Origin of the sequence: Psychrobacter sp. 78a-MNA-CIBAN-0178 (genome assembly GCF_040309625.1) — a bacterium.
Taxonomy (GTDB): Bacteria; Pseudomonadota; Gammaproteobacteria; order Pseudomonadales; family Moraxellaceae; genus Psychrobacter; species Psychrobacter okhotskensis.
In genome coordinates, this window is the sequence record NZ_JBEOOZ010000005.1 from 115,344 (window position 1) to 173,014 (window position 57,671).

General features: G+C 43.4%; 46 protein-coding genes and 1 pseudogene (1 of these 47 only partly in view). 27 read left to right on the forward strand and 20 right to left on the reverse strand.

What is annotated here, in order from left to right; all coding sequences use genetic code 11:
- Positions 1–58: 58 nt before the first annotated feature.
- On the reverse strand, positions 59–1,186 hold the full coding sequence (locus AAEY80_RS05275) for a zinc-binding dehydrogenase (RefSeq protein ID WP_350587990.1): 1,128 nt from the start codon (positions 1,184–1,186) through the stop codon (positions 59–61).
- A gap of 86 nt (positions 1,187–1,272) precedes the next feature.
- Complete coding sequence (locus tag AAEY80_RS05280) at positions 1,273–1,950, reverse strand: glutathione S-transferase family protein (RefSeq protein ID WP_350587991.1); 678 nt, start codon at positions 1,948–1,950, stop codon at positions 1,273–1,275.
- Positions 1,951–2,169: 219 nt separating this feature from the next.
- On the opposite strand from AAEY80_RS05280, the gene AAEY80_RS05285 reads away from it, so the two are divergent.
- Together AAEY80_RS05285 and AAEY80_RS05290 are read left to right on the forward strand one after the other, a co-directional pair.
- Positions 2,170–2,316 (forward strand): LysR family transcriptional regulator, encoded by a 147-nt coding sequence (locus tag AAEY80_RS05285; protein ID WP_350588006.1) that lies wholly within the window; start codon positions 2,170–2,172, stop codon positions 2,314–2,316.
- A 46-nt stretch (positions 2,317–2,362) separates the two neighbouring features.
- The gene (locus AAEY80_RS05290) at positions 2,363–3,001 is read left to right on the forward strand and encodes a substrate binding domain-containing protein (protein ID WP_350587992.1); all 639 of its coding nucleotides are present in this window, start codon (positions 2,363–2,365) and stop codon (positions 2,999–3,001) included.
- Here AAEY80_RS05290 and AAEY80_RS05295 read toward each other — a convergent pair.
- Positions 2,977–3,501 carry a transposase gene (locus AAEY80_RS05295; RefSeq protein ID WP_201583697.1) on the reverse strand — a complete coding sequence of 175 codons (525 nt, stop codon included), beginning with the start codon at positions 3,499–3,501 and terminating at the stop codon, positions 2,977–2,979. The genes AAEY80_RS05290 and AAEY80_RS05295 overlap by 25 nt on opposite strands.
- Before the next feature lie 12 nt (positions 3,502–3,513).
- Positions 3,514–3,819, reverse strand: a complete 306-nt coding sequence (locus tag AAEY80_RS05300) for an IS630 transposase-related protein (RefSeq protein ID WP_350587993.1) — start codon at positions 3,817–3,819, stop codon at positions 3,514–3,516.
- A 516-nt stretch (positions 3,820–4,335) separates the two neighbouring features.
- Between AAEY80_RS05300 and AAEY80_RS05305 the strand changes: the two genes are divergently transcribed.
- The 8 genes from AAEY80_RS05305 to AAEY80_RS05340 all read left to right on the forward strand — a co-directional run bounded on the left by AAEY80_RS05305 (position 4,336) and on the right by AAEY80_RS05340 (position 11,989).
- Positions 4,336–4,629: a molybdopterin-dependent oxidoreductase gene (locus tag AAEY80_RS05305; protein WP_264673011.1), complete on the forward strand. Its 294-nt coding sequence runs from the start codon at positions 4,336–4,338 to the stop codon at positions 4,627–4,629.
- Between the two features lie 501 nt (positions 4,630–5,130).
- Positions 5,131–6,024, forward strand: coding sequence for a trehalose-phosphatase (otsB, locus tag AAEY80_RS05310; protein WP_201578501.1), 894 nt, complete (start codon positions 5,131–5,133; stop codon positions 6,022–6,024).
- Positions 6,021–7,598, forward strand: coding sequence for a trehalose-6-phosphate synthase (locus tag AAEY80_RS05315; RefSeq protein ID WP_350587994.1), 1,578 nt, complete (start codon positions 6,021–6,023; stop codon positions 7,596–7,598). Before otsB ends, AAEY80_RS05315 begins: the two co-directional genes overlap by 4 nt.
- Before the next feature lie 18 nt (positions 7,599–7,616).
- The gene (locus AAEY80_RS05320; protein WP_350587995.1) at positions 7,617–8,699 is read left to right on the forward strand and encodes an acyl-CoA dehydrogenase family protein; all 1,083 of its coding nucleotides are present in this window, start codon (positions 7,617–7,619) and stop codon (positions 8,697–8,699) included.
- Positions 8,687–9,547 carry a PIG-L deacetylase family protein gene (locus AAEY80_RS05325; protein ID WP_025652012.1) on the forward strand — a complete coding sequence of 287 codons (861 nt, stop codon included), beginning with the start codon at positions 8,687–8,689 and terminating at the stop codon, positions 9,545–9,547. Before AAEY80_RS05320 ends, AAEY80_RS05325 begins: the two co-directional genes overlap by 13 nt.
- Positions 9,531–10,328: a class I SAM-dependent DNA methyltransferase gene (locus AAEY80_RS05330; RefSeq protein WP_025652013.1), complete on the forward strand. Its 798-nt coding sequence runs from the start codon at positions 9,531–9,533 to the stop codon at positions 10,326–10,328. Before AAEY80_RS05325 ends, AAEY80_RS05330 begins: the two co-directional genes overlap by 17 nt.
- Before the next feature lie 40 nt (positions 10,329–10,368).
- Positions 10,369–11,043: a glycosyltransferase family 2 protein gene (locus AAEY80_RS05335; protein ID WP_101211586.1), complete on the forward strand. Its 675-nt coding sequence runs from the start codon at positions 10,369–10,371 to the stop codon at positions 11,041–11,043.
- A gap of 265 nt (positions 11,044–11,308) precedes the next feature.
- On the forward strand, positions 11,309–11,989 hold the full coding sequence (locus AAEY80_RS05340) for a DUF421 domain-containing protein (RefSeq protein WP_350587996.1): 681 nt from the start codon (positions 11,309–11,311) through the stop codon (positions 11,987–11,989).
- Between the two features lie 143 nt (positions 11,990–12,132).
- Here AAEY80_RS05340 and AAEY80_RS05345 read toward each other — a convergent pair whose 3' ends face one another.
- Positions 12,133–13,038 carry a LysR family transcriptional regulator gene (locus AAEY80_RS05345; protein WP_025652016.1) on the reverse strand — a complete coding sequence of 302 codons (906 nt, stop codon included), beginning with the start codon at positions 13,036–13,038 and terminating at the stop codon, positions 12,133–12,135.
- A 293-nt stretch (positions 13,039–13,331) separates the two neighbouring features.
- Between AAEY80_RS05345 and AAEY80_RS05350 the strand changes: the two genes are divergently transcribed.
- The 5 genes from AAEY80_RS05350 (at position 13,332) to AAEY80_RS05370 (ending at position 22,771) form a co-directional block, all read left to right on the forward strand.
- Entirely contained in the window at positions 13,332–15,035 is a 1,704-nt protein-coding gene (locus tag AAEY80_RS05350; protein WP_350587997.1) for an L-lactate permease, read from the forward strand.
- Positions 15,036–15,100: 65 nt separating this feature from the next.
- A complete protein-coding gene (gene dld, locus AAEY80_RS05355) occupies positions 15,101–16,807 on the forward strand; it encodes a D-lactate dehydrogenase (protein WP_350588007.1) in 1,707 nt (568 codons plus the stop codon).
- Positions 16,808–17,009: 202 nt separating this feature from the next.
- Entirely contained in the window at positions 17,010–18,152 is a 1,143-nt protein-coding gene (lldD, locus tag AAEY80_RS05360) for an FMN-dependent L-lactate dehydrogenase LldD (RefSeq protein ID WP_101211584.1), read from the forward strand.
- A gap of 269 nt (positions 18,153–18,421) precedes the next feature.
- Positions 18,422–21,202 carry a phosphoenolpyruvate carboxylase gene (gene ppc, locus AAEY80_RS05365; protein WP_350587998.1) on the forward strand — a complete coding sequence of 927 codons (2,781 nt, stop codon included), beginning with the start codon at positions 18,422–18,424 and terminating at the stop codon, positions 21,200–21,202.
- An 882-nt stretch (positions 21,203–22,084) separates the two neighbouring features.
- Positions 22,085–22,771, forward strand: a complete 687-nt coding sequence (locus AAEY80_RS05370) for a hypothetical protein (protein ID WP_350587999.1) — start codon at positions 22,085–22,087, stop codon at positions 22,769–22,771.
- Between the two features lie 130 nt (positions 22,772–22,901).
- Here the strand turns inward: AAEY80_RS05370 and AAEY80_RS05375 are convergent, their stop codons facing one another.
- Together AAEY80_RS05375 and AAEY80_RS05380 are read right to left on the reverse strand one after the other, a co-directional pair.
- Entirely contained in the window at positions 22,902–23,645 is a 744-nt protein-coding gene (locus AAEY80_RS05375; RefSeq protein WP_025652022.1) for a M90 family metallopeptidase, read from the reverse strand.
- A gap of 110 nt (positions 23,646–23,755) precedes the next feature.
- Entirely contained in the window at positions 23,756–24,748 is a 993-nt protein-coding gene (locus AAEY80_RS05380) for a virulence RhuM family protein/type II toxin-antitoxin system death-on-curing family toxin (RefSeq protein ID WP_025652023.1), read from the reverse strand.
- Between the two features lie 312 nt (positions 24,749–25,060).
- Between AAEY80_RS05380 and AAEY80_RS05385 the strand changes: the two are divergent.
- The 3 genes and pseudogenes from AAEY80_RS05385 to AAEY80_RS05395 all read left to right on the forward strand — a co-directional run.
- Positions 25,061–26,587: pseudogene (locus AAEY80_RS05385) on the forward strand (circularly permuted type 2 ATP-grasp protein); the annotation flags it as partial.
- 865 nt (positions 26,588–27,452) lie between these two features.
- A complete protein-coding gene (locus AAEY80_RS05390) occupies positions 27,453–28,238 on the forward strand; it encodes a transglutaminase family protein (protein WP_101211581.1) in 786 nt (261 codons plus the stop codon).
- Positions 28,239–28,313: 75 nt separating this feature from the next.
- Positions 28,314–29,054 carry a proteasome-type protease gene (locus AAEY80_RS05395; RefSeq protein WP_201607938.1) on the forward strand — a complete coding sequence of 247 codons (741 nt, stop codon included), beginning with the start codon at positions 28,314–28,316 and terminating at the stop codon, positions 29,052–29,054.
- A 217-nt stretch (positions 29,055–29,271) separates the two neighbouring features.
- Here AAEY80_RS05395 and AAEY80_RS05400 read toward each other — a convergent pair whose 3' ends face one another.
- The 4 genes from AAEY80_RS05400 to yghU form a co-directional block, all read right to left on the reverse strand.
- A complete protein-coding gene (locus tag AAEY80_RS05400) occupies positions 29,272–30,531 on the reverse strand; it encodes a DUF819 family protein (RefSeq protein WP_025652027.1) in 1,260 nt (419 codons plus the stop codon).
- Positions 30,532–30,785: 254 nt separating this feature from the next.
- Entirely contained in the window at positions 30,786–32,450 is a 1,665-nt protein-coding gene (gene csdA / locus AAEY80_RS05405; protein WP_201566881.1) for a DEAD/DEAH box helicase CsdA, read from the reverse strand.
- Positions 32,451–33,012: 562 nt separating this feature from the next.
- Positions 33,013–34,092 (reverse strand): DUF1176 domain-containing protein, encoded by a 1,080-nt coding sequence (locus AAEY80_RS05410; RefSeq protein ID WP_227502354.1) that lies wholly within the window; start codon positions 34,090–34,092, stop codon positions 33,013–33,015.
- A 434-nt stretch (positions 34,093–34,526) separates the two neighbouring features.
- Positions 34,527–35,384, reverse strand: a complete 858-nt coding sequence (gene yghU, locus AAEY80_RS05415) for a glutathione-dependent disulfide-bond oxidoreductase (protein WP_025652030.1) — start codon at positions 35,382–35,384, stop codon at positions 34,527–34,529.
- A 400-nt stretch (positions 35,385–35,784) separates the two neighbouring features.
- Between yghU and AAEY80_RS05420 the strand changes: the two genes are divergently transcribed.
- Positions 35,785–37,161, forward strand: coding sequence for a DHA2 family efflux MFS transporter permease subunit (locus AAEY80_RS05420; protein WP_025652031.1), 1,377 nt, complete (start codon positions 35,785–35,787; stop codon positions 37,159–37,161).
- A gap of 143 nt (positions 37,162–37,304) precedes the next feature.
- Here AAEY80_RS05420 and bfr (AAEY80_RS05425) read toward each other — a convergent pair whose 3' ends face one another.
- The 3 genes from bfr (AAEY80_RS05425) to AAEY80_RS05435 all read right to left on the reverse strand — a co-directional run bounded on the left by bfr (AAEY80_RS05425) (position 37,305) and on the right by AAEY80_RS05435 (position 38,944).
- Entirely contained in the window at positions 37,305–37,787 is a 483-nt protein-coding gene (gene bfr, locus AAEY80_RS05425) for a bacterioferritin (protein ID WP_025652032.1), read from the reverse strand.
- Positions 37,788–37,848: 61 nt separating this feature from the next.
- Positions 37,849–38,337 (reverse strand): bacterioferritin, encoded by a 489-nt coding sequence (gene bfr, locus AAEY80_RS05430; RefSeq protein WP_025652033.1) that lies wholly within the window; start codon positions 38,335–38,337, stop codon positions 37,849–37,851.
- Between the two features lie 415 nt (positions 38,338–38,752).
- Positions 38,753–38,944 (reverse strand): (2Fe-2S)-binding protein, encoded by a 192-nt coding sequence (locus tag AAEY80_RS05435; RefSeq protein WP_025652034.1) that lies wholly within the window; start codon positions 38,942–38,944, stop codon positions 38,753–38,755.
- A 353-nt stretch (positions 38,945–39,297) separates the two neighbouring features.
- Between AAEY80_RS05435 and AAEY80_RS05440 the strand changes: the two genes are divergently transcribed.
- Positions 39,298–39,627 carry an ArsR/SmtB family transcription factor gene (locus AAEY80_RS05440; RefSeq protein WP_025652035.1) on the forward strand — a complete coding sequence of 110 codons (330 nt, stop codon included), beginning with the start codon at positions 39,298–39,300 and terminating at the stop codon, positions 39,625–39,627.
- Positions 39,628–39,870: 243 nt separating this feature from the next.
- On the opposite strand, the gene AAEY80_RS05445 is transcribed toward AAEY80_RS05440, so the two are convergent.
- From AAEY80_RS05445 to AAEY80_RS05465, 5 genes are all read right to left on the reverse strand, one after another.
- Complete coding sequence (locus AAEY80_RS05445; RefSeq protein WP_025652036.1) at positions 39,871–40,593, reverse strand: sulfate/molybdate ABC transporter ATP-binding protein; 723 nt, start codon at positions 40,591–40,593, stop codon at positions 39,871–39,873.
- 96 nt (positions 40,594–40,689) lie between these two features.
- Positions 40,690–41,625 (reverse strand): sulfate ABC transporter permease subunit CysW, encoded by a 936-nt coding sequence (gene cysW, locus AAEY80_RS05450; RefSeq protein ID WP_025652037.1) that lies wholly within the window; start codon positions 41,623–41,625, stop codon positions 40,690–40,692.
- Between the two features lies 1 nt (position 41,626).
- Positions 41,627–42,511 (reverse strand): sulfate ABC transporter permease subunit CysT, encoded by an 885-nt coding sequence (gene cysT / locus AAEY80_RS05455; RefSeq protein WP_201616501.1) that lies wholly within the window; start codon positions 42,509–42,511, stop codon positions 41,627–41,629.
- A gap of 181 nt (positions 42,512–42,692) precedes the next feature.
- Positions 42,693–43,790 (reverse strand): sulfate ABC transporter substrate-binding protein, encoded by a 1,098-nt coding sequence (locus AAEY80_RS05460; RefSeq protein ID WP_101211574.1) that lies wholly within the window; start codon positions 43,788–43,790, stop codon positions 42,693–42,695.
- Positions 43,791–44,033: 243 nt separating this feature from the next.
- Complete coding sequence (locus AAEY80_RS05465; RefSeq protein WP_025652040.1) at positions 44,034–45,170, reverse strand: sulfate ABC transporter substrate-binding protein; 1,137 nt, start codon at positions 45,168–45,170, stop codon at positions 44,034–44,036.
- Between the two features lie 478 nt (positions 45,171–45,648).
- Between AAEY80_RS05465 and AAEY80_RS05470 the strand changes: the two genes are divergently transcribed.
- Positions 45,649–46,176: a hypothetical protein gene (locus AAEY80_RS05470; RefSeq protein WP_025652041.1), complete on the forward strand. Its 528-nt coding sequence runs from the start codon at positions 45,649–45,651 to the stop codon at positions 46,174–46,176.
- 149 nt (positions 46,177–46,325) lie between these two features.
- Here AAEY80_RS05470 and sat read toward each other — a convergent pair whose 3' ends face one another.
- A complete protein-coding gene (gene sat / locus AAEY80_RS05475; RefSeq protein WP_025652042.1) occupies positions 46,326–47,579 on the reverse strand; it encodes a sulfate adenylyltransferase in 1,254 nt (417 codons plus the stop codon).
- A gap of 237 nt (positions 47,580–47,816) precedes the next feature.
- On the opposite strand from sat, the gene AAEY80_RS05480 reads away from it, so the two are divergent.
- From AAEY80_RS05480 to AAEY80_RS05505, 6 genes are all read left to right on the forward strand, one after another.
- Positions 47,817–49,502, forward strand: a complete 1,686-nt coding sequence (locus AAEY80_RS05480; RefSeq protein WP_025652043.1) for a nitrite/sulfite reductase — start codon at positions 47,817–47,819, stop codon at positions 49,500–49,502.
- On the forward strand, positions 49,495–50,091 hold the full coding sequence (locus AAEY80_RS05485) for a DUF934 domain-containing protein (protein WP_025652044.1): 597 nt from the start codon (positions 49,495–49,497) through the stop codon (positions 50,089–50,091). Before AAEY80_RS05480 ends, AAEY80_RS05485 begins: the two co-directional genes overlap by 8 nt.
- Before the next feature lie 195 nt (positions 50,092–50,286).
- A complete protein-coding gene (locus AAEY80_RS05490; RefSeq protein WP_101211570.1) occupies positions 50,287–50,925 on the forward strand; it encodes a phosphoadenosine phosphosulfate reductase domain-containing protein in 639 nt (212 codons plus the stop codon).
- A gap of 376 nt (positions 50,926–51,301) precedes the next feature.
- Complete coding sequence (cobA, locus tag AAEY80_RS05495; protein ID WP_201566877.1) at positions 51,302–52,975, forward strand: uroporphyrinogen-III C-methyltransferase; 1,674 nt, start codon at positions 51,302–51,304, stop codon at positions 52,973–52,975.
- Positions 52,976–53,251: 276 nt separating this feature from the next.
- Positions 53,252–54,796 carry an exonuclease SbcCD subunit D C-terminal domain-containing protein gene (locus AAEY80_RS05500; RefSeq protein ID WP_502945551.1) on the forward strand — a complete coding sequence of 515 codons (1,545 nt, stop codon included), beginning with the start codon at positions 53,252–53,254 and terminating at the stop codon, positions 54,794–54,796.
- A 91-nt stretch (positions 54,797–54,887) separates the two neighbouring features.
- Positions 54,888–57,671, forward strand: the 5' portion of a protein-coding gene (locus AAEY80_RS05505) for an AAA family ATPase (protein WP_350588003.1). It continues 1,173 nt past the right edge of the window; the window shows 2,784 of its 3,957 coding nt (coding positions 1–2,784); its start codon is at positions 54,888–54,890; the stop codon falls past the right edge of the window.

The following is a 57,671-nucleotide window of genomic DNA, read 5'->3' on the forward strand; positions in this document are numbered from 1 at the left end:
GATATCTGCTTTTTTGTATTTCAAAGTCGCTTTTTAAGTCATTATTTTTAAGCAATGATCAGTCCTGAGGTTTGATTAAGTACTTCTCACCAGTGGCTTGTTTACCATAAGCGGCGATTGACTGTAACTGCAACGCTTCTTGTAGCGTGACTTCATGCGTATAGCTGCTGGCAAATGTGGTGGTAATTTCCTCTGCCACACGCTTGCGCATCGACATAACCGTTTCAGTGCCCAGTTTGGCGAGCGCATTGAATAATAGGAATCCATTAACACCCCACGCAAAGCCAAAGTTACGGTTCAATGTGATAGGGCCACGGTTTAATGCACCATAAATATACGCTTGTTTGAACGTGCTTGAGCCGTAAACATTGTATTCTTCCACATCAGCAGTAATGGCCGCTTCCATACAGTTGAGAATATCGCTGGATAGTTGACCGCCGCCGATAGGATCGAATGAAATCGTGGCACCTGTTTCGACAATCGCTGCCGTTAAATCTGCAATAAATGTATCGCTGCTTGAGTTGACCACATATTTTGCGCCCATATCACGCAACAGTTTTTCTTGCTCTTCCTTACGTACAATATTGATCAAATCAATACCGTCAGCCATACAAATGCGGTTAAGCATTTGACCAAGGCTAGACGCCGCTGCTGCATGAATGATGGCTTTGTGACCCTCAGCACGCATGGTTTCGACCATTGCCAGTGCGGTAAGTGGGTTCACAAAAGACGAAGCGCCTTCTTTAGCAGTCGTGCCTTCTTTTAATTCCAAGCAGCTTTTTACATTGACACAGTGATATTGACGATATGTACCGCCGCCAATCACAGCAACCATTTTGCCCATTAGTGCTTGTGCGGCTGGCGATGAACCCGCTGCGACCACCGTGCCAGCGCCTTCGTTACCCACAGGTGTGTCTTTATTCACACGTGTTTTCAGTGCTGGCATGAACTTTGCGGGAACATCAGCGGTAACGATAGGGTTTTGCTCAGTACCTGATTGTACGGCGGTTGACATGTCAGCCGCGCTAAACATCACCCCAAAGTCAGAGGGGTTTAATGGTGCCGCTTCAATACGAACGACGACTTCATCGGCACCAGGCTGCGGCATCTCAACATTTTGTAAAGATAGCGTTAATTTATTGTCGTCACTGATGGTTGAAACCAGTTGGATATTTTTATCAGTCATAATTTTTGCTCCTGCAAATGATGCGTGGCATCACTGCTTTGATTGATATGGGCTGTATTTTAGTCTTAATTGTATTCTCAGCTACATTATTTAGATTGGGCAGCTTGTATTTGAGCTTTCACGTGTTGCATAAATTTGGGCATATTTGCTAAGCGATCTGCCTCTACTTTTTGGGCAATGTCAGATTGACTCATCTTATCATTCCATTCTTTCATGCCGGGTATCTCTGCCAGCACATCCCAGTCAAGTTGGGTTGCGGCAAAGGCATTGACGATTGTGTTTACATAATGAACATAAATATCAGCCATCGTGAACTGTTCACCTGCAATCCAAGGTGAAAATTGACATAGACGATTTAAGGCAGTTATGCCTCGAGTTAATACTTGGCGTACTTCTTCTTTGACATCGTCAGGGGCGTTGGTGCCTGAAAATACATAAGGAATCAGGCGGCGGCTTGGCAGTTCAAAATAGAGCTCCGATATTTTCATGATTTGACGGACAGCTGCACGCTCTGTCGCAGATTCAGGATAGAGCGGTATAGCAGGGTAGGTCTCTTCAATAAAATCACAAATAACACTCGATTCTGAAAGAGTAACGCCCTCATCTGTTGTGATAGCAGGTACTTTGCCCACTGGGCTGACGCGTAGTAACTCATCGCTACCAGCGAATATAAGGTTTTCTTGGAATGGCAGTTCTTTATACAAAAGAGCATATTTGACTATATTGTAATAGTTGCTCGCAGCAAAACCGTGCAAAGTAAGCATAAATTATTATTCCGTTATTAACGTGAAGGTTGCTTTTAGTTGTAGTGCTCAAGCTAAACATATTATTCCTGTTTTTTAATAGGGTGATATATAGCGTAAAATGTGAATCACTATTGCTTTTAAGACAATAATAGAGTCAAAACATTCAAATATTGATGTTTATATGATAATAATTGAATATTTATTGAATGGAGACAAGGATTCGATCAACTGCGTGCGATACGATATTTTAGTAAAGTCGTCGAAACAGGTAGCTTTACTAAAGCGGCAAAGGTGTTCGATGTACCGCCATCCTCATTATCAAGACGCGTGTCGGATTTGGAAAAGAGTTTGGGTGCGACACTATTAAAGCGTTCGACTCGTTAAACTGACCGAAGTGGGTCAAGTTTATTATAACGATGTGCAGCACATATTGAATCAACTAGAGCAAAGCAAAGAGACCGTTCGTAGCTATCAGACAACGCCAATGGGGCGTTTACGCATCAGCGCAATGGTGGGTTTTGGCGAGAAGATATTGCTGCCTGTGTTGGATGATTTTAGTGCGTTATATCCTCAAATTGTGCTCGATGTCAGTTTAAGTGATGAGCGATCAACACTTGGACGCGATGATGTCGATATTGCGATTCGCGGTGGTTATGCACCAAATGAGCGGGTAATTGCAAAACGTCTTATGGATAACAGTTTTATTCCAGTCGCGTCACCACATTATTTGGAAGTACATGGCGTACCGAATCATGCACTAGAATTAAGAGAACATAAGGGTCTTTATTTTAAGACGCCATTAGGAATGACGCCATGGTTATGTCTTATGGATGATCAGTGGCATGATGTCTCAGGACCAGTGGTAGCAATTTCAAACAATGGCCCATGGCTGGCAAAAAAAGCCTGCGCGGGCGACGGTATTCTAATGTCAACGCGATGGGCGTTGGCTGAATATCTTGAATCGGGCGCATTACAAGAGCTTAAGTTTGAACATCCATTAGCAATCACTCAGAATTCTGAGATGGCCGTTTATTTGTTATATAGTCACTGCACTACAAAAGAGTTATGATTTGGATGAATATCATAAAACAATTTAGATAAGTCATTTTCCATCCAGCCTTGGCGTAAAAACTTCACTTGAGCCCATTTTTTCTCGATGGGATTTAAGTCAGGACTATAAGGTGGTAAGAATAGAAGCCTGTGACCATGCCTGTTAAGCAACTTTTGAACGCGCTTATGAAAGGTCGCATTATCCATAACGATGACACATTTTTTCTTAAGCTTTGGTATCAGCGTGAACTTGCACCAGTGATAGAAAACCTCTTTATTGATGTTGGTCTTTAAGCAATCGAGTGCAAACAGCATTTTGCCATATAGCGCACCAATCACGTTGGTTCGCTCTTTGGCTTGCCAGTTGTAACTGCCAATGCAGGGGCTACCAATGGGTGCATAACCACAAGGACGCATCGTTTCACTCTCAAAGCTACTCTCATCCATGTAGACAATAGCAAACCCTTGAGCGATGTAGTGGTTAAGTTTTTTAGGTAGTGAGCCCTCTTTAGTGGACAAGCTTTGGGGTGCTCAAGTGTCTTTTTTTTTGCTAATACCAATACGTTTTAAGGCTTTGCTGATGCCTGTTGGGCTACAATTAAAACGCTGTGCTCGCTCATAGTGATAATCGTCAGGGTGGTCTTTGACATCTTGAGCTAGGGCTCCATCCTCTATTTTGTAGGGCTTAATATATCGGGTGGTTTTACTATGAAGACGCTTTTTCCACTTCTGGATAGTCGTTGGACTGATATCATAGAAAACAGCAGCTTCGGCAAAGGTCATGCCCTCATCTAAGCTTTTTAAAACTTGTTTGCGAAAATCTAGGGAGTAAGTCATAGTTGTTTATAGTGGTAATCGTTTAGTTGATTTATTTTATAACATTTTTGTGGTCATCCGACTATAGTGTGTTAAAAAGCATGCTAAGAAAATAGATGAAGGATGAAAACTGTGCTCGAATAAGACCACGGTGTACTTTGTCAAACACAGTTCGCAAAGCATGTGCTCAAGTTATACAAACTATTAAGACTGCTAACTGAGCCAACAGACTATCTATAGTATTAATTATTCAGTCTTACCCAGACAATCTTAATCCATAAATAAGGATGTATTATGAGTAAGTCTGATCAAAATCCTAATACTGCTGTCAATAAGCATAATACCCCTTCGATTCGTGATCCACTTGAAGAAAAAATCACCCCCGGCAACAGAGTTTGATGATCTTGCAGTAAATGAGTTCGCCGGATATCAGTTGCGCATTGATGATGGATTGGTCGAACGACCAAGCGAATACTCCCTGGATGAGTTACGGGCGATGCTGCAGCAGGAGCAAATTACAACCCATTTCATTTCTGCATTCAAGGTTGGAGCGATGTCGCTAAGTGGACTGGCATGCCAATGCGCCATATACTCGACTTGGTTCGTCCGATGCCGAAGGCGCGCTACGCCGTCTTCTACTCTCTCACTGAGGGCGCTCATGGCGGCGTCTACTACGACTGCCACAAAATGGAGAATATGCAGCACGAACTGACTATTCTGGCCCTCGATATGAATGACGATCCACTCAGTGTTCTACATGGCGCGCCACTACGACTGCGGTGTGAAAACGAGCTTGGTTTCAAGATGGTTAAGTGGATTACTGCAATTTAATTTGTCCATGATTTTTCCCATCTCGGCTCAAGTCAAGGTGGTTACAATGAGGACCATGAATTTTATGGCTACAAGATGCCGATTCGATGACGGAAGCGCTCAATGAAGCAGTTATTCCAGCCTTGTATTAGTCAACTATATTTCAATAAATGTCTTTTATAAGTTGTCTAATCTATAGTTGATGAACAGAAGTCTTAGGTGGTTTAGTGTGAATTGTAATCGGTTTAAATATGGTAGTTTAAATGCTTTCTTAAAAAATAAAACATAAATAGCAATCATGTTTAGTGAGTTACAGAACTCACATCAAACAGCACACTCCAGTCACTAGATTTTTACTGTGGCTATGGCACACTTCTTATTAAATTCAATGGCTTAGTATTAGACTTTTTTAGGTCCATATTAAAAATATATTAGAAACCGCAACGGCTTTTGATACGCAAATTATTTCGAATGTATGGCATATTTGTCTGAAACATGACGCTACATTAAAAAGGAAGAAACGTGACTTCAGGACGAAGCCCCAGCATAAATAGGGAACCTATCTATATCTCGCCAGAAAAATTTGCTGACCATTTATTCCATCAGCAAGAGTACTGTTTGTTTCTAGATATAGATGGCACGTTAGCCGATTTCACACTTAATCCTAAAAACAGCTTCATCCCAAATGCAACCTTAATACTTTTACAAAAGATACAAAACCATGGCGTAAAAATTGCTGCCGTGACAGGACGCAGTTTGGCTGAAGCAAAGCAAATGCTGTTTCCTTTAACATTACCAATCGCAGCAACTCATGGATTAGAAATAGCGTTTGATGATGATAGTATTAGTAACGATGAAAATATCGTATCTATTGATACCATCGAGCTTGCGACAATAAGGCAGGCTATCATTCAATCTTGTAGACCCTACAATAATCTTATCATAGAAAAAAAGCCCTATTCCGTTGCGCTCCATTTCCGAAAAAATCATGCTTTGGCCGATGTGGCTTATACCATCATGACAGAAACCTTAAAAACTCATAATAATTGGTCATTGAAATCCGGTAAATATGTATGGGAAGTAGTGCCGAAAGGAGTGAGTAAAGGCACAGCCATTCTAACCTTATTAGAAAAAATACAGAGCCCTAAGCCTCTTTTTCCTATTTTTATTGGTGATGATATTACTGATGAAGCAGGATTTGTGGCTGTACAAGGTGACAGTAAATTGCTAGAAGACGACTCACAGTTAATAAAAGGGATGGGGATTAAGGTCGGTTGTGAGCCTACTCATGCCAATTACTACGTCCATGACACTCATGAGGTGACTGTTTTACTAGATAGCCTTTTAAGCCTTTGCCAACAACATAATGAGTTAGTAAAAGAAACCGTGAGAGTGAGAGGGAGACACGTGGTATGAGCCGCTTAATCGTCTTGTCTAATCGGGTCAAAATGCCTGATAACAACCCAATGGCAGGTGGACTTGCAATAGCACTGCAAGACGTATTAAACGGAAAATCAGTCGTTTGGATGGGCTGGAATGGTGAAATTGTCGAGCGCTATAATGATGATTATACTAATGAATTTAGTAGTATCAAACAAACTGCTTTATCAGGCGCTGATGCGCCGTGTGCCAATATATTCATCACTTATATGACCACTGCACTTACCACTGAGCAGTATCAGCAGTTTTACTGCGGCTTTGCCAACAATGTACTGTGGCCATTATTGCACGAGAGAACTGATTTAATTAGTCAAGCGCCAGAGGATTACGCAGGCTATCAAACGGTAAATCGCCTTTTTGCCAAACAATTAAAGAAGATTATTGAGCCTGATGATGTGATTTGGGTGCATGATTATCATTTTTTAAGTGTGGCATATCATTGTAGGCAGCTGGGTATTTGCAATCGTATCGGCTTTTTTTTCCACATCCCCTTTGTCTCATTACCTTTCTGGCAATCACTTGATAAAAGCAGTGAGCTCATTAGGCATCTTGCTCATTATGACGTGCTTGGTACACAAACTCAGCAAGGGAGAGCCAACTGCTTTGCTGTATGCAATTATTATTTAAAAGATTTGCTAATAAACGTCTTACATGCCCCGCAAGGTTTTAGTACCTCTACTCAGTCAAAAAATACGCAGGTTATGCTTAACTTAGGTCTAAATTATCCTCACTATTTGCGGATTGATGCCTATCCAATCGGCATAAATGTGACAAGAATACAGCAGCAAATTAGCCATTTATCCTTGCAATATGCTAAAGCCAATCAGAATATAAACACTATAAAATCTGCTGCCCAAAAAATTATTGCGGTGGACAGAATCGATTACTCAAAAGGGTTGTTAAAGCGTTTTTCGGCATACCGCGATTTTTTACAGCAAAATCCTTTATATCAGAATCAGCTGACGTTAGTACAAATTGCCTGTCCTAGTCGCCTAAATGTGCCTACTTATCAGCGTCTCTATGACGATGTGAAAACTGCTGTTAATGATATAAATCAACAGTTCTCACTCAGCAAGTGTAGAAATGATATTTCTGAAAATGAGAATACTATGGGTAGTTGGCAAGCGATCAACTATTGTGAGAGTGTCATAAGCCACGAGACGTTAATGACCATATTTTGGCAAAGTGATATCGGCTGGGTCAATTCGCTTAAAGATGGTATGAATCTGGTTGCCAAAGAATATATTGCCGCACAAAACCCTGACAATCCTGGCGTGTTATTGCTCTCACGTTATGCAGGAGCGGCCGAGCAAATGCAAGCCGCGATTATTATCGATCCACATAAGCCAAAAAGTATGACAGAGGGTTTAGGCATTGCTTTGACGATGCCGTTAGATGAGCGGCAGTCGCGCTATCAATCGCTGCTACAGGGACTACAACAAGATGACTTACAGGTTTGGCAGCAGAATTTTTTAAATGATTTGTATGATGTCAAAAAGCATCAAACGGATCGCTTGAACCCTATCTCAGTTCCAATATCTGACTCATAAGGATAATTAGGAGGCCTCATGTTACTGCTAAATGCAAAAAACTCTTTATTATCAGAGATTAAAGCCAGTATAGAAAATAACTTGCTGGCTGATAATCAAGCCATTAGTACACTTAGCTTAACTGATACTTTACGTCATAATATCTTAAAAACCTTAATCACCTATAGCGATAAAATCCCGCATCCGGCAAGTGGCGCTAGCCCTATAAATAGTGAAGTCTCAGGTACGTTGAGCCGTTGGCAGATTCTGGCCTATGTGGCAGGGATTGATTTAACGATTGCAAAATGGTTTGAGTCGCACTTGGATGCGCTAAGCATTTTACATGAAGTAGGCTACGATAAAGCGGATCTAGGGTGGTGGGCTGTTTGGGCAGCAGAAGGTAATCCTATAGGTTATGAGCAAGGAAAAGTCAGTGGTACCAAAGCGTGGTGTTCAGGGGCCAATATGGTAGATCATGGACTCATAACGTATCGTAATGCCAATGATCAAGCGCAATTGCTTGTCGTAGATATGAGGCAATCTGGTATTGAGATTGATAACGAGGAGTGGCAAGCGGTAGGGATGAAAGCCACTGATACAGCGACATTACAGTTCCATGAAGTATCGGCTATTCAAGTTGGGAGAGCCAATGAATACCTAGAACGGGTGGGTTTTTGGCATGGGGCGGCAGGCGTTGCGGCTTGCTGGTATGGAGCAACGTCTTACCTAGCAGACTATTTAATCAGTGCTTATCAGCAAAAGCCAAACGATTATAAAGCCATGTATTTGGGTCAAATTAGTACGGCATTGGCAGTTACTCAGAAATATTTTCATTATGTTGCTGATTTAATCGATAGTCAGCCACAGATCAGCCATGAACTTGCCATACGCCAGTTAAGGTCACAAGTTGAGCAAGTCGCTCGCCAAGTAGTGGAGGTTGTCGGACAGGCATTGGGCGCAGCGCCATTTTGTCGCAATGCTCATTTTGCAAGATTGTCAGCGGATCTGCCCGTGTTTATCCGCCAAAGCCATGGCGCTTTTGACTTACAGAAAATCGGTGAGTTAACTAGCGTTTTAGCCAATGAGTTAACAGACAGGCAGGATAATATATGGCAACTATAGTATCTATTAACACTACAAAGCTTATACCCAAAGATGATGCCGTCGCGAATGCTGCTATTTTTGAAGGTAACCATCCGATCGTGGGTGACCGTGTTATTGAAGGTGATGGCACCAGTCAAGAAGCTTGGCAAAATTGGGTAGGGCTGCAAGATTTGACTCAATTGGAGATTACAAAAAGCTTTACGCCCTATCAACGAGTCTGCATCTTCGCCCCGCATCCTGATGACGAAGTACTAGGCTGTGGGGGTCTGTTGCAACAACTGGCAGCAAATGGCAATCCTATTGTTCTTATTCACGTGACCAATGGCACACAAAGTCATCCGAACTCGCAAATTTATTCTCAAGAAAGCCTTGATACTATCCGACCACAAGAAAGTGTTAAAGCGCTGGAAGTATTGGGTGTGGCTAATCAGGTCACGACTATGGCTCTAAATTTAGCAGATGGCAATGTCTTTGCCCAACAAGATCAGTTTCACCAAGAATTATCCGCAATTATTCAACCTGAGGATATTTTAATAACCACTTTTATAAATGACGGACATCCTGATCATGAGGCAACTGGACAAGTGGTCGCTTCATTTGCCAAGCAGCAGCACCTAGCTTGTTATCAAGTATTAATTTGGGCGTGGCATTGGGCAAAACCTGGCGATAGCCGTATCCCTTGGCACTGTGCAATGAGAGTTAATTTAACCACTGAGCAATTACAGCGTAAACTCCAAGCCATCACCTGCTTTAAAAGTCAAATTACTGCAGATGACAGCACGGGAAGCCCACCAATCTTATCGGCGAAAGCGATTGCTAGAATCAGCCAACCTTGGGAAGTCTATTTATATGAGTCACACCCCTAAACCTAAGCCACCAATGGATATCAGTAACTTAGTCGATAGTTTAGAGTATTCTAAAACTGTCTCCGCTGACGGTACTGCTATTAGCAACCAATTAGCTGCTTATTCAGAATCGTATTTTGACGCGTTATATAATGACAATACCGATCCATGGCAGTATCAAACTCGTTGGTATGAAAAACGAAAACGTGATATGTGTCTAGCGATACTGCCGCAATCTCAATATAAGCATGGCATTGAATTAGGCTGTGGCAACGGCGTACTGAGTGAACTATTGGCTCAACGTTGTCATGCTTTGGTGAGTATTGATGGCAATCAGCAGGCGGTGCAACTTGCTAAAGAGCGCTTAGCAGAGTTACCTCATGTTAAGGTGATACAAGGGGTTATTCCCAATAGATTATTGACTTTAAAAGATGCCCTTTGGGATACTTATCTTTTATCGATTAGTACACCTGTTAATGAGCCGCCCTTTGATTTAATTGTCATTAGTGAGATTTTATATTATTTATCACCCAATGATATTGACACAGTAATCGCTTGGACTGAGCAAAACCTTGCTGTAGGCGGTACATTACTATGCTGTCATTGGCGGTATGCTATTGAGGGTTTCACGATGACAGGTGAGACCGTGCACCAGCGCTTGCACGATGTTTTTAATTTCACAAATAATGAGAAGCATCAGGTTACGTTCACTCATCAAAGCAAAATAATAGACAGCGATTTCTTATTAGATGTTTGGCAACGCTCCCCAAGCTCGGTAGCTATGCAAGAAAACTTGGTATGACAAAGTGTAGCATTCAGCAAAATAGGCAAAGGTAGGAGATATGAGAATCGGTATTGTAATTCCTGCTCATAACGAGGCGATGACTATCGCTAAATGCTTAGCATCAGTGCAATCTGCTATCGATCAATTACCTTCAACCATTAAGGCGTACCCGCTGGTGGTCCTCGATAGTTGTACTGATGATACGCAGAAATTGGTTAAGGCCACGGGCGTTGATTATCTATGCTGTAACTATCACTGTGTGGGACAAGTGAGAGACATTGGAATTCGTTATGCGATCGAAAATGGTGCGACATGGCTTGCCTGTACAGATGCTGATTCAGTTGTGCCTATGGATTGGTTGGTACAGCAAATTGAACATATTATCTATCAGCCGACTGATATGATTTGCGGCGTGGTAGACATTGATAGCTGGGCACATTTGACGCCGCAAACGCGCGAAGATTATATCGCTCATTATCAAGATAGGATGGGACATCGTCATATTCATGGGGCAAATTTAAGTTTTAACAGCGAGGCTTATTTAGCTGTTGACGGCTTTACGCATCTGCCATGCCATGAAGATGTGGATTTGGTTAAAAAGTTTGAAGACCAAGGCTATGCTATTACTTGGAGCAATCGCGTTCGTGTGCTGACCAGTAGCCGCTTGAAAGCTCGGGCGACAGAAGGTTTTGCAGTGTTTTTAGCTAATCTAGAAAACAATAATTTATATTAATATACTCACTATCAGATTTTACTTACTTATTACTGAATGTGGATATACTTCAAAAATATTAATTAGAAATCCTGTCAAACAAGCTTAATCGACAGCTTACAAACCTCAGACAGCTATATTCATACCAGTAAGTGCGTAAAGTTTAAGAAGGAGGGAGAGGCGTCTTACCTCAATACCTTCAAACTAAATCTTCTTCAACATCATAAAAACTAAAGCATCTTTAATCTAGATCAGGGTCTAGACATTATACACAGGGAGGTAATTAATGGATTGGGCTAGTATTTTTATCTATGACACGACTTGGTCGTTTGCCGCTGAAATCGTCATACGTGTGATAGTGATGTTTGCTATGATTATTTCGTTTCTACGATTCACGGGTAAACGAGGCATTCGCCAACTTTCTATTTTTGAGTTAACTATTATTCTATCACTGGGATCTATCGCTGGTGACCCCATGTTCACTAAAGATTTGCCGCTTATTCAAGCTGTGCTTATCATGGGTATTGTGCTGCTACTTTATAGATTGTGTACTTGGGTTACCGCAAAATATAAGGTTTTTGAGAATTTACTAGAAGGCAAAGCTACTTATATCGTTGAAAATGGCTTGTTTGTACTTGAAGATGTTAAGAAAGATAAAATGTCTCATGATGAGTTCTTTGCTGAAATGCGTCAATATGGCGTGCGTCATTTAGGACAAGTAGAGACAGGATTGCTCGAAACAGATGGTGAGTTTAGTGTACTATTGTTTCCACGCAATGAGACCCAGTATGGGCTACCTATTTTCCCCAAAGAGTTTCAGGCAGCGAAAACCATAGAGAATGGGCAGCCCTACGCTTGTATGCATTGTGGTTATGTGAAATATATATCAGATCTAAATGAAGAATGTAGCCGTTGTCAACACTCAGTAGGTTGGGCTAAGGCTCTTAGTACTAAGATCGTAAATTAAATTCGGCAGAGGCTATCCTGAATTCTGTGTAACTGCTTATTCTCCTGTTATTGGATTATAAGCAGTTACACAGTTTTTAGGAAAGGCTCTATTAGTTTTTTATTTCATTCATCTTTTTATAGACATCAAAACAGGCTTTTTACTTAGCAGTAGTAAGCCTGTTTCCGATGTAATGAGTCTCGCAAATGTGCAACGAGCAGTTTTAACTTTTGATCTGGTTGCCTGGCCTTAGGATATACTGCATACATGCCCAGTTCCTTTCGTGTAAACCGTTGCAAAATCTGAGTAAGTGTATGTTGTTGTATCTCCTCATGGACCAACGCTTGGGGCAAAAAAGCAATGCCTAAATCGCTGAGCGTGGCTTGTTTAATCGCACTAAGATGATTGCTATGAAACCTACCATGGACAGGCATTAATTGCTCTGTGCCGTCTATACATACTGGCCATATGTTGTTAGAGGTATTATCTAACTTATAGATTATGCACTCATGATTGTCTAATTCTTCAGGGGTTTGAGGCGTACCATATCGCTTTAAATAGTCTGGCGTCGCACATATCACCCATCGGCTATCTATAAGACGTCTTGCAATGAGCGATGAGTCTTCAAGCTCAGCGGTCCTTATTGCCAAATCAAAACCTTCTTCTATCAAGTCAACCAAGCGATTGGTAATTTGTAAATCCACCGATATTTCAGGATGTTGTTTACAGAATTCAGCAATAGATTCGCTCAATATCAAATTTGCAGAGACCACAGGCAGGGTTATTCGTATGGTGCCTTTCATATCCTCGCTGTAACCCGTTACTGCATCTTCAGCTTCCTGAAAGGCATGTTTAGCAATTTTAGCTTTGTCGTAAAGCGTCCTGCCGGCATCGGTTAAGCTCAACTTTCTAGTGGTTCTATAAATGAGTTGAGTATTTAAGTTCTCTTCTAATCTTGCAATGCGCTTGCTCACTACTGAATTGGTTAATGATAGCTTTTCAGCGACTTTAGAAAATGACCCTTCCTCAACAACTTGGACAAATAAAACCATATCGTCAGCTTTGACCATACTTGTGCTCCAATTGGCGTAATGCGGATTAGATTATAGCAAAAAAGGAAAATAACATTGTCCATTGATGCAATATATCAATTAATTAACAAGGCGTAGACTATTTTAGGGCTTTTTGAACATGGGCCATAGACTGTCGCAAGTCGTGCTCGGTTTTGTCTACAAGACGGCTTGGATAAATTAGCAGTCCCTGTTTGTGAATGTTTAATACAACTTAGTCATCATTGAGTCGTCAAAATAAAGGCTGCGATGACTTGGTTCAAGGAAGATCACACAATCAAAAGGATGTAATTTTGAATCAAACAATATATGGGCTGTTGGCATTACTGCCAATCGTTCTCTGTGGTATTTTTCTTATAGGCTTGCAATGGTCGGCCAAAAAAACAATGCCAATTATTTTAGCTGTTACCGCTGCGCTTGCCATTTTTATATGGGATATGACGCTTAACCGAGTGTCATCATCTATTATTCAGGGTTTGGTGATAACTGTCTCGGTGTTGTGGATTGTCTTTGGTGCTATTTTTTTGCTGAATACATTGAAAAATACTGGTGCAATCGCCGTTATCCGTGCTGGGTTTACCAATGTATCGCCAGATAGGCGTGTGCAAGCCATTATTATTGCATGGTGCTTTGGCTGCTTTCTTGAGGGTGCCTCAGGTTTTGGTACAGCTGCCGCTATTGCTGCGCCTTTGCTGGTGGCGATAGGATTTCCAGCGCTGGGTGCAGTGTTGATGGGCATGATGATACAAAGTACACCTGTATCATTTGGTGCGGTCGGTACGCCTATCGTTATTGGGGTAAATAATGGGTTAGATAAAGCGGCCATTAGCGCTCAACTGGCACAAGAAGGACTACAGTGGGGCGACTTTTTACAACTGATTACCAGTCAAGTCGCCATTATTCACGGTGTCATTGGTACGTTTATGCCACTTTTTATGGTGATGATGCTCACCCGCTTTTTTGGTAAGAATAAAAGCTGGAAAGAAGGCTTCGCTATTTGGCCGTTTGCGATTTTTGCAGGCTTGGCATTTACAATCCCTTATATGATAACCGGTGTTTTTTTAGGGCCAGAGTTTCCTTCACTGGTCGGAGGTTTAGTTAGTATAGCCATTGTTGTAAACGCTGCTAAAAGAGGGTTTTTAGTCCCAAAAACAACTTGGGATTTTGCGCCTCAGAAAAACTGGCCAAGCGAATGGATGGGTAAACTGGTGGTCAGTAAAGAAGATGTGACGCTTGATTTAACCAGTAAAAAGATGTCTGCGGTTATGGCGTGGTTCCCTTATTTACTCGTTGCAGTCTTACTGGTGTGCTCAAGAGTATTCGCTGGATTTGAATCCTTATTAACCAGTGCAACGTTAGATTTTACGACGGTTTTAGGAGAGGCAGATGTAAGCGCTAGTTTTAGTCCTCTGTACTTACCTGGAGGCTTGTTAGTAATAAGCGCCTTGGTTGCCGCTGCTCTGCAAACCAAAAAACCAGGTAGTGCACTAAATAATGCCTTTAAAGAATCAACTAAAACGGTCTTAGGAGCTGGTTTTGTACTGGTTTTTACGATTCCAATGGTCAGAATCTTTATCAATTCAGGGGTAAACTTATCAGATGTGGCGAGTATGCCAGTCGCCAGTGCCGAGTTGTTTGCGGGTACTTTTGGCAATGTTTTTCCATTGATTAGTGCAACCATTGGTGCTTTAGGTGCATTTATCGCAGGCTCTAATACCGTATCTAATATGATGTTTAGTCAATTCCAATATGAAGCCGCCATGAGCTTACATATTTCACCTTCTCTAGTCATCGCGGCGCAAGCGGTTGGTGCCGCAGCCGGTAATATGGTTGCCATACATAACGTGGTGGCTGCATCAGCAACGGTGGGTTTACTTGGTATGGAGGGCGCCACACTTAGGCGTACTATTTTACCCACCATATACTATGTGTTGTTCTGTGGCATCATCGTCATGGCCGCCATTTACATTTTTGGTTTTCAAGGGCCCTTAGCATGATGAATGACACACAATCACAAGATAAGGAGCATCATATATCTTCGTCAAATCGCGATTCTCAAGGCATGCTTAGTGCTGATCAAGTACTAGACAAGCTAACACAATTACTGGGTGCTAGTAATGTACAGGCTGATCCAGAGAAAAATGAGCACTATAGAATGGGGTGGCGCTCTGGTGGTGGCAGTGCCTTAGCCGTTTTATTTCCGCAAACACTGCTGGAGATTTGGCGTAGCCTAGAAGTATGCGTTGAAGGCGACTGCATCATTATCATGCAAGCGGCTAAGACAGGTCTGACTGAAGGCTCAACACCGAGCGGTAATGACTACGATAGACCAGTTGTGGTGATTAATACGCTGGCAATAGACCAATTGTATTTGATAAATGATAATGAGCAAGTAATCAGTTTGGCTGGGGCGACTCTACACCAACTACAAAGTCAGCTGAAAGCGGTGAATAGAGCGCCGCATTCGGTGATTGGTTCCTCGACTTTAGGGGCGTCTATTATTGGTGGGATTTCGAATAACTCGGGAGGGTCCTTGGTAAAAAGAGGCCCTGCTTACACTGAGTTGGCTTTGTTTGCGCAGATTAACACACAAGGTCAGTTGGTATTGGTTAATCATCTAGACGTAGAGCTAGGTGATACGCCAGAAGAAATACTGACTAATTTGCAAAATGGTAATTTTGATAAAAGAGAATTACCTGATAGTGGCAAGATGGCATCAGACAAAGAATATATCGCCAGAGTAAAAGATATTGATGCAAGTACGCCAAGCCGCTTTAATGCTGATAAGCGCCGACTGTATGAAGCCAGTGGCTGTGCAGGCAAGTTGGCGGTATTTGCAGTACGCCTAGATACTTATCCAACCGCTACAAAAGAGAAAGCTTTCTATATAGGCAGTAATAGTGTCAGTGAGCTTGCCCAGTTAAGAAGGCAGATATTATCAACTTTCAAAAATACCCCCGAAGTTGGCGAATATATGCATCGCGATATATTTGATGTATCCGCTAAATACGGTAAAGACACTTTTTTAAGTATCAAGCATCTCGGCACAGATGCCTTACCAAGGTTATTCTCTATCAAAGGCGCTATTGACGCTAAATTTCATAAGTGGTCGTGGATGCCAAAGCATTTCACCGATAAAGTCATGCAGTTTATAGCTAACTTATTTCCAAAACATTTACCTGAGCGCATGCTAGCGTACCGTGATAAGTACGAGCATCATCTCATAATAAAAATGAGTGATGACGGGATAGTGGAAGCTCAAGAATTTTTGCAGTCGTTTTTTGCGGCATCAAAAACCGGTAGCTATTTTGAATGTAGTAAAGAAGAGTCAGAAAGCGCGCTTTTAAATCGTTTTGCGGCAGCCGGTGCCGCATTACGCTATGAAATCATACATGAAAAAGAAGTTGGTGAGATATTGGCATTAGATATTGCCATACCGCGTAATGAATTAGAATGGCTTGAAACCCTACCTGAAGAAATTGAAAAACACTTAGAGATGAAGCTGTATTACGGACACTTCTTTTGCTATGTGTTTCATCAAGATTATATTTTGAAGAAGGGCAGTGATGCACACCTTGTTAAAAAGATGATGTTAGAGCTATTGAGCGCACGCGGAGCCAAATATCCTGCTGAGCATAATGTAGGGCATCTATACGAAGCAGAGCCTGATTTGCAGAATTTCTATAAAAGCCTAGACCCAACCAATAGCTTTAATCCTGGCATTGGTAAAACATCAAAAAATAAACGCAACTGCTCGTGCTGTGTGTAATAGTTAGTGTAGGCTGAGCTTTATGCTTCAAAAGCAAGTCAGTTCTATTCATTATGATTAAGCATTCTATCGCTGATCTTTATGCTGAAGCACGAGTACAAAGCTAGAATAAAAAAAGATATATCATTTGGCACTAATCAACACACCATTAGAGATTCAAAAATATTACATAGATATCTAACAGCATAAAAAGGGTAAGCGTATGATTATTTCATCTCCAAACGACTACAGGGCTGCTGCCAAGCGCCGACTGCCACCATTTCTATTTCATTATATAGATGGCGGTGCTTATGAGGAATATACCTTAAAGCGTAATGTTGAAGATTTATCAAAAATTGCTCTTAGGCAACGTGTACTGAATGATATGTCACAGCTCAGTCTCGAGACGCAATTATTTAACGAAACCCTATCAATGCCTGTCGCATTGTCACCAGTCGGTCTCACAGGTATGTATGCACGTCGTGGGGAGGTACAAGCCGCTATGGCAGCCGATCAAAAAGGCATTCCGTTTACCATGTCGACGGTTTCGGTTTGTCCGATTGAAGAAGTGGCGCCTAAAATCATCCGTCCAATGTGGTTTCAGCTTTATGTATTAAAAGACCGAGGCTTTATGAAAAACGCCTTAGAGCGTGCCAAAGCTGCGGGGTGCTCGACCTTGGTTTTTACGGTGGATATGCCGGTACCAGGCGCACGCTACCGAGATATGCACTCTGGCATGAGCGGTAAAAATGCCACTATGCGCCGTTACTTACAGTCTGTGACGCATCCGCAATGGGCATGGGATGTAGGACTAAATGGCCGTCCGCACGATCTGGGCAATATCTCTACTTATTTAGGCAAGCCAACAGGGCTAGAAGATTATATAGGCTGGCTAGGTAATAACTTCGATCCCTCTATTTCTTGGAAAGATTTAGATTGGATTCGTGAGTACTGGGATGGACCTATGGTCATCAAAGGTATTTTGGACCCAGAAGATGCCAAAGATGCGGTGCGTTTTGGGGCAGACGGTATAGTCGTATCCAATCATGGTGGACGACAACTAGACGGTGTTTTATCCAGTGCACGGGCGCTGCCTCCTATTGCTGATGCGGTGAAAGGAGAGATTAAAATCTTAGCCGACTCTGGAATACGCAATGGCTTAGATATTGTGCGCATGTTAGCTTTAGGCGCTGATATTTGCATGCTAGGGCGCGCTTTTATTTATGCTTTAGCAGCGGATGGCGGTGCAGGGGTAAGCAATTTGTTAGAACTGCTAGATAAAGAAATACGCGTCGCAATGACCTTGACTGGTGCCAAAACGATTGCTGATATTAATTCTGACTGTTTAGTAAAGCTGGAGAATTAAACTTGAAGCCGTTAGTTTAGTCATCAATCGTAATAATGAAACTCATAATATTGTTGGCTGACTAGGGATAGACAGATATACCATTACAGGAATGGCTGACCCAGTATCACCAAAAAATAAATGATTAATACCTAAAGCTAGCAACGTCTTGGCTGATGAGAAGCGAGAGCTTCGAGATCCACATAAACAGGTTAAATGGCTTACACCATAGAAAACCTACATTTAAGACGGCACGACTATTTTTAATGAATTTGATCAGGAGATCAAGGATGACTATTGATAACCACGTACTACGCGAACGCATCCGCTTATTAAGCTCATTTCTAGGAGAGGCGATTTCTCGGCAAACGGGTGAACAAACGCTTAATACGATTGAAACCCTGCGCAAAGGCTTTATCCAACAACGACGCGCGCCTAACGAAGCGAACCAGCAACAACTCATCGACTTCATAGCCTCATTAGATAACCAAACCTTAAAAAATGTCATCCGCAGCTTTTCTATCTATTTTTTCTTAGCCAATCTAAGTGAAGAGAATTACTTACGAGAACAACGTCAAGCCTTGCGTATGCAATCGGAACATAGCTGGGAAGGCTCGTTTCGGCGTACGCTGCTTGAATGTCGTGAGCGCAATATTGAACCCGCCCAAATGCAAGAGCTGATTGATCAGCTAAAATTTATCCCTGTCTTTACCGCCCATCCTACTGAAGCGCGTCGCCGTACGACGATGAATCTATTGCAGAGTTTATTCAAGCATAGCGATGCTTTGAATAATCTTCCTGAAAACAGTTTCGCCTATGAGCAAGCGAAAGAACAAACGGCGCAAACCATTGATTTATTATGGTCATCTGATGAAGTACGGACGCGTAAACCTTTAGTCTATGACGAGATCAATAATGGCCTGCATTATTTCAATGCCAGTTTATTCAGCGCCATTCCCAAAGTTTACCGTAATATTAAAGACGCCATTGTTGATATCTATCCTGAGCTAACAGACTATCCCTTACCGGCGTTCATGAGCTTTGGTTCTTGGATCGGTGGTGACAGAGATGGCAATCCCTTTGTCACTCATGACACCACAGAAATGGCCGTATTGATGCATGCCAATACCGTCTTGCGTCACTATCAAGTGTTGATCAAAAAATTGCGTCGTGAACTGATTCACAGCGATACAATTGTCGCTATCGAACCTGACGTGTATACAAAAATTGAAAGTTATCGTGAGCTCGACAGACGAGTCTTTGATTACAATACTGACGATTACAACAATGAGCCGTACCGAAGACTGTTATCGATTATTCTTGCCAAAATAAAATCGACTAATAGCCATATTCAAAGCAAAGGTAGTGATAGCGAGGCTGAAAAAGATGCCTACGCCGACCCACAAGAGCTGTTAGAAGACCTGCGTATTATTCGTCAGAGCGTGAATGGCCATGATACTGCTCATAGCGATGGCTTATTGCTTGACGTTATTCGTCTGGTGAAAACCTGTGGCTTTCATTTAGCCGCGCTGGATATCCGTCAAGAGTCGTCTTATCATAGTGAGGTGATTGACGATATTTTTGCCAGTGCCTCTAATCTGCCAGATTATCAAACTTTGAGTGAAAGCGAGCGCCAAGAGTGGCTGACTCGTTTGCTTGCAAAGCCTGGTACACCGCTCATTTATACTGATAACTTGACTGATAAAACACGTGAACAATTGGCATTGATGAACTCAGTGGCGACATTACGTAAGCTGGTCGGGCAAGAGACTTTTGGCAGTTATGTTATTTCGATGACTAATAATGCCAGTCAATTATTAGAAGTTTTATTATTGATGCGGTTTGCTGGCCTGTGCAGGGTTGATGAGGCAGGACAGTTATCTGCTGATTTGCCCGTTGCACCCTTGTTTGAGACCATTGAAGATCTTAAAAATATTGACAAGATTCTACCTGCCGTGTTGGATAATCCACTGTATCGAGGACTGCTTGCGCACTCAGATAACACCCAAGAAATCATGCTTGGCTATTCAGATTCATCAAAAGATGGCGGTATCATTACCTCTGCATGGCAGCTGTATAGCGCGCAGCAAACTATCAATCGTATCGCTGAAGAATACGGCATCAAAACGCGCTTGTTCCATGGTCGTGGTGGCTCAGTGAGTCGTGGTGGCGGATCAACGCATAACGCGATTGCCGCACAACCAGCGGGTACATTGCATGGAGAAATTAAAGTCACTGAGCAAGGCGAAGTACTCTATGCCAAATATGCCAACACCGACACCGCTGTATTTGAGCTGACCATGGGCATCACCGGTACATTGAAAGCCTGCTCTACCAGATTCGTTGTGCAACCCGCTGAGCTGCCAGATTATGAAGCACTCTTTGCGCGTTTGGCAGACGCGGGTGAACAGCATTATCGTCAACTGACTGATAATACTGAAGGGTTTTATCAGTTCTACTCACAGGTGACCCCTGTGCAAGAAATCTCTTTATTAAATATTGGCTCACGTCCCGCGCATCGCAAAAAAGGCTTGCCGAGCAAAACGACTTTACGGGCAATTCCTTGGGTATTTGGCTGGTCATTAGCGCGTTTCACCTTACCTGCTTGGTATGGCGTCGGCAGTGCGTTACAGAGCGTTAAAGAGGAAGAAGAGTTAATGAGAGAGATGAATAAGCATTGGCCATTTTTTAGCGTATTTATCAGCAATATCGAAATGGCTTTTACCAAATCTGAGATGAATATCGCTCAGGCTTATAGCCAGTTATGTGACGATGAGGCGTTACGTGAAAAAATTATGCAAGCGGTCATCGATGAGCACCAGCTGACCTCTTCTGGTTTAAATTCCTTGCTTAACCAAACATCGTTATTAGAGCACCAGCAGAATCTTGCCGCCTCACTACAGTGGCGAAACGCTTATTTAGATCCGATTAATTATATACAAATCGAGCTGTTAAAACGTGCCAGACAAAAAGACGTTACAGGCGTCATCAATCATGATGAGCTTGATGTTGAGGGTCCATTAATCCGTAGTATTAACGCTTTGGCAGCAGGTTTGCGCAATACGGGATGATTGCTAGAGAAGTACATTCAGATACCTAAATACATTACTTTACTCTAATCAACTTAGGAAGGTTGAAGAAGTGTAGGGTTAACTAATTTAGACATTCAGCTATACTAGTAGCTGAATGTCTGTATGAGGAACTAATCTTTATCTTTATAAGAAACGTTATGACAAATGATAATAGATGGAATAAGTCAGTTTTTAGTAGTTCCTTTGAGCTCTAGATTACGGATGCAGATGTGGGTGAGTTTCTATCGTCAGGCTGCCTAACTAAAATATATCAAGTTTGTTTATATAGATTTGACTATAGGGGTCAATAATTTTAGAGGCTAAAGATAAAGATCAGAACATGACAATTGCTTTGATAATACTTCAATACAAAGCATGTGGGAATCACCGAATAGCAAGTTGGTGTACTGGCAAGATTTGAACGCATTATTGGTATTAATAAGTACATTGAGCTAAATCAAAAATACACTATAGTCCAAAAATATTTAGGCGTACAAAACTATAATAGATAGTGAAGTAGGTCAAAGTAAGAACCGAATAATAAGTTGTAGACTATGTGTTGCTATTGAGCTAGAAGGCATTAAACAGATATCATGAACTCAACACCACACAGCCATCATTTAACATAATATACATTATGCGAAAACAAACCAACGGTCTGAGGAAGTTTGGATTAAACAATTATTACAGTTCATGCTGACTATATTTGCTAACTTAATCTCAATGGTTGCTTTGAATGTTGCTCTGAACAATGAGCCGCTATGTATTAACGAACATCACAACCATTATTAATTTATATCTACACAAGTCATTATCTAATCGAACGATCTCTATCTAAAAAATAATTCCAATACCTAATGTTATTACGATAAGGATATTTTTATGATGCCGTCATCTCGTTTTCATATGCCTCAGTCTTATCTTTATAAACCCTCAACCGCTACAAGTATGGCATCAATACTGATGGCCACACTTATTGTCACTGGCTGCCAATCGTCTGCTGAGTCCAGCGCGACCATCTCTAATCCGCAAACCAGCAACGCATCATCACAAGTGCTCTCTGACATGAGCCAGCAGACACTCAGACAGCAAGCGCTACGTATCCAGCGTGCACTCGCTAACAATGACTTTGCTCGTATCACGGATGATATCCATCCCACACGTGGCGTCAGGTTCTCCATGTACGCTTATGTACGCCCTGAAACGGATAAAACCTTTAGCCGTGAGCAATATGCACAATATTTGCAACAGTCAAAAATTCGCTTTACTTGGGGCGAACTTGACGGTACTGGCGACCCATTAGTGATTCCGCTGCCAGAATACTTAGATACTTGGGTTGATGCCAAAAAGTACAATGATAGCGCTGTCAGCATCAATGAGTTTCGTCGTAATGGTAATACCATCAATAACTTAAAAAAAATCTATCAAAAATCCGATGTTGTTGAGTTTTATTATAAAGGTAGCGAAGAGTATGATGGTATGGACTGGCGGGTGTTACGTTTAGTGTTTGATAATTATCAAGGCAAACGTTATTTGGTGGCTATTGTTAATGATCAGTGGACGGTTTAATTAGATAATAAGCACATGATTTAATTATTAAAGATTAAAAAATGGCAGTGTATTCTGTATGATGCACTGCCCCTTTTGTGTTTACACTGTTATATATTCATTTTTTAATATGTAATATATTTAACATCAACTACATCGGTGTTTGCTTAAAAAACTTGACCATAATCTCATAGATATCTGGATATGCGTCGACCAACTTTTCTGGCGTCTCAAAAAACACTTCGCTGAGCACCGCAAAGAACTCAGCGGGATTGGTCGCGCCATATCGATCCAGTCCTGACTTACGATGCGTTTGAAAATCCTCAAAATCTCGCGCCATAACCTCCGTCCAGCGCGCAGGATCCATGCCGGGTTGCAATGGTGGAAAGCCATTAGCACGGCCATTGAGCATATCGAGCTTATGGACAAACTCATGAATGACGACATTGTGACCATCGCGTTCGCCTGAATGCTTGGCATCCTTCCATGACAGAATGACCGGTCCACGCAGCCACGCTTCGCCGCTACGATGTTGGCTGCCTTCATGGACGATACCGAACTCATCTACAGTGGTACTGTCACTTTTGTAAGAACCGGGATAAATGATAATGGACGACCAGCCAGCGTACCATTCTAGACTTAGATTCAATATCGGCAAACAGGCTTGTAAGGCAATGGACTGCCTGACTGCATCTGTGATTTCAAAGCCTTGTGCGCCCGTAATGGATTTATCATCCAAAAACAACGTCGCCAACTCAAACAAACGAGTCATCTCGTCCTCGTTTAAGCGCTCAAGTATCACAATACGCTTGGCAGCCTGCATCCAGTCCGCCTTAGTAAAGTCACTGTTATCGAGTACGCGCTGATTGTGCCAGTCTTTTATTATGCTAAACATGCGTTGTTTTCCTTAAAATTGATTATCAAGCGTTGTTGTTATAATGATAACTGCAAATATTCATAGTTAGACTTATCTTTTGTAGCGCTCATGGATGATATCTCTGTATATCAAGCCTCTAATGACAGCATATTCATAATCAATTTAATCAACGTCTCTTTTTGATTGGGATCAGACTCAGCGACCAGTAAGGTTAAAGCAGCAAGTCCCGTGTTATTAATGACCATTTCCCCACTTTCATTGAGCAGCCGCTTATTACGATGTAAAAAATCCACGAATAAAAAAGCACCACTGCGTTTATTGCCATCGGTAAAGGGATGGTTCTTGACCATAAAATACAATAAATGCGCCGCTTTACTCTCGATAGTCGGATAGGCAGGCTCGCCAAACACGGTTTGCTGCAAATTGCCCAGTACACTGTCTAACCCGTCACCGCGAGGCTTGGCGAATAGCTCAGTTGCCTCACCGCGTGATATTAATTGCGCTTTTAAATTATTTAGTGCGCTCATCGCTTCAGTTAGGCTAGGCAATACACCGCCCTCCTGCCCTGCTGGATCGTCAAGCAAGCCTTCATCATAGCGTTGTAGCCATAAAAACGTCTGCGTATAACGGCTGATAATCTCAATTAAGCCGCGCCCTTCATCAGTATTCAGCTCAGGGCTTTGGGCTGTTTTTTTGATTAAGTTTAACGCTTGCTGGAGCTCGGCAGAGTTTTTATCGAAGCGTTGCTGATTGAGCGTATAGCCTTGCACTAAGTATTCACGTAAGCGCTGGGTCGCCCATATACGAAACTGCGTGCCTTTTTTAGAATTAACCCGATAACCCACAGAAATAATGGCATCTAGATTGTAAAAGCGAATGTTGCGTCGCACTTGTCGGTTTCCCTCTTTACGAACTACCGAGGATTGCTCGGTAGTTGCTTCGGGGTCGAGTTCGCCTTCTTTATAGATGTTTTTTAGGTGCAAACCAATCGTATCAGAGTCTTTTTCAAACAATGTCGCCAGTTGCGCTTGTGAGAGCCACAAGGTGTCGCGCTCTAGACGAATCTCAATTTGAGTTTGCCCATCATCTGCCAAATAAATCTCGAACTTCTTTTCATCCATGTTGCTCCATCCTCTTAAATGGGTTTATAAGGGTTTGTTCAGATGAGCACTTCATATAAGTACCATCGCTAGCGAACCCTTAAGAAAGCAAGATATCGCTGTTTTTTGCGGCAGTTAAGTTATTGTTGTGTTGTATTTTAACGGTGACAACTTTAAAAAAGTCACAGGCTTGTTGTGCATAGGCTCGTAGACACGCTATAGTCAAGACAAGGCACAGGCTACATATTGGACGTCTTGCACCTGCCGATCTGCCTATCATAACCCGTGTATGCGTTATAAATAATAACTTTACCAAGGATGCGTGAGGTATTTATGAACCAACAATCACTTCAATCTCAAAGCCAAAATGATGGCCAAAGTCAAAGCCAAGATCAAATGGCGACTTCTCCTAACCCAACCATAAGTAAGAGCCACGCAAAAGACAAGCAAAAAAAGCGACAGTGCTTCGATGAACTGCAAAATGCCAAGGGTGAGTATCGTCTTGCGGCTAAGGCTGTCGGCGATTGGCTAGACAACATCAGTATGGATGCGCTCAACCACCTGAACGAGCAAGCAGAAAATATATTTTATCGTAAGGGCGTGACTTTCACTGTCTATAGCGATGCCAAAAACATTGAGCGGATGATTCCTTTTGACATCATTCCACGCATTATCTCCGCCAGCGAATGGCAGCAAGTAGAAGCTGGTTGCAAGCAACGGATTACTGCGCTCAATGCCTTTTTGCATGATATCTATCACGATCAAGCCATTATGAAAGCAGACATTGTTCCTGCCAGCTACGTCTATGCCAGTGGTTGCTATGAGCCATGGATGATGGGCATTGAACTTGATAAGCCTATCTACTCGCACATCAGTGGTATCGATCTCATTCGAGACGAGACCGGTCAATTCTGTGTATTAGAGGACAATCTTCGTACGCCATCTGGTGTCTCCTACATGCTGGAGAGCCGCAGTATTTCAGAGACTCTATTAGCTGATTTGTTCGCTCATACGCCCGTATTAGGGGTTAGCGACTATCCGCAGCGTCTCAAATGCTGTCTTGCCAGCTCAACCACCAAGTATGATCCACAGATTGTTATCCTAACCCCCGGTCGCTTCAACAGTGCTTATTATGAGCATGCTTTTTTGGCGCATGAGATGAATGTACCACTGGTACACGGCTATGACTTGGTGGTTGAGGACAGCAAAGTCTACATGCAAGGTATCCGTGGTAAGGTACAAGTCGATATCATTTATCGCCGAATTGATGACCCTTATATTGATCCCTTGGCATTTCAGTCCAACTCAATACTAGGCGTGTCGGGTCTGATGAGTGCTTACCGCGCTGGTAATGTGGTCGTCGTCAATGCGCCCGGCACTGGTGTGGCAGATGACAAAAGCTTGTACCCCTTTGTGCCCGATATGATTGAGTTCTATTTGGGTGAAAAGCCCATCTTGCCCAATATCGAGACCTATCAGTGCCGCAAGCCTGACGAGCTAAGCTATGTACTAGACAATCTAGACAAGCTGGTGGTCAAAGAAACCCAAGGCTCCGGCGGCTATGGCATGCTCATAGGGCCAACCTCTACCAAACAAGAGATCAGCGACTATCGCAAGCGTCTGCTCGACAACCCCAACGGTTTTATTGCGCAGCCTACAATTTCATTATCTACCAATCCGACCGCTGTTAGTGATGGTATCGCCCCGCGCCATATTGACCTGCGCCCCTTTGTACTCAGTCATGGCGACGGTTCGGTCGATATCGTACCGGGCGGTCTTACTCGTGTGGCGATGGTCGAAGGCTCGTTAGTGGTCAACTCATCACAAGGTGGTGGCATCAAAGATACTTGGGTCGTCGATGACAGCAGTTTAGAGAAGAGATCTTCAGACAAGCGTAACGCGCCAGCTTCGAGCAAAGCCGCCTTGGCTAATGGGCAGGCGGATAAGTCTAACAATCTAGCACTGAGTGCTGCTGGTCACGCCAGCTACCACAATCGCATACAGCCTATCGAAGCGGGTTTTGAGGACCTCGATGATGCGCCAATGATATTGCTGCTGTCGACCAGTAGTCATTTGATCTGGCTCGGTAGGTATAGCGAGCGACTCTACTACTACGACAGCCTAATGAAACAGTTGATCAAAGGTGACCTAAAAAAATCACAAATACAGCATTTAATCAGCCATTTAGGCTTTGCGGCAGAGGCGAATGAGCCGCTAAAAGTAATGAAGGCACAAATACTTTATGACTTAGAGCAAAAAAGAATCCCTAGCGTGGTCCAATCCATTGAGACCAATGTGCAAGAGGCCAAAGGCGTGATTGGCAAAGATACTGCAGAGCTGTACAACCTCATTAAACGCTTATCAAGTGCCGGTACTTATCGAGCAGCGACGCTACAGCTATATGCCTGTAATGCAGCAATGGAACAAGAGCACCCTACCGTGACGTGTTTTTGGCAATTAGGTCGGTATTTTGAGCAATTAGAGCGTGCAGTCCTACTCAATGAGGACACCACCGAGATTAGTCTTGAATTTAAGTATTGGATTAATCAGCTGCCAGAAAACACGCGCTGGCGTGAACTGACTCGCTTGACCAATCAGATGATCAAATCAAAGCAATTTAGCGACTTTAAGCTCATTAGCCGAGAATTCAACATCATATTACAGCAAGGTGTATAGCGTTTAGCTTAGTAAAATAGACAAAAAGCACCTTAAAGAGGAAAACATTATGAAACTTCAAATAAGTCATCAAACCAATTATTACTACGGCGAGCTGGCACAGCGCAGCGTTCAGTATATTCGTATGACGCCGATGCAATTACCGCATCAAACGATTCATAGGTGGGATGTGATGCTGCCTAAAGTTGCCGTCAATCAAAAAGACGGCTTTGGCAATGACTGGCTAACGCTTAGTCGTAATGAGGCACACAATAACTTGCAAATGCAGGCGTCCGGCATTGTCGAGATCAATACCGATACCGAGCGATTAGAGGACATGGACAACGTCCCCTATTTGCTATTTACGGTACAAAGCCCATTGACTAAGTGTTCAGAGGCGATGCGCGCCTTTGCTGCACCTTATCTAAAAGACCCGACCCATGACAGCCTTAAAGCCATGGCGACTGAGCTATTGACCAAAATGCCTTATATAAAAGATGCCACCCACGTGGGAACGACGGCAGCCGAAGCCTTTAACATCGGCGCTGGTGTGTGCCAAGACCATACCCATGTATTTTTAGGCTGCTTGAGGGATCAGCATATCCCAGCGCGTTATGTGTCAGGTTATCTATACGATGACACAGAGAATCATATGGCTAGCCATGCTTGGGCAGAGGTTTGGCTAGAGGGCTACTGGTATACCTTTGACATCTCAAATCTGCTGTTCCAGCCAAGCTCGCATGTGTATGTCGCTATTGGTCGCGATTACTTAGATGCCGCACCAGTACGCGGGGTAAGGATGGGCGGCGGCTATGAGAATCTTTACAGTCAAGTTTTGGTCTCAAGATTGTCATAGTAATAGATGCAGTCTATCTATCAATATCAATATCAATATCGATATCGATTCTGCTTATTGAGATAAGGATTTCTTATGACTTACTGCGCTGCTATTCGTCTAAAAGACGCGATGGTTTTTGCGAGTGACACCCGTACCAACGCTGGCATTGACCATATCTCGACGTTTAGAAAACTCTACCAATACGGCGTTGAAGGCGAACGTTTTATGGTGCTACAGACCGCTGGCAGCCTTGCTACCTCACAAGCGGTCTTTAATAAGTTAAAAACCGATATCAACCTGCGTTCTGAGAGCAGCTTACATACCGTCGCGACACTGTTTGACGCGGCGCAAATGGTGGGTGAATGCATGCGTAGTATCATGACTCATGCTCAAAGCGTCGCTAACGATAGTAATAGTGGCACCTTTACCAGCTCGTTTATATTGGGCGGGCAAATCAAAGGCCAGCCTCCTGAGCTATATATGATCTACCCAGAAGGCAACTGCATTAGAGCCACGCAAGATACGCCGTTTTTTCAGCTGGGTGAGAGTAAATACGGCAAGCCCATTCTCGACCGCTCGGTTAAATACGAGACAGACGTCAAGCATGCGACCCAAGCCCTGATGTTGTCATTTGACTCAACCATTCACTCCAATCTGTCTGTAGGTATGCCCATAGATTTGTTGATTTATCAAAATGACAGTTTGAAGATGCCCAAGGGTCACCGTATCGAGCAAGACGACGAATACTTCAACGACATCAGTCGTCAGTGGTCGGTTGCACTACGTAATACCTTAAGTGAATTACCTGAATGCCCAGCAGATTATTGGGAATAGAAAAATGATTGGCGCAGATGAAGGCTTGATAGTAGTAATGAATCAGAATAGATAGACTAAGATCAATATTACTTTTCACTGACTATATCAATAAAAAAAGAGAGGGCTTGGTCAACAAGCATTCTCTTTTTTTTGGAAATTAAGCCGTTAATAAATGCCTCACATACAGTACCCAAAGCTACATTTATGGTTTATGTACACTAAGGCTTGTTAGCGCTCACCCTACCACTAGCCGCATCATCTGTGTACTGATATAACCACCAAAGGTGCCCACCGCATAGCCTAAAATACCCAAGAATACGCCAACGGGCGCCAGTGAGGGGTGAAATGCCGTGGCGACAATCGGTGCAGAAGACGCGCCGCCGGTATTGGCGTTAGAACCTACTGCTAAAAAGAAAAATGGTGCACGAATGATTCTAGCGACAATAAAGATAATCACCACGTGAATACTCATCCACAATAGACCAATGAGTAGCAAGCGCCACTGCGAGACAATACCGGCGAGATTGATTTGCATACCGATAGCAGCAATCAATACAAAGATAAATACCGTACCAATTTTGGAGGCACCAACATGATCAAGGCGACGAATTTTGGTAAAGGAAAATACTACCCCTATTAAGGTGATAATCACCACCATCCAAAAGAATGAGCTGGCAAAGCTGTATTGTACTGCCCAGCTATAGGGTGCAAAGAAGCCTGCTATCTGCCCGCCGATAAAGTGCGCCACTCCAACCATCGCAAAACACAAACCAAACATCACCATCAAATCATTTAAAGTCGCCGGACGGGCATGATCACGCTCGTAGCTCTCTACAGCGGCGATGACCTTATCAATACTACTGGTATCAGCCCGTAAAAACTTATCTATCTTAGCGCTGTGCTTGGCCATGACCAAAATAGCCAACAACCATAACGACGCATTGGTAGTATCGACCAAGATCATCATGCCAAACAAATCATCACTGACGCCAAACAATTCCTTCATCGCCGCTTGGTTTGCTGCACCGCCTATCCAACTACCCGCCACCGCCGAAAAGCCGCGCCATAGAGTATCGTCGGTAAACATCTCAGGTGACACCCATTTAGCAATGCCTAAGCTAATCGGGCCACTGATGACAATGGCGATACTGGCGGCAAAAAACATGGCAATGGCCTTCCAGCCAAGCCCCAATATCTTTGGCACATCCATTGATAGGGTCATCAATAGCAAACTTGCTGGCAACAAATAAGTGGCGGTAAAGCCATAAATCTGTGAGCCAATGCCGTCAGCAAAGATGCCAAGGCTGTTTAGGGTTGCTGGGATAAAGCAGCACAGTACAATACCCGGCAATACCGCATAAAAACGTCGCCAAAATTTACCCGGTAATCCTTGAGTATAGAACACCAATCCGATAACCGCCATAATGACGCCAAAGGCTACTGGTAAACTGTCTACCTTTAATTGAGCAATGGTTAAATGAGAAATGTCGAGCATCAAATGGCTCCGCAGCACACGATAAGTAAAGGCTTGTCAGTATAGACAAGGCAAAAAAGACCTGCAAGCAACGATTGACTACAGAGATAGCTTTTGTTTGTTTAAACTGCTCACCAATACTCATTGGCTATAGATAGAACCACCACGCACAAAAAAGCCAGATAACAAGTATCTGGCTTTTTTACGCTATTTTATCCGATCAAGTCAGTGGCTATTTTATTAATAACCTTTATTAATCATTAAATATAACGGTATTACGAGTTGTTGCTACGATTGCCACCGCTTGAACGACCTTGACCACGGCTATCAGCACGACCAGCTGGGCGACCTTGGCTGCCACTTGGACGACCACGACCCGTTGCAGCACGCTCACCGCGTGGAACGCCAGTGCTATCACCACGGCTAGGAGCACCAGTGCGCTTGCCTTGATACGGCTTGCCACCTGAACGCTCATTTGGCTTGCCAGATGAATCACGTGGCTTACCTTGATAACCGCTGTCATTGCTAGCGCGTTGACCAGTTGGTGCGCTGTCGCTTGAACGACCACGAGCATTAGCAGGATTGCCTTGATAGCCACCGCCTGCGCGACCACGGCCTTGACCGTTACCGCCGCCACTTGAGCGTCCGCGACCACGGCCACGACCATTACCTTTGTTTTCGCTAGGTACATAAGTCTTCTTAGGCTCCATACCTTCGATGATCGATACTTCCATTTTGCGATCTAAATAACGGTTGATCGCGTTTAGCTGTGGACGATCATCCATGCTACATAGGCTGATGGCAATACCCGTACGACCGGCACGGCCACAACGACCGATACGATGCACGTAGTCTTCTGTTTGACGTGGTAAGTCGTAGTTAATGACGTGCGATAGTGCTGGCACGTCAAGACCACGAGCGGCAACATCCGTTGCTACTAGAATTTTGACTTTGCCGTTACGCAAGTCTTGAACGATACGGTTACGCTTGCTCTGTGGCAAATCGCCATGTAAGAAGCTGGCTTTATGGCCTTGCTCTTGTAAAGATTTGGCTAATTTTTCAGTACTACGTTTGGTCGCAGCAAAGATGATGACTTGTTCCATCTCTTTATCGCAAACAATTTTGTCAAGCAAACGGTTTTTATGATCAAAATCATCACAGTAGTATACTTTTTCTTCGATATGCGCTGATTCAACTTTGATTGATACACGCTCAGGGTTTTTAGTGAAGCTGGCAGCGATTTTACCTACTGGGCCATCCCAAGTCGCTGAACACATAATCGTCTGACGATCAGTCGGTGCGGCGCGTAGAATGTCGCTGATATCATCAGCAAAACCCATGTCAAGCATACGGTCAGCTTCGTCAAGTACCAAGACTTCTAGGCTTGATAAGTCAACGCGACCGGCATTGATATGGTCGAGTAAACGACCAGGGGTTGCAACGATAACTTGAACGCCTTTTTTCAAAGCAGTAATCTGACCATTGTAAGGAGCGCCACCTACTAATGGTACGCAGAATAGACCACGCATATCTTTAGAATAAGTACGTACGCTATCATGTACTTGCTGAGCAAGTTCACGCGTTGGCGTTAGGATAAGGGCTTTGGTTAATTTATCAAAGCTAGTCGCACGGCTTAAACGGTCAAGTACAGGGATAACGAAAGCGGCTGTTTTACCACTACCAGTTTGCGCTGACAATAATAAGTCACGACCTGCTAGGGCAAAAGGAATGGCTTGTGCTTGAATAGGGGTTGGGTTGGTATAACCACTGCGATCAAGTGCGGTCAAAATCGGCTTGGCAATACCCAGATCAGTAAAAGTGACTTGATTTTCGTCAGAAGCGTCAGCGTCAGTAGAAGCTGCTTCATTAGTAGTCGTGTTTTGAGTGGTGTCTTCGATAATGCCATTTTCAGCGGCGATTGCAGATAAGATGTCAGTCATGAGAATCCTTGGTAAGTATAAGTTGCTGTAAATTCAGCAAGCTTGATGCATACCACTGATAACCGTTCACCACGCAGCTTTTATTAAATCACTATCAAACCATATAAAATAGCTGATAATCAGAAGCCAAGCCAATAAAGCTTCACTTCTTTAATAAATGCGTTCGTGCTGTCTGACGTATTTTGGTGGTAGTGCCGAGTGTCTCATCCTTGTTTGCTAAAAACGCATTATCGATGCTTTGTCCAAAGCAGATAAAGGCAAGTAACAACCAATCTATCCCATACATGGGTTAGTAGATAAGATATGAGTCAAAAATAACTGATATTTATAAAATGTTATTTAAGTACACAAAATCATCGGCAACAATTACTTATGGTCATCCTAGACCCAAAATCGCAGGCGATGTTATCAATCTCATAATTCACGCTAGTCAATGCTAACGTGGCGACGCAGTATAGCACAGTAAAAACATTATCTGTATCTATTTTTATATTTACTATCAAAATAAGCGCTATCTTCTTAATAATGCAGTGTTTAATAAAGCATTAATATACATAAGCTGCTAGCGTGACATTTTGACTTCTGTTACGTAAGTTGGCATTTGCCATGCCCCGCCCGCTTCCACCATGCGACATAGCCCAGTGGTGCTTTCATGGCTTTTTTCAAAAGCTTTACCGGTCCATACCCAGTCAGTTTTAGATAAGCAGTCGCCAATTCCGCGACCTTTCTGTACGGAAGTAATTTTACCTTTGTCGTAGTCAGTCGCACTAGTGGTGACCAAGGTCGGCTTATAAGGCTTCGTGTCATTGAGTACCCAGATGCCCATGCCAGCGTTATAAGCCCCTGTCCAGCACTCGTGTTGCGCCAACAACTGCGTACTGTTTAGACGGCTGACGCGCCATGAGTTTTTGTCAGACAGGCTTGGGCAGTCGCTATCCGCGTCTCGCATGGTGCTTTTCATCATCGCTGACAACTGCGAGGATCTCATGACAAACTTTTTATTGCTGCTGGGCGCAGCATTAGGGTTTGGTGCGACAAAACGCAGTGACGGTGCAGCCTTAGGCGGTAAGACCGTACTGTTTGGCTTCTTAGCATCATTACTACGGACAAAAGCACTCGATGTGCCTACACGACCTTGGGCTTCATCGGCCTTGAGCATAACCGAACTGGCGCCTTTATCAGACAACTGCCAGCGTGAGTTGCGTAGTACCAGCTCAATCTTGCTCGATTTAGTCAAAGCCTCCAATAGGGCGCTCACCTGCGCTGAGGTCAGCTCAGCATTGCCCGCTGCAGCGGAGAAAGGTTTGGTTTCACCCAGATCCTTGCCGTCGATAAACAAGGAGATGCGATGGCGATTGCCTAGTTGCATCAGAGCTTTGGCAGAACTTTCTTTAGCCCCGCCAAACTTGACCTGACCATCTACGCTGGCATTGGCCCCTGCACGACGTATCAGCAAGACAGAGACGGGTAATTCACTATTGTTTTCTGCTTGGTATCCTGCCAGCCGGCAAGTACGGGTATTATCACAAGCAACCTGCCAGTCTTGACTGGTAAATTCAACGGCCGCCGCATGGCTCATAGCGCTCAACGACGTGATAGTAAGTGCGGCAAGTATGGGTAACAAAATTTTATTTTTAGACATCAATGTGGTTATCTTTATTGTTTTTTTAACTTTAGTTTTAGAGTGAGTCATATTTTTTACGTTACAATTTTTATGAGTATGGGTATAGCGGTAGGCATCATGGTCAGTCGACACTAATGGCGCGCTTAGAACGTTATTATTCTTCATAGTCGTTACTCATTAATAGAAGAATTGTAAACACCTGCCCTTCAAGACGGTGGCCTGTTATCTTAACGTATCAATGTTTCTATCTGTTGTACTAATGTACCATTGTGTAAACAGAGAAGTATAGTATTAATTCAACTATCGATATATAAAGATAGCACTATCAATATGTTAAAAAATAACAAGGCTGATAAGCAACTTGCCTATCAGCCTTGTATTACAGCGTCATTGTTTTTATTTTTCTAATATCATTCTTTTTTTTCTAACAACGAACCATGAGGGACAATCACTTAATTGATTGGTTTTAGCGCTAGATCGACTGCTCGTTTTACTGCAGGACGTTTAGCAATGGTCTGTGCCCAACGCTGCACGTTTTTATAATTATCAACTTGTAAGAACTCAGCGGCTTCATACAGCTTGCCAAGTACCAGCTGTCCATACCATGCCCAGATGATCATGTCGGCAATATTATAGTCTGCTTCGTCATTGCCACACATGTAGACGTTGTCTTTTAGATGTTTATCGAGTACGTCAAGTTGGCGCTTGGTTTCCATGGCATAGCGATTGATGGGGTATTCCATTGGTTCTGGCGCATAAGCATAGAAATGACCAAAGCCGCCACCTAAGAAAGGTGCACTACCCATCTGCCACATCAACCAAGACAGGCAGTCTGCTCTGGCCTTACCAGAAGATACGGGAACAAACTGACCGAACTTTTCTGCTAAGTATAATAAAATGGCACCGGACTCAAAAAGCGCAATAGGCTCGCCATCATTGTTTTTGGCAGCATGGTCAACCAATGCAGGTATCTTTGAGTTTGGATTTATCGCCACGAAGCCTGAGCCAAATTGATCGCCTTCCGAGATGTCAATTTTATAGGCGTCATATTCAGCACCTTTAACATTCAGCTCAGCCAGCTCTTCTAATAGGATGTTTACCTTGACACCGTTTGGGGTATTCAGTGAGTACAGCTGTAACGGTGCATCGCCTACTGGTAGGGCTTTATCATGGCGCGCGCCAGCTGTTGGACGGTTGATACTAGAGAATTTGCCACCATTCTCCTTGTCTTGGGTCCAGATTTTAGGCGGTGTATAAGTGCTTTTATCTGTATTATGGTTGGCAGTTGCTTGATTATTATCGTTACTCATAAAACATCCTATTTATTATTGTGTGCAAAAAATTGTATGCAAAAATACGGTTCTACGAAACATAGTCAATGAAAGATACTAGTGATATAAAGCTGGCAGGTAAAATAGCTACCAATATTTGACTGAAAGAGCCTGATAACGTATTTGGTTCATGTATCTGATTGATGTAAAACCGACTATATACGTGTTCTACTATAACGGCTCTATGCCGACTTATTAAAGTCCTGTCGTGTAATTAATGTAGTGATTTTTAGGATAAAAAATCCTTTGGTTACTTTGCTCATCTTTAACTGCGCTAGCGTTGTTTCTATACTACGCGCAATTTAATGGTTTTTAGAGATGAGCGGCTCATAAACGTAATTCTTGAATACCCATAACCTTAAGATAAAGTGATGTCAGTATGGTAACGCTAACTCCTACCCAGAATAAATACCTGCCCTATGTGCTAGCGGTGGCGCTGTTTATGCAGATTTTAGACGCCACTATCTTGAATACCTCACTACCGCAAATGGCACAAGCGCTGGGTGAGTCGCCACTTAAGATGCAGTGGGCCGTTATTAGCTACGCTTTAACCTTGGCTATCTTTATTCCTATCAGTGGATTTTTGGCCGATAAATATGGTACGCGGCGGGTGTTTTTATACGCTATCGTTATATTCTGCGTGGGCTCTATACTGTGTGCTGCATCGCCTACCCTAGATTTTTTGATTGGTTCGCGCATTATTCAGGGTATCGGTGGCGCGATGATGACGCCGGTTGCCCGTTTGATACTGGTCAAGTCGTATCCCCGCAATAAGCTATTGACCGTCATGAATTTTGCAGTGATTCCCGCATTGGTGGCGCCGTTAGTAGGACCCGTACTCGGTGGTTATATCGTGCAATATGCCAGCTGGCAGTGGATATTTTTGATCAATGTACCCATGGGTGTTTTTGGTTTTATCATGGGCAAAAAACTGGTACCTGCTTTATTTGAAGATACCAAGCATTTAGATTGGACGGGTTTTTTATTGTTTGCGGCAGCAGCTTGCGGCTATACCCTCGCTGTTGAATTCGGCTCACAAACAGGTCGCGGGACTTATGGCTTGGTGTTAGCGTTCTTGTCGACGGCGTTGATAGGCGCCTATGTCTGGCATGCCAAACGCCGTCATGCGCCGCTCTTTCCATTGAGCCTATTTGATATTCGCACCTTTAAGATTGGGATTACGGGTAACTTATTTACGCGCTTGGGTATCAGTGCCGTACCGTTCCTATTACCACTATTACTACAAGTGGTGTTTGAATACTCACCGTCGCGTGCAGGTTGGCTACTGGCGCCTATCGCGGTTGGGGCGATTGGCATCAAGCCTTGGGTCAGTCGAATTATCCAGCGTTATAGCTACCGCACAGTACTGGTCTACAATACATTTTTTATGGGCACACTCATCATTATGTTGGCGCAGTTTAATAATGCCTCACAGTGGCTTTGGTTCATCCCTATTTTGACCGTGATGGGTGCTTGCAACTCTATGCAGTTTAGCGCGATGAACACCATTACCATCGGTGATTTAGAAGGTGTGCAAACCAGTAGCGGTAACAGTTTGATGGCCGTTAATCAGCAGCTAGCGATTAGCTTTGGTATTGCCTTTGGCGCTGCGCTACTCAACCTACTACGTGAGCGGTTTGAGCTTGATACCTTGGCTGCCTTTCAGACGACGTATTGGATACTGGGTATTTTAACCATTCTCTCAGGATTGTATTTTTTACGTCTCAAACCTGAAGATGGTCGCGGTCTGTATTAGGTCGTGCCCTAAATTCAAAAACTGAAGACACTTGATGTCATAAGACACACTCATAAGTGCTAAACAAAAAAAAGCCAGTAGAGGTTTGAACGATATCAAACCTCTACTGGCTTTTTGATTGATGAGTGACTGTTGATGAGTGACTAAGGTGCTTTGTCATCATCCATTTGCGATTGGATATAATTCTCTACACCAACGTCTTTTATCAAGTCTTCTTGAGTCTCTAGCCAGTCTTGATACTCTTCATTGCCATCTTTCAGTTTTACCACTAGCTGACGAGATACATAATCACGGTGAGTCTCGCACAGGGCAATGGTATCGGTCAGGATGTCGAACTTCTGCTTTTCTAAGCGTAGATTACAGTCAATCATTTCAGGCACATCTTCAGCGATAAACATTTTGCCATAATCTTGCAAATTCGGTAGGCCGCCTAGCAACAAAATCCGTGCAATCAGATCATCAGACCACTTCATTTCCGCTATAGACTGTTTGTAGAAGCTCTCATTCAGCGCTTCAAGCCCCCAATGACGTGCGATACGCGCATGCAAAAAATACTGGTTAATAGCGATTAATGACTGGCCAAGCACTTTATTGAGTGCACGAGTAACGTCTTTATCCCCTTTCATAATTTCTCTCCCTTTATCATTACCTAATAAGTTAAATGTCGTCTATAGCTATCAATAGCCATCAAGCCAGATGAGGGGATACCTCAGCCATTTGACTTTGTAGGTAATTTGGCAGACCAATCATATCGATAAGACGCAGCTGCTGCTCAAGCCAATGCGCATGATCTTCTTCCGTGTCTTTGAGCTGCTCGACCAACATCTCGCGCGTGACGTAATCATGCTCTTCTTCGCACAGCGCAATACCGTCTTTTAAATGCTGCTGTACTTGATACTCTAAATCAAGGTCAAGCTGTAGCATTTCAGGAACGGTGCTGCCGATATTGATACCGTCAACCTGCATTTTTGGCGTACCGCTTAACATTAGAATACGACGAATGATAGCCTGTGCATGCAAGGTCTCATCTTGCATTTCGTGGTTGATACGGTCGTATAATTTACCGTAATGCCATTCAGCATACATCTCAGAGTGAATAAAGTACTGGTCACGAGCCGCAAGCTCACCACCTAACAGAAAGTTTAAATAATCAATGACTTTTGGGCTACCTATCATCACATGCACTCCTATATTCGTCTGGCAGATTACATTCATAATAATGCATATATTAACAGTATTATCAGTAAACTGCTCAGTAAAGTTAAAAACAACAAAAATTCTTCCAAAGCAAGACATATATAGTAGCATATAGGCGCTATATGGCTTGTAACGTTATGAACTAAGAATAAGATGCTAATTGAGAATCATAATTAGCCAGCTTTTTTTTGCAGCGGCTAAAGAGGTATGTGAGTAATACAGAGAGAGTTCGGCGCGATATATACGAATGGCAATGACCCTACCCTTTATAACTGTTCGCTAACTTTTTTAGCTGAGTTAGAAAAGGTAAGCCTGATAACATAAGCCTGGGTATTTGCAATGAAAGGCAGGTACTTGTGATGCACAAGCCTAAAAGGCACTTCTCTAATAGCCGTTAGACGGCGTAAGCTAAGACATCCAGCTTGGCATGGTGTTCATCAAGGTAATCATTGACCATCGGCTCACAGCAACCACAGCACGTCGCAACATCAAGGGTATCTTTTAGACCGTCAAGGGTATCGATACCGGCAGCAATGGCGGCTTTGATTTGCTTTTCTTTTACGTCGTTACAGATACATACGTACATGTGCTGGCTCCTACGATGGTTACTATATGTCTTGCTGATGCACTTAAAGGATTAAAGAAAAGCTTTTTGAATGGATAAGTTACTTAACATTCAATACTTTATCTTGTTAGTCGTTATAATAACGATAATTATTACCATTTGCAATAGCATTGGCCTATCTGTTTATCATTAATGCACCACTAGAGAGTTTGGTTATGAATTCATGTAACTGAATATAGATAAACGTGTAACCGATTATACTTAACGGTACTAAAATGACGACGAAGTGTAATTTTGCTCATTTTTTAATCTATTTAATAAGCAACTGCTGTTATATTGAACCCCTATTAACCAAGCTCTATTGGAATTATCCTATGTCTGATAATAATTTTACGATACAACCTATCGAATTGTTTAAGGTTTTATCTGATCCGACGCGCTTAAAAATCTTCCAAATCTTATTCAAAAAAGAAGCACGCTGTGTGGGCGAATTGGTAGAAATATTGGATCAACCACAGCCAACCATCTCGCGCCATTTGAACCATTTAAAAAAACTGGGCATCTTAAGCTGTGCTCGCGATGGTACGTGGATGTGGTATGAAGTAGCCGATGATCTGCCTGACTGGTGTCAAGATATCTTGGATATCACCTATGAGCAAACCTCACTCAAAGACTTGAACCTAAATATGTCAAAACTTGCTTAGAGGCTACTCATTCAGTTAATAGTTGCTGAGTTTACTATTAACTGGACTATTACTTAGTCATTGCCCTGCCCTCTACGTTGAAGCCCATACATAATTTAAGCCATAAAAAAAGACCTACATCAGTAGGTCTTTTTTATATGCAAACGATAGTAATTGCACACCATGCTTATTCTAAAAACAGCTATAGTCTTTTGAAAATAGCCCTGTGAAAATAAGACTTAAAACAGGTGGATTATGACCCTTCTATACTAAGTCTAAGAAATCACTGACAAAGGCGTTAGCTGGATGATGTATCAACTCTTCTGAAGTACCTACTTGCTCAACATGGCCATGATTCATCACCACAATCTCATCAGACACAGCGCGGGCTTCTTCTTGATCATGGGTGACCATGATACTGGTGATACCCAGCTCATGATGAATGTCTTTTAGCCAAGTACGCAACTCCTTACGTACCTTGGCATCAAGCGCACCAAATGGCTCATCCAATAGCAACAGCTTTGGTTTTACTGCTAAGGCACGTGCCAGCGCAATACGCTGACGCTGACCGCCAGATAATTGATGCGGATAAGCATTAGCGATTTGTGGCAGCTGTACTAATTCTAGAAGCTCTGCCACTCGCTTATTGATATCCGCTTTGCTTGGTCGCTCATTCTTGGGCAATAACGTTAAGCCAAAGGCGATATTATCGGCGATGTTTTTGTGGCGAAATAGCGCATAGTGCTGAAACATAAAGCCGATATGGCGTTTTTGCACAGGCGTATGGGTAACGTCCAACTCATCAAACAATATCTGCCCCGAGTCCGAATACTCAAGCCCAGCGATGATGCGTAACAAGGTTGTTTTACCGCAGCCAGAAGGCCCTAATAACGTTGTCAATTTACCTGTAGGTACGGTGATATTGATATTGTCTAAGGCAGTAAAATTGCCAAACTTTTTATTAACGTTCCTAATCTCGATGCTCATAATAGTGTCTCTTATTATATCTTTTGTCTTATCGTAGCAGATGATTTCGATTATTGTTTTACTAGTCGCTGTTTTATCAATCACTACTTTAGCCGCTTATACGCTGTCATCTGCGCGCTTTGCTACGGTGGCATTGGCACTCACTGGTAGCTCAGGCGCGCTCGCTAGCCGTTCAGATTTGGCAAACTTGCGCTCTTGTACCTTAGTCATGACTTGTTGTATCAATAGCGTCACTAACGCCAGTGCGGCAAGTAAGCTTGATAAAGCAAAAGCGGCGGTAAAGTTATAATCATTGTAAGCAATCTCAACCAAGAGCGGCATGGTATTGGTCTCACCACGTATATGACCTGAGACCACGCTCACGGCACCGAATTCACCCATTGCCCGAGCGTTGGTCAAAATCAAACCATAGAGCAATGCCCATTTGATATTGGGCAAGGTCACATGCCAAAAAGTCTGCCAACCGGTGGCACCCAAAGTAAGCGCGGCCTGCTCCTCACTATCACCTTGAGTCTGCATCAGCGGTATCAGCTCACGTGCGACAAAGGGAAAGGTCACAAATAACGTGGCTAACACAATACCCGGAACGGCATAAATAACTTGAAAGCCCATGCTCTCAAGCCAGCCACCAACGGTAGAGTTAAGACCGAATAACAAGACAAACATCAAACCGGCGACCACTGGTGACACCGAAAATGGCAAATCAAGCAAGGTCGTGACCAGCTGCTTACCTTTGAATTGATAACGCGTCACGAGCCATGCAATTGCGATACCCATCACCATGTTAATTGGCAACACGATAGCGGCGGTAATTAATGTGAGCTTAATCGCTTGCAGCGCTTCTGGATCGACCAGCGAGGCAATATACAACTGCCAGCCACCTTTAAAGGCTTCATAGAACACCGCAAATAATGGTACTACTAGCATGATAACCATGAATAAGACAGCGATGCCAATAAAGGTGCGCCGTATCCATGGGGTATCTTTGGTTGCTGGGTTACTTTGATAGTCGTAGCTATTGGATATCTGCATCTTAGCGAGCTCCTACACGGCGCGACAGTTTCCACTGTACAATGTTGATGGTCAATAAAATCACAAATGAAATCATCAGCATAAATAACGCCACGGCAGAAGCACCTTGGATATCGAACTGCTCAAGCTTACTAATAATAATGAGTGGTAAAATTTCAGACTGCATCGGAATATTACCCGCGATAAAAATCACCGAACCATACTCGCCAGTCGCACGGGCAAACATCATGCCCGCGCCCATTAATAATGCTGGTAACAGCTCTGGCAAAATCACCTTACGAAACGTGGTTAAACGATTTGCACCCAGTACCGCGGCCGCCTCCTCAAACTCAATCGATAGCTCAGCCAATACGGGCTGCACGGCACGAACAATAAATGGAAAGCTGACCACCACTAAAGCGAGCCAAATACCGATAGGCGTAAAAGCCACCTGAATGTCGAACTTATCAAACCATTTACCAATCAGGCCATTCGGCGCATAAAGAGTGGCCAGAGAAATCCCAGTGACAGCGGTTGGTAGTGCAAAAGGCAAATCAACCAAGGCATTGATTAAGGACTTACCCCAAAATTCATAACGCACCAGTACCCAGGCGACCAGCGTCCCAAACACCATATTGGTGAGCATGGCTAAAAACGACATCCACAAGCTTAATTTAATAGCAGCAGTCACTTGCGGCTGGGTAATGGTTTCCCAAAAGCCCGTCCAGCCCATTTGGGTTGTAGTATAGGCCATCATAGCAAACGGTAGTACCACTAATAACGACAAGCTAAAGACGGTAATGCCCATGCTCAGACCAAACCCTGGCAGCACATTGCGCTGACGCAAACGGTTCAGCCAGCCTTTTTTTGGCAAAGGTTTGCTGCTCGAAGATGGTGTTGCACTCATAGTGATGTCCTATTGCCTATCTGATGGTACTTATCGTAAAGACCACGTTTTATCAAATGTATTATTAGTCCGCTTACGGTATAAAGGACATAGCGCGGGTGCCATGTCCTTTATATGATTGGACGTTACTTTAGAACTGCTAAGCGGGTAACGACAGTACGTTTAAAAGCAAGCGTATTGGTTACTGCGGGGCATTAATCGCTAACTGATCGAATACACCACCATCGCCAAAGTAAGTACTCATGATCTCATCCCACGTACCAAAGGCATCGTTCGGGCGAAAGGTTTCAACCGGTGGTAATTTGTCACCGTTTTTATCAAGGACGCTTTTTACGCTAGGACGTAAGTAAAGGTCAGCGGCCAATTGCTGAGCAGGCTCGCTCCATAAGTAATCAAGATAAGCTTTTGCCGCGTCAGTGGTGCCTTTTTTATCAGTCACAGCTTTGACGATCGCAACAGGGCTTTCTGATTTGATAGAGTATTTAGGATAAACGATGTCAACTTGACCCGCACCAAAATCAGTGGCCGCAAGATTGGCTTCGTTTTCAAAGGTAACTAAGACATCACCAATACCGCGCTGAACGAAGGTCGTCGTCGCTGCACGCCCGCCATTCTCATAGACTTTGACGTTTTTTAGCATGTCTTTTACGTATTTTTTCGCTGGTGCTTCTTCGTTATTAAAGGCGTGTAAGCCATAACCATAAGCCCCTAAAAATGCATAGCGACCATTACCGGTAACTTTCGGATTGGCCATTACAATCTCAAGGCCATCTTTGGTCAAGTCTTCCCAATCATTGATACCTTTTGGGTTGTCTTTACGCACCAAAAATACGATAGTACTGGTAAAGGGCACAGCGTTATCTGGGAATTTGCTTTCCCAATCTGACTCAACCAAGCCTTTTTTCTCAAGCAGCTCGATATCTGAGCCTTGATTCATGGTCGCGACATCCGCTTGCAGACCATTAGCAACCGACAGGGCTTGCTTACTTGAGCCACCATGTGACTGCTTGATTAGGATATTACTGTTTGGGTTCTCCGCTTTATAATGTTCAACGAACAGCGGGTTGTAGTCTTTATAAAAGTCGCGTGCCACATCATAAGAGACGTTTAACAGCTCGATATTTTGACCTTCTGCAGCTGGCGTGCCATCAGCATTGGCCGTCGTATCGGTCTGCTCGCTGTTGCTACAGCCCGCGAGTCCAAGTGTCAGTGCCACGCCAGCAATGCTTAGAGCACTTAGCGCTTTGTTTTTTTGTTGATAACGAGCTGCGTCAGTCATAAATACCTCAGAGATGTCTGTTTGTTATGTTGTGCAAGTATGCTAACAGCGCCATCTTATTATGTTTAATGATGAATATGTGTATGTTATTGCCAAAATGGAATAACCAAGTCATATAAATAAATTTATCAATAACTTATAAGTGGTTGTCTCTTGAGGCATACCACTTTTTATGACGTCTGCCTGCTGTCGAGTGCTGGCTAGCTGTAACGATCTAATCGAATGCGGTATTACAGTTAGCCATTACTCTACCCGTGCCAACTGATCAAAACGCCCACCATCGACAAAGAATGTCTCCATAATCTGAGCCCAAGAACCGAAAACTTCGACTGGCTCAAAGGTGTCAATATCAGGCAATGTGTCTTTGTGCGCGGTCAGCACCTGCTCATTACTAGGACGCATATACATTTGTGCCATCAGCTCTTGTGCTGGCGTGTCCCATAAACCCTTAAGATAGGTATTAGCTGCCTCAGTTTTACCGCTTTTTTCGGTGACCGCGGTCACCACGGCAACAGGGTTTTTAATCACAATCGAGTAGCTCGGATAGACGATGTCGACTTTTCCTTTCGCAAACTGCTTCGCGGCCAGATGTGCTTCGTTTTCGGTAGTGACGAGCACATCGCCAAGGCCGCGCTGGGTAAAGCTGGTCGTCGCTGCCCGTGCACCATTGTCATAAGTGACAACGTTCGCCAGTAGCTTTTGGATAAAATCATTGGTTTTGGTTGGGTTCTGCGGGCTTTCGTTAAACTGATGTAGCCCATAACCATAAGCGCCCAAAAAGGCATAACGCGCCGTACCACTGGTCTTTGGATTCGGGATGACCACATCGATACCATTACGTGCCAAATCAGACCAGTCTTGAATGTTTTTTGGATTGCCGTTCCGTACCAGTAGCACCATAGTGCTGGTATAAGGCACGGCATTATTAGGTAGTGCTTGCTGCCAGTCGGCTGCGACTAAGCCTTTTTCGACCAGCAAATTCATATCGCTTTGTTGGTTTAAGGTCACCACATCAGCTTGCAAACCACTGGCAACCGACAAGGCTTGCTTGCTTGAGCCGCCATGCGACTGATTGATATTTATTTTACTGTCTGGATGCGTTGCCTGATAATCCGCACTGAATAAAGCATTGTAGTCTTTATAAAAATCGCGTGACACATCGTAAGAGACGTTAAGCAGGCTGATGTCTTTTTGCGCACTTGCGGACTTATCTGTGTCGTCTTGTGTGGCTTGCGTAGGGCTACAGCCTGCCATTAGCATTAACGCTGTCAACGCGCCGCCTATGATAAGGGTGCGAGGTTGCGCACTTTGAGACAGTGAAACGCCAGCGCTAGTGCTGATGCGCGCTGAGACTTTATTGATAGTACTATTGGTTTGCATAAATGCTCTCTGTATTTTTAAATTGCGTATTTTTTAGTTTCGATGCGACCGTTTTTATTAAAATACTTATGACGGTCTCAACTGCCATTGCTCGATGAGCTTGGCTCTCTGAACTGAATTTTTAACGTAGCTTATTGGCCAATTTATTAACTGGCTTCTGTGGATAATGAGAGACATGCTAGCAGCTTGTTTTATGAACGCTTAGTGACAAATCAGCTTATCGAGTGCTGAACTTGGCATAAGCAAGCAGTTGTATTTGTTTCATGACTAATCGAGCAGTTAATCTAAGAAATAAATGAGAACAGCTTTAACCTCTAGGGGGTTAAGAGCGTTATGCTACCGACTGTGGCATACTATACGTAGCCAACCAATCGCCTCGATCGGTCAGTACTTATGCTCCGTACTTATGCTCCGTACTTATAGTCAGCATCTGTCATCAGCCATACCTATCATTCACTTAATACCAAGGTGCCGCCCTATGATTCAATACCAACGCCGCTCAGTATTTTCTACTGTCTTAATTTGTGCCAGCACCGTTCTTATTAGCGTTACTGGCTGTAGTTATAGCGATCTCAACCAGATGGATAACACCGTGAAGAGTAAGGCTACAGCTATTGTGCAGACACCTGCGGTACAGAAAATCGTTGGTGACTATGCTTCAAACGGCTATGCGACGCGCAAGCAAGGCAGTGATTGGGTGGGCGTCATAGTGAGAGCTGATGGAGCGGCAGATATTGCCATAAAGGTGCGTGCCCGCAGCGATGTCAAAAAACCAACGTGTCAGTTTGACGCTAAGGCGACGTTGCTAGGTCAAGACGATGCACATGGTATTATTTTTCAGACCAAGATAAACAACAGCAATGACAGCATGGCGTTCTTCCAATTTAAAGAGGATACGCTGACCATTGATAGCCAAGATAAATATGCATTAAACTATTTTTGCTCAGGTGGCGGGACGCTAGCCGGAAACTATGAGAAACTTGAGGGGAATTTAGAGCTGAATTAGAATTCGATGAGGCGATAACATAAGGTAATACGTAGCTTTAAATAATCTAGCTTTAGAGCATAAAAAAGGTGTCAGATTTATCGTCTGACACCTTTTTTCATTTTTCATTTTTTAGTACTAGCTTTATTTGCTAATAAGACAAATGTTAATTATACGGCTGATGCGCCAGTAAGTTTGATCTCTGCACGCTCTTCACGAGCGATACCAGCGTAGTAATCACGCAAAATCTGCAAAACTTCTGGACGGCTAAAGTTGTCTGGCACATCCTCATCTTCTGATAAGGCTTTACGTAGCTTAGTACCTGATACCTTAACGTGTTCACTTGCATCATGCGGGCAAGTCTTGTCTGATGCCATCGCATTACAAGCATTACACCAAAAGGTCCAGCCAATTTTTAACGGCTGAGTGATAAGGTCGTCTTTACCAACATATTCAAAGATAGTCTGCGCATCAAAGGCACCGTAATAATCGCCGACACCAGCGTGGTCACGACCAACAATCAGATGGCTACAACCGTAGTTTTGACGGAATACTGCATGCAGTAGCGCCTCACGCGGACCGGCATAACGCATGTCTAGCGGATAGCCTGCTTGGATCACGGTATCAGCTCTGAAATAATTATCAATCAAGGTCTTAATGGCTTCTTGGCGTACCTCAGCTGGGATATCTCCTGGTTTTAATGCGCCGAGTAGCGAATGAATCAGTACGCCATCACAAATCTCGATCGCAATCTTGGCCAGATATTCGTGTGAGCGGTGCATAGGGTTACGCGTTTGGAAGGCGGCGACTGTTTTCCAGCCTTTGGCATCCAATATCTCGCGCGTCTCAGCTGGCGTTTTATAAATCTCTGGGTATAAGGCGGGGAACTCGCCTTCGCTTAGTACTTCGACGCGACCTGCGATGTTGACTTCGCCTTGGTTCAGGACTTGCTGCACGCCCGGATGTTCAGGATCAGTTGTGGTAAAGACTTGCTGGCACTCATGGTCTTTGTCGATATCATAAGTTTCTTCGACAGTAATGATGCCCATCACTTCCCCATCATCCGCGACCAAAGCCACTTTATCACCTTGGCTCAAAGTATCGGTCAGTGCTCTTGGAGCAGATAAAGTAATGGGGATTGGCCAAAACAAGCCAGCATTCTCACCACTTTGCAGACGCATGTTGTCAACAACGCCTTGCCAATCGGCTTGATTCATAAAGCCATTTAGCGGGGTGAAGCCACCAATACCAAGCATAATCAAATCACCACGCTCACGTGAGCTTAGCGTGATAGTCGGCAAAGTGCTGGCAAGTTCTAGAGCCTCTTCGCGTGCTTTACCTTTTAATAATAGTGGCTTTAGGGTGTCGCTACCATGAGGGGGTACTAGTTTTGAGGCTGCTTGATTGGGGACTGAAGATGTCATATTAATTTAAAACCTTAATGATGAGTGAGAAAGCTGAGTAAATGGGTTATAAATAGAATACGCATAGGCTACCGAATTTTCGTTATGAAAATTTATGCTGACTTTGGATATGGATATGACTTATAGGAATTTATGTTTTAACGCTATAGCTTATATGATGTGACGCTAAGCTAAACTAAACTGTCACTGAGCAGTTTTTAAGCTATCATATACGTCTATCATTATTGAGATTACGTCATGTACCAATATAATTATGCTGACCAAACCTTGGTAGAAGAACGAGTCGCCCAATTTCGCGACCAAACCGAACGGTTTTTGGCAGGCGAGCTGCCAGAAGAGCAATTTTTGCCGCTGCGTTTGCAGAACGGTCTTTATATCCAGCGTTATGCGCCGATGTTGCGTATTGCGGTTCCATATGGCTTGCTGGCAACCTATCAATTGCGTAAGCTCGCCGAGATTACCCGCAAATATGACAGAGGTTACGGACACTTTACCACTCGTACCAATATGCAGCTGAACTGGCCAAAACTTGAAGAAGTGCCAGATATTTTGGCGGAGCTGGCATCGGTACAGATGCATGCCATTCAGACTTCGGGCAACTGTATTCGTAATACCACCACTGACCCTTACGCCGGTATTCATAAAGAAGAGATTGCTGATCCACGTCCTTATTGTGAGATTATTCGCCAGTGGTCAACCTTTCATCCTGAGTTTGCATTTTTACCGCGCAAATTTAAGATTGCCGTCATTGGTACCGCCAATGATCGGGCAGCGACGCAGGTGCATGATATCGGACTGCATTTAAAAGCCAATGAAGAAGGCGAGCTTGGATTTGAGGTGATTGTTGGTGGCGGGCTTGGACGTACGCCAGTGATTGGCAAAACCATTAATAAATTTTTACCACGCCATCATTTACTCAGCTATTTAGATGCGATTTTGCGCGTCTATAATCTGCATGGTCGCCGCGATAATAAATTCAAAGCGCGTATCAAAATATTAGTCGAGAGCATGGGCGGTCCTGCCTTTGCTAAACTGGTCGACGCTGAATGGGAAGCACACACCAAAGATGGCTCATTAACTCTAACCGATGCCAGCTTTGACAAAGCCAGTAGTTATTTTACCGAACCTGATTATCTAAGCTTTGATGCGCTCCAAGTACAGTCGGACTTGCAGCAGCAATTAAACGCTGATAAAGACTTTGCCAATTGGTATAACCAAAATACGGTCGCCCATAAAATCGCAGGTTATCGCGCCGTGGTGATTTCGTTAAAAGCAGGGTTGGTCAATGGTAAGTACGTGCCTTCAGGTGATATCAGTGAGTCGCAAATGGACGCCCTCGCCGACCTCGCTGATGAACATAGCTTTGGTGAATTGCGTGGTACTTATCAGCAAAATCTGGTTTTCGCTGATGTACAAACCAACCGCTTATACGAGCTATGGCAACAGTTGGTTGCGCTACATTTGGCCCGTCCAAATATCAATACCCTCACCGATATGATCGTCTGCCCAGGCTGGGACTTTTGCTCGCTCGCCAATGCCACAACCCACAATATCGCTGAACAAATCGAAAAGCAATTTGATGATCTCGACTATCTTTATGATTTGGGTGAAATCCGCCTCAATATGTCTGGCTGTATGAATGCCTGTGCGCATCATCATACCGGCGATATCGGTATCCTTGGTGTCGATAAAAAAGGCGAATACTGGTATCAAATCAGCCTCGGCGGAAACTCTAGTAACGACGCCAAAATCGGCAAGATATTGGGTAAAGCGGTGCCATCTGATGATGTCGCGACGACGATACAAAAGATAGTAGACGTCTATCTAGAGCAACGCGTGGCTAATGAGAATGAGGTAGAAGGCTTTGGTGAGCTGATCAATCGTATTGGCCTTGCACCCTTTAAGGAGAAGGTCTATGGGTAATCATCATCTTTTCAATAGCGAGGCTGTGGACATCAGTCAAAACGATACTTGGCATGTACTGACGACTAACGATCTACCAGATGGTATCGCACTGACCCACATATCATTGCTCGAAATTTTACAAAAGCAAGAAAAGCTCGATGTGCTCTTACCGCTTAGCGATTTATTGGATACTAAGGGCAATATTGCTGGCGGTCTATTGCAAGAGGTGTATGAATTACTCGCTCAACATGCCAGCAATCTTGGTGTCTGGGTGACATCGAATAGCGATACGGAAGTGCTAACTCGCATACCAGAGTTTTTATTGCAGCAAGATTTAATTGTGATTAATGTGCCAGTGTTCACCGATGGACGCGGCTTTAGCTTTGCCCAGACCCTACGCCAGATCGGTTACCAAGGCGAGATTCGTATGGCTGGCAAGTTTGGGCGTGACCAAATTGCCTACCTACTACGTGCGGGCGCGGACAGTTTTATGATAAGCGAGCATGACCTACAGTCCATCTCCGACATCAGCCAAGCATTTAACGCGCTGGCTAGCAGTTATGACGGTCGCAACGCCGCCGACTTACCGATGTTTGCGGACGCCTAATTTGTATTATTTCAATTTAAATTATGACAGCAACGACCTATTTTTGTAGGCTGGGTTTTTAACCCAGCATTTTACTTTTATAAATTTTCACAGCTGGGTTAAAAACCCAGCCTACGATTACTATTAAATACTTAATTTTTTTATCATCTTTAACTTTATGCATTTAAATTATTAACCACCATTAAGGAACATATTATGAGTCAATTACACCCAGATCTAGACCTTGATCAAGCCAACCAAGCGCTACAAGGAAAATCACCAGAGCAAATCGTTGAATGGGCACTCAGTCAGGCTAAAAACCCTATCATTACCACCAACTTCCGCCCTTACGAGTCGGCTATCTTGCATTTAGTTGCCAAGCAACGTCCTGATATCACCGTATTATGGGTAGATTCTGGTTATAACACGGACGCCACTTATCGTTTTGCTAATAAAGTGATCAAAGACTTAGATCTTAATGTCGTTACCTATATCCCTAAGCAAACGGCGGCGCATCGTGATGCCACGATGAATGGTATCCCAGGGATTGATAACCCACAGCATGATGAATTTACAGAACAAGTGAAACTTGAGCCATTCCGCCGTGCACTAGATGAGCTAAAGCCTGACGTTTGGTTCAACGCCATTCGTAAAGATCAAACCGAATTCCGCCAAGGTCTTGATGTACTTAGCCTATCAAAAGATGGCGTACTAAAAGTAGCCCCATTATTTGAGAAAACAGATGCAGATCTAGATGTGTATCTTGATGAGCATACCTTACCTAACGAGCATGACTACTTTGATCCAACGAAAGTAGAAGAAAGCCGTGAGTGTGGTTTGCATACTCAGCTGTAATTTTCAGTAGATTTATAACCAAAACACCTCTTAAATATAAGAGGTGTTTTTTTATTTTCATTCAGTTTATTTCGAAAAAATTAGAATAGCTGGTGAGTGAAAAGTCATATCTATACATGAATACATGACGCAATGCTGATATTCATTATTCTTGTTTGCTGTGCCTACGCAGAAGAGGCGACAAAAAATTGATTTCAGCGATACCATAGCGTTTTTAGTATATTTTGACTATGTCCTTACCTATTCCAGATTCACCCAAAAACCCTCACTAACATGACAAAAACGAATATGCTAATGCCAATACACTAGGTGAGACGCGCAGCCTGATACCTCATAATGGCAACATATTTCAACTTAATGAATAACTGGTGATGCTATGAACACCTTTCCACTGTTTTTTAAATTAGAAGACCGCAAAGTGCTGATCGTCGGCGGCGGCGATGTGGCGCTACGTAAGGCTGACTTGCTCAGCCGCGCTGGTGCGTGTATCACTGTCCTTGCACCAAGTATCAGTGCTGAGATACAAGCTTTACTATCAGATAGCAAGCACCAACTTATCTATGATAATTATAATAAAACCTATATGACAGGCGCGCGCGTTATCATTGCCGCGACCGATGACGAGATACTTAACCATCAAGTCCACGCTGATGCCAGCGAGCTTAATATTCCGGTAAATGTGGTCGATACCCCACCTTTATGTGATTTTATTTTCCCCGCCATCGTCGACCGCAATCCTATCGTGATTGGTATCTCGTCCAATGGCAAAGCGCCGGTGCTGGCACGTCTATTACGGGCGCGGCTTGAAACTTTGATTCCGCAAGGCTATGGAAAATTGGCCAAACTAGCAGGCGACTTCCGTACTGAGGTAAAAAGCAAGATTCCAACCTTAACGGGTCGTCGGCAGTTTTGGGAGCGCGCTTTTGAAGGCAAAGTCAGCGAGTTGATGTTTGCGGGCAATGAAAGCCAAGCCGCCGCGCAACTACAAGCCGACTTGGATGAGACAGCCGCCAAAATTGAACTTGATAAAACGAGCCGCGCAGACACGCAACCATTACAAACAGAGTCTTCGTCTGTATCAACCACCGCTACAATAGATCAGCCACAACACCCGGCTGCAGCGCCTGAGCAAACGCCTGTCGGTGAAGTGTACATCGTCGGTGCAGGCCCCGGTGATCCAGAGCTGCTCACGTTTAAAGCGCTGCGCTTAATGCAGCAAGCCGATATTGTCTACTACGATGCGCTAGTATCACCGCAAGTATTGGACTTATGCCGCCGTGATGCTGATAAAGTATTTGTCGGTAAAAAACGCAGCAATCATGCTGTCGCTCAGCTTGGTATCAATGAGCTGTTGGTCAATAGTGCAAAAGAAGGTCGCCGTGTAGTACGTTTAAAAGGTGGCGATCCCTTTATCTTTGGACGTGGCGGCGAAGAGATTGAAAGCCTACGTGCGCACGGCGTACCTTATCAAGTCGTTCCCGGTATCACCGCTGCTAACGCCGCTGCCAGTTATGCAGGTATTCCGCTCACTCACCGTGACCATTCACAATCCGTGCGTTTTGTCACTGGCTTCTTAAAGGCTGGCGCGCCCAATAGCAACTTTAAGAGCTTTTTAAATACTGACGAAACCGTGGTGTTCTATATGGGTCTGCATTCGCTGGCGCGTTTGACTGAAGGCTTGATTGATGCTGGTCGTCGTGCCGATACGCCAATCGCTATCATCTCTAATGCCAGTATGCCAAACCAGCAAGTATTGACTGGTACGCTTGCTAATATCGTTGAATTACAAGAACAAAATCAGCTACCCACGCCAGCTTTACTCATTATGGGTGATGTCGTCGCGCTACATCACGATTTGGCTTGGTATAACCTGCAAAATAAGCAGCATAATCGAAACACCCGTGACACCGCAAACAATTGGTTGCGTGGCGGTACAGCTGCTACACCAAAAGAAGGACATACTGATGCTAACCAGCAGGCCCATGCATTATCAATGGTGGCTAATTTGGCAGCGGCTGATAATGGTTTGGAACAGTTGGTAATTAATTAGTTTATATCTATGCTCAGTAGTATAAATTTATATCTAGATTGCTAAAAAAAGAATCATTGAGCTTCGGCCTAATGGTTCTTTTTTATTCCAAATAGGTACTAAATACTAAATACTAAATACTAAATACTAAATACTAAATACTAAATAGCTACTAAGCCAATGCTTACTTTAAACCAGACACTAACAGAGAAAACCAAAGCAAATCTTGCTAGAATGACTACTTTCTACTAAATATCCTAAAGCTCAACTATGTCCACACTTGCCGATACCAAGTCTATGCCTATGAAACCTTTAACAGTCCTCCACACTTCAGATTGGCATTTAGGACGCAGGCTTTATGGGCGCATGCGTTATGATGAATTTGAAGCGTTTTTAAGTTGGCTACAGGATGCTATTAGCACGCAGAAAGTCGATGTCCTTATCGTCGCGGGTGATATTTTTGACACCATGACCCCAAGCAATAGAGCCCAAGCGCTGTATTATGAATTTTTGGGCAAAGTGTCAAAATCATGCTGTGAGCATATCGTCATCGTCGCGGGCAATCATGACTCCCCGACTTTTTTGGACGCCCCAAGTAATGTGCTTAAATTTTTAAACGTGCATGTCATCGGTACTGCTTGTGAAGACTTAAACGATGAAGTATTGGTTTTAGACGATGCAGACGGTACACCGCATTGTATTATCGCCGCAGTCCCTTATCTGCGTGACCGTGATGTCCGTAGCAGCAGCGCTGGCGAGTCTGCGGATAATAAAGATGCCAATGTCATCAAAGGCATTCGTGCCCATTATGATAAAGTCGCTAGTATTGCCAAAGCGAAGCAAACAGAGCAAACAGAATTAGCCGAAGCAAACCAGCGTCACATTCCTATCATCGCTACAGGGCATCTATTCGCAGCAGGTGGTACGACTACTGAAGATGATGGTGTGCGTGAGCTTTATGTCGGCTCACTCGGCAAAATCTCTGCTGATATGTTTGATGAAGGCTTTGACTATGTGGCACTTGGGCATTTGCATGTTCCGCAGCGCGTCGGTGGTCGTGAGAGTATTCGCTATTCAGGCTCGCCTATTGCGATGGGCTTTGGTGAGGCTAAGCAACAAAAACAAGTATTACTGGTACAGTTTGGCGCAGTAGAGAATGATTTTAGCAATCAAAAAGCAGCGTCAAATAGTACATCTGAAAGCAATATGCCTAAGCTTACTAATACAGTGACTAAGATTGAACAATCGGTAGAAAAAGCCGCTAAAAAAGTAGCAAGTCGGTCAACTGGTTTTATAGATGACTTGTTTGACTTTGATGACTCAGTAGAAAGTGATGTAAAGGAAGAAAGCACGGTTGAAGAAGGTTTAACTCAAACAGGTGCTAAGTTAGCATATCAACTGCTGCATGATGATGAGTCACGTCAGATGCAAGTGGTTTCCCTACCCATTCCAAAATTCCAAAAATTGGCGCAAATCTCAGGTGATCTGGAGTCTATTAATAAGACTATCGATAAAACCATTCAAGCTCTTGATGCAACAGAATCTGTTTGGCTTGAAATTATTTATACGGGTGATGACGTGGTCAGTGAGTTGCGTGAGCATATTCAGGCGATGGTAGATGGTTTGCCGTGTGAGGTGTTAAAAATTAAAAACACGCGCACCTATAATAAAGTTTTGAACCAACAGCAAATCTCTGAGACCCTACAAGATTTAAATGAGGAAGAAGTATTTGAGCGCTGCTTAATTGCTCACAATATTCCTGATGAGCAAAAATCATCCTTACGTGACGCCTATGATCAAATTGTTTATAACCTGCGTCATGAAGATACTCAGGCCGAATAATAGCAGCGCATTTTGGATGCCAGCCAACAACTTCTTCACTTTTCATCACTGTTCTCTTTATAACTGTTCTATATAAAAATAAGACCTACCCATGCGACTGATTGAACTACGACTTAAAAACTTAAACTCCCTAAAAGGCGAATGGCACATTGATTTTAGTGATCCGGCTTTTCTGAATGAAGGGATTTTTGCCATTACTGGGCAGACGGGCGCTGGCAAGACCACCATCTTGGATGCGATTTGCTTAGCACTATATAGTCAAACGCCAAGATTGGGTGATATTACCGGCTCAACGAACGAAATCATGACCCAAGGTACGGGGGAATGCTCGGCAGAAGTCATCATCGAGATAGATTCCAAACGCTATCAATGCTACTGGTACCAGCATCGCGCCCACAAAAAAGCCAAGGGCAACTTATTACCGATTAAGCATGAGATTAGTGAGGTCAAAACCGGCAAGATTTTAGAAGAGAAAAAATCTAAGACTTCCGCCTACATTCAAGACCTCATCGGCATGGATTTTAACCAATTTACCCGCTCTATCATGCTCGCACAGGGCAGTTTTGCCGCGTTTTTAAAGTCTGATATCGGCGATAGAGCCGCCATTTTAGAGAAAATAACCGGTACTGCTATCTATGCCAAGATATCGTTAAACGTCCATGAAAAGAAACGCTTTGAGGAAGACGTGCTTGGTAAGCTACAAGCGGGCGTTAGTAGCCTATCGTTATTAAGTTTTGAAGATGAAAAGTTACTGGTAGCAGAGCTACAGACCCTTAATCAACAGCAAAGCAAGCAGCGACAAACTTTCAAAACCCTGAGCGAGCAGCTGCAGTGGCTGGATAATGTACAGCAGCTACAGCAAAATATATTAACTTATCAAAATGATTTTGCAGCGGCACAGCAGGCTCAGCAAGCCTTTACTCCAGAAGCGCAGCGCCTAGATATTGCTAATAAAGCCTTGGAGATTGATAGTCAATTTCGAGAGCTTAGCTATAGCCGAGAGTCGGTCAAGAGGTTGGGTTTCGAGCAGCAAGATTTGCTTAATAAGATTCCAACACAGCAAGCAGCGCTGGCACAAGCCACGACCCATTTAAACAATATCAATACCATTGAAAAGCAAGCTACGGACAATCTGCAGACCACCTTACCTATCATTGCAAAAACGCGCGAGTTGGATAATGAGATAAAACAGCACGCCCATTCTTTAGCGGATGATAATCAACGTAAAGACGTCTTAGTCAATAATACGCAACGATTACGCCAAGAAATAGCCAGCCACAAACAAACAGAACAAGAGACCAAAGCTCAGCTTAGCAGTATAGAAAAATATTTTAGCGATTATGAAGAGCTAAACGATCTCGATACAGATATGGCGACCTTTGATAGCAGCTGTCGCCGATTAGTGGTGCTGCTGGAAGATAATGTCAGCTTAGCGGCGGATAAACTTGCGCATGACAACCAATCAAGCAAGCTACAAGCTCATTTCGATAAGCTCTCTAAGCAGCAAGATGCTGATAAGTTGTTAATAACTGAGCAACGCGAGCAATTGGTCAGCGTACAACAGCAGCAAGCAATACTCATCGAAAAACAGTCGCTTGCGAGTATGCGCTTCGAGCAAGAGCAAGTGGATCAGATCAACAATCATATTGCGCAAGCCAGCTTTAAATTACAGCAGATGTCTGAACTTGCTCGCCAAATCAAAAAGACTAACCTCTCGCTACCTACGCTAAACGAGGAATTAACGACCTTAGAAGAACTCATTGCTAGTCGTCAGTCAGATATTCAAGATGCTAAGCTCAAGAGGCAAGAAAAGCAAGAACATCTGAATTTACTACAAAAGGTCGCTAAGCTTGAAGACTACATAGCAGAGCTAGAAGATGGGTCGCCCTGCCCGTTATGCGGCGCGCATGAGCATCCTTATGGTAAGCATCATCCGTTATTAGACAGTAATAATATCGATGACAATGCCAAGCAAAACCAGTCGTCCACAATAAAACAGACTAAGACGCAACAAACTCAGCAGCAAATAGCTGAATTAGAAACCATTATTGATAACCTTGAGCAGGCTTTATCAACATACAATATCGAATATGCTACAAAGAAAGAAACGCTTAACAACCAGCAACAACAGCTAGCCCCACTACAGCAGAAATCCGAAATATTATATGGCGATATTCAGTCTTACCTATCTTCACTATTTGAGACTAAGAACGATTACTCTGAAGCAATCGCAGCAATTATCAATCCTCTTACTCAGATAAACGATGATATTAATGCGACCATCACGAATATAGATCATAGCTTATCCTTATTAGACACCGCCAAACATGATCTGACTGAACATAAACAGTCTCTTAAAATTATAGTGGTCGAATATGACAACTTAACTGAGAGTGCGGCAAAGCTCAGTACTGCCATCGAAACCGACGAAAAACAGCAACAAACAGTTAGTCACGATATTAATAATCTAACAACTGACATCAAGCTTAACTCACAAAAGATTGATGGGATAAAAGATAAGATTGCCGCTAATTTCTCGGAGTTGGCACCCCTGATGACCACCGTTTCATCTCTAACGCATAAATACCCAGCGGATAAATATAAAGAACACTTAAACTCAACTATAGCGCTCAATGCGGCAGACTTATCTAATGCACTTAAGCAATTGGGTAATAGTTTTGATGAGCAAACGGTAATAGACAGCGCAGATTATGACCGTCATATTGAAAAACTGCGTCAACAGCGCAGCGCTTTAAACCAGTTAAAACGACAATTTAATGAGCAGAAAAACCGCCAGCAGCAGCTAACCAATAGCTTAAGCAGTTTGACCGCGCAGATTGAAACCAAGCAAGCACAGCTTAGCAATGATGAAGCA

Excerpts from the sequence above, each read along its gene's own strand:
- AAEY80_RS05275 (WP_350587990.1), bottom strand. The coding sequence starts at position 1,186 with ATGACTGATAAAAATATCCAACTGGTTTCAACCATCAGTGACGACAAT.
- AAEY80_RS05280 (WP_350587991.1), bottom strand. The coding sequence starts at position 1,950 with ATGCTTACTTTGCACGGTTTTGCTGCGAGCAACTATTACAATATAGTC.
- AAEY80_RS05300 (WP_350587993.1), bottom strand. The coding sequence starts at position 3,819 with ATGACTTACTCCCTAGATTTTCGCAAACAAGTTTTAAAAAGCTTAGAT.
- AAEY80_RS05315 (WP_350587994.1), top strand. The coding sequence starts at position 6,021 with ATGAGCCGCTTAATCGTCTTGTCTAATCGGGTCAAAATGCCTGATAAC.
- AAEY80_RS05320 (WP_350587995.1), top strand. The coding sequence starts at position 7,617 with ATGTTACTGCTAAATGCAAAAAACTCTTTATTATCAGAGATTAAAGCC.
- AAEY80_RS05325 (WP_025652012.1), top strand. The coding sequence starts at position 8,687 with ATGGCAACTATAGTATCTATTAACACTACAAAGCTTATACCCAAAGAT.
- AAEY80_RS05330 (WP_025652013.1), top strand. The coding sequence starts at position 9,531 with ATGAGTCACACCCCTAAACCTAAGCCACCAATGGATATCAGTAACTTA.
- AAEY80_RS05335 (WP_101211586.1), top strand. The coding sequence starts at position 10,369 with ATGAGAATCGGTATTGTAATTCCTGCTCATAACGAGGCGATGACTATC.
- AAEY80_RS05340 (WP_350587996.1), top strand. The coding sequence starts at position 11,309 with ATGGATTGGGCTAGTATTTTTATCTATGACACGACTTGGTCGTTTGCC.
- AAEY80_RS05345 (WP_025652016.1), bottom strand. The coding sequence starts at position 13,038 with ATGGTCAAAGCTGACGATATGGTTTTATTTGTCCAAGTTGTTGAGGAA.
- dld (WP_350588007.1), top strand. The coding sequence starts at position 15,101 with ATGCTTAGTGCTGATCAAGTACTAGACAAGCTAACACAATTACTGGGT.
- lldD (WP_101211584.1), top strand. The coding sequence starts at position 17,010 with ATGATTATTTCATCTCCAAACGACTACAGGGCTGCTGCCAAGCGCCGA.
- ppc (WP_350587998.1), top strand. The coding sequence starts at position 18,422 with ATGACTATTGATAACCACGTACTACGCGAACGCATCCGCTTATTAAGC.
- AAEY80_RS05370 (WP_350587999.1), top strand. The coding sequence starts at position 22,085 with ATGATGCCGTCATCTCGTTTTCATATGCCTCAGTCTTATCTTTATAAA.
- AAEY80_RS05375 (WP_025652022.1), bottom strand. The coding sequence starts at position 23,645 with ATGTTTAGCATAATAAAAGACTGGCACAATCAGCGCGTACTCGATAAC.
- AAEY80_RS05380 (WP_025652023.1), bottom strand. The coding sequence starts at position 24,748 with ATGGATGAAAAGAAGTTCGAGATTTATTTGGCAGATGATGGGCAAACT.
- AAEY80_RS05390 (WP_101211581.1), top strand. The coding sequence starts at position 27,453 with ATGAAACTTCAAATAAGTCATCAAACCAATTATTACTACGGCGAGCTG.
- AAEY80_RS05395 (WP_201607938.1), top strand. The coding sequence starts at position 28,314 with ATGACTTACTGCGCTGCTATTCGTCTAAAAGACGCGATGGTTTTTGCG.
- AAEY80_RS05400 (WP_025652027.1), bottom strand. The coding sequence starts at position 30,531 with ATGCTCGACATTTCTCATTTAACCATTGCTCAATTAAAGGTAGACAGT.
- csdA (WP_201566881.1), bottom strand. The coding sequence starts at position 32,450 with ATGACTGACATCTTATCTGCAATCGCCGCTGAAAATGGCATTATCGAA.
- AAEY80_RS05410 (WP_227502354.1), bottom strand. The coding sequence starts at position 34,092 with ATGTCTAAAAATAAAATTTTGTTACCCATACTTGCCGCACTTACTATC.
- yghU (WP_025652030.1), bottom strand. The coding sequence starts at position 35,384 with ATGAGTAACGATAATAATCAAGCAACTGCCAACCATAATACAGATAAA.
- AAEY80_RS05420 (WP_025652031.1), top strand. The coding sequence starts at position 35,785 with ATGGTAACGCTAACTCCTACCCAGAATAAATACCTGCCCTATGTGCTA.
- bfr (WP_025652032.1), bottom strand. The coding sequence starts at position 37,787 with ATGAAAGGGGATAAAGACGTTACTCGTGCACTCAATAAAGTGCTTGGC.
- bfr (WP_025652033.1), bottom strand. The coding sequence starts at position 38,337 with ATGATAGGTAGCCCAAAAGTCATTGATTATTTAAACTTTCTGTTAGGT.
- AAEY80_RS05435 (WP_025652034.1), bottom strand. The coding sequence starts at position 38,944 with ATGTACGTATGTATCTGTAACGACGTAAAAGAAAAGCAAATCAAAGCC.
- AAEY80_RS05440 (WP_025652035.1), top strand. The coding sequence starts at position 39,298 with ATGTCTGATAATAATTTTACGATACAACCTATCGAATTGTTTAAGGTT.
- AAEY80_RS05445 (WP_025652036.1), bottom strand. The coding sequence starts at position 40,593 with ATGAGCATCGAGATTAGGAACGTTAATAAAAAGTTTGGCAATTTTACT.
- cysW (WP_025652037.1), bottom strand. The coding sequence starts at position 41,625 with ATGCAGATATCCAATAGCTACGACTATCAAAGTAACCCAGCAACCAAA.
- cysT (WP_201616501.1), bottom strand. The coding sequence starts at position 42,511 with ATGAGTGCAACACCATCTTCGAGCAGCAAACCTTTGCCAAAAAAAGGC.
- AAEY80_RS05460 (WP_101211574.1), bottom strand. The coding sequence starts at position 43,790 with ATGACTGACGCAGCTCGTTATCAACAAAAAAACAAAGCGCTAAGTGCT.
- AAEY80_RS05465 (WP_025652040.1), bottom strand. The coding sequence starts at position 45,170 with ATGCAAACCAATAGTACTATCAATAAAGTCTCAGCGCGCATCAGCACT.
- AAEY80_RS05470 (WP_025652041.1), top strand. The coding sequence starts at position 45,649 with ATGATTCAATACCAACGCCGCTCAGTATTTTCTACTGTCTTAATTTGT.
- sat (WP_025652042.1), bottom strand. The coding sequence starts at position 47,579 with ATGACATCTTCAGTCCCCAATCAAGCAGCCTCAAAACTAGTACCCCCT.
- AAEY80_RS05480 (WP_025652043.1), top strand. The coding sequence starts at position 47,817 with ATGTACCAATATAATTATGCTGACCAAACCTTGGTAGAAGAACGAGTC.
- AAEY80_RS05485 (WP_025652044.1), top strand. The coding sequence starts at position 49,495 with ATGGGTAATCATCATCTTTTCAATAGCGAGGCTGTGGACATCAGTCAA.
- AAEY80_RS05490 (WP_101211570.1), top strand. The coding sequence starts at position 50,287 with ATGAGTCAATTACACCCAGATCTAGACCTTGATCAAGCCAACCAAGCG.
- cobA (WP_201566877.1), top strand. The coding sequence starts at position 51,302 with ATGAACACCTTTCCACTGTTTTTTAAATTAGAAGACCGCAAAGTGCTG.
- AAEY80_RS05500 (WP_502945551.1), top strand. The coding sequence starts at position 53,252 with ATGCCTATGAAACCTTTAACAGTCCTCCACACTTCAGATTGGCATTTA.